Origin of the sequence: Micromonospora sp. CPCC 205539 (genome assembly GCF_036906815.1) — a bacterium.
In the GTDB taxonomy this organism is placed as follows: domain Bacteria; phylum Actinomycetota; class Actinomycetes; order Mycobacteriales; family Micromonosporaceae; genus Micromonospora.
In genome coordinates this window covers 396,737-446,172 of the sequence record NZ_JBAKHW010000004.1, presented here as the reverse complement: position 1 = coordinate 446,172, position 49,436 = coordinate 396,737, and the positions used below count along the sequence as shown (strand labels likewise).

Annotated in this window: 54 protein-coding genes (1 of these 54 cut by a window edge); 39 read left to right on the top strand and 15 right to left on the bottom strand. The window is 72.1% G+C overall.

Annotated elements, in window-relative coordinates; genetic code table 11:
* Nucleotides 1–58 precede the first annotated feature (58 nt).
* Nucleotides 59–1,330: a glycosyltransferase gene (locus tag V6V47_RS06445; RefSeq protein WP_334627058.1), complete on the bottom strand. Its 1,272-nt coding sequence runs from the start codon at nucleotides 1,328–1,330 to the stop codon at nucleotides 59–61.
* Nucleotides 1,331–1,354: 24 nt separating this feature from the next.
* On the opposite strand from V6V47_RS06445, the gene V6V47_RS06440 reads away from it, so the two are divergent.
* The 5 genes from V6V47_RS06440 to V6V47_RS06420 all read left to right on the top strand — a co-directional run bounded on the left by V6V47_RS06440 (nucleotide 1,355) and on the right by V6V47_RS06420 (nucleotide 6,800).
* On the top strand, nucleotides 1,355–2,215 hold the full coding sequence (locus V6V47_RS06440) for an Fpg/Nei family DNA glycosylase (protein ID WP_334627057.1): 861 nt from the start codon (nucleotides 1,355–1,357) through the stop codon (nucleotides 2,213–2,215).
* 262 nt (nucleotides 2,216–2,477) lie between these two features.
* Nucleotides 2,478–4,049, top strand: coding sequence for a sugar transferase (locus V6V47_RS06435; RefSeq protein ID WP_334627056.1), 1,572 nt, complete (start codon nucleotides 2,478–2,480; stop codon nucleotides 4,047–4,049).
* 38 nt (nucleotides 4,050–4,087) lie between these two features.
* Nucleotides 4,088–5,314 (top strand): sensor histidine kinase, encoded by a 1,227-nt coding sequence (locus tag V6V47_RS06430; protein ID WP_334627055.1) that lies wholly within the window; start codon nucleotides 4,088–4,090, stop codon nucleotides 5,312–5,314.
* Complete coding sequence (locus V6V47_RS06425) at nucleotides 5,311–6,072, top strand: LytR/AlgR family response regulator transcription factor (RefSeq protein ID WP_334627054.1); 762 nt, start codon at nucleotides 5,311–5,313, stop codon at nucleotides 6,070–6,072. Before V6V47_RS06430 ends, V6V47_RS06425 begins: the two co-directional genes overlap by 4 nt.
* 65 nt (nucleotides 6,073–6,137) lie before the next feature.
* The gene (locus V6V47_RS06420) at nucleotides 6,138–6,800 is read left to right on the top strand and encodes a DUF5701 family protein (protein WP_334627053.1); all 663 of its coding nucleotides are present in this window, start codon (nucleotides 6,138–6,140) and stop codon (nucleotides 6,798–6,800) included.
* A gap of 14 nt (nucleotides 6,801–6,814) precedes the next feature.
* Here V6V47_RS06420 and V6V47_RS06415 read toward each other — a convergent pair whose 3' ends face one another.
* Nucleotides 6,815–7,366: a Uma2 family endonuclease gene (locus V6V47_RS06415; protein WP_334627052.1), complete on the bottom strand. Its 552-nt coding sequence runs from the start codon at nucleotides 7,364–7,366 to the stop codon at nucleotides 6,815–6,817.
* 263 nt (nucleotides 7,367–7,629) lie between these two features.
* Here V6V47_RS06415 and V6V47_RS06410 point away from each other — a divergent pair, with 263 nt between their 5' ends.
* Genes V6V47_RS06410 through V6V47_RS06395 form a run of 4 tightly spaced genes read left to right on the top strand, consistent with a single transcriptional unit; the run spans nucleotide 7,630 to nucleotide 12,181 of the window.
* Nucleotides 7,630–8,043 carry a hypothetical protein gene (locus V6V47_RS06410; RefSeq protein ID WP_334627051.1) on the top strand — a complete coding sequence of 138 codons (414 nt, stop codon included), beginning with the start codon at nucleotides 7,630–7,632 and terminating at the stop codon, nucleotides 8,041–8,043.
* On the top strand, nucleotides 8,044–9,684 hold the full coding sequence (locus V6V47_RS06405) for a sodium/solute symporter (RefSeq protein ID WP_334627050.1): 1,641 nt from the start codon (nucleotides 8,044–8,046) through the stop codon (nucleotides 9,682–9,684).
* Nucleotides 9,685–9,734: 50 nt separating this feature from the next.
* Complete coding sequence (locus V6V47_RS06400; protein ID WP_334627049.1) at nucleotides 9,735–10,499, top strand: ABC transporter ATP-binding protein; 765 nt, start codon at nucleotides 9,735–9,737, stop codon at nucleotides 10,497–10,499.
* On the top strand, nucleotides 10,484–12,181 hold the full coding sequence (locus V6V47_RS06395) for an ABC transporter permease (protein ID WP_334627048.1): 1,698 nt from the start codon (nucleotides 10,484–10,486) through the stop codon (nucleotides 12,179–12,181). Before V6V47_RS06400 ends, V6V47_RS06395 begins: the two co-directional genes overlap by 16 nt.
* 53 nt (nucleotides 12,182–12,234) lie before the next feature.
* Here the strand turns inward: V6V47_RS06395 and V6V47_RS06390 are convergent, their stop codons facing one another.
* Nucleotides 12,235–12,810, bottom strand: a complete 576-nt coding sequence (locus tag V6V47_RS06390) for a TetR/AcrR family transcriptional regulator (protein ID WP_334627047.1) — start codon at nucleotides 12,808–12,810, stop codon at nucleotides 12,235–12,237.
* Nucleotides 12,803–13,639 (bottom strand): alpha/beta fold hydrolase, encoded by an 837-nt coding sequence (locus V6V47_RS06385; protein WP_334627045.1) that lies wholly within the window; start codon nucleotides 13,637–13,639, stop codon nucleotides 12,803–12,805. Before V6V47_RS06385 ends, V6V47_RS06390 begins: the two co-directional genes overlap by 8 nt.
* Before the next feature lie 171 nt (nucleotides 13,640–13,810).
* Here V6V47_RS06385 and V6V47_RS06380 point away from each other — a divergent pair, with 171 nt between their 5' ends.
* From V6V47_RS06380 to V6V47_RS06320, 13 genes are all read left to right on the top strand, one after another.
* On the top strand, nucleotides 13,811–14,713 hold the full coding sequence (locus tag V6V47_RS06380) for an alpha/beta fold hydrolase (RefSeq protein WP_334627044.1): 903 nt from the start codon (nucleotides 13,811–13,813) through the stop codon (nucleotides 14,711–14,713).
* The gene (locus V6V47_RS06375; RefSeq protein WP_334627043.1) at nucleotides 14,646–15,227 is read left to right on the top strand and encodes a flavin reductase family protein; all 582 of its coding nucleotides are present in this window, start codon (nucleotides 14,646–14,648) and stop codon (nucleotides 15,225–15,227) included. The genes V6V47_RS06380 and V6V47_RS06375 overlap by 68 nt, the downstream gene beginning before the upstream one ends.
* A gap of 165 nt (nucleotides 15,228–15,392) precedes the next feature.
* Nucleotides 15,393–15,758 carry a DUF485 domain-containing protein gene (locus tag V6V47_RS06370; RefSeq protein WP_334627042.1) on the top strand — a complete coding sequence of 122 codons (366 nt, stop codon included), beginning with the start codon at nucleotides 15,393–15,395 and terminating at the stop codon, nucleotides 15,756–15,758.
* Nucleotides 15,736–17,409 (top strand): solute symporter family protein, encoded by a 1,674-nt coding sequence (locus tag V6V47_RS06365; protein ID WP_334627041.1) that lies wholly within the window; start codon nucleotides 15,736–15,738, stop codon nucleotides 17,407–17,409. Before V6V47_RS06370 ends, V6V47_RS06365 begins: the two co-directional genes overlap by 23 nt.
* Nucleotides 17,410–17,501: 92 nt before the next feature.
* The gene (locus V6V47_RS06360) at nucleotides 17,502–18,479 is read left to right on the top strand and encodes an NAD-dependent epimerase/dehydratase family protein (protein WP_334627040.1); all 978 of its coding nucleotides are present in this window, start codon (nucleotides 17,502–17,504) and stop codon (nucleotides 18,477–18,479) included.
* Between the two features lie 77 nt (nucleotides 18,480–18,556).
* The gene (locus tag V6V47_RS06355; RefSeq protein WP_334627039.1) at nucleotides 18,557–19,783 is read left to right on the top strand and encodes an LCP family protein; all 1,227 of its coding nucleotides are present in this window, start codon (nucleotides 18,557–18,559) and stop codon (nucleotides 19,781–19,783) included.
* A 209-nt stretch (nucleotides 19,784–19,992) separates the two neighbouring features.
* Nucleotides 19,993–21,264 carry an LCP family protein gene (locus V6V47_RS06350; RefSeq protein ID WP_334627038.1) on the top strand — a complete coding sequence of 424 codons (1,272 nt, stop codon included), beginning with the start codon at nucleotides 19,993–19,995 and terminating at the stop codon, nucleotides 21,262–21,264.
* A 245-nt stretch (nucleotides 21,265–21,509) separates the two neighbouring features.
* The gene (locus tag V6V47_RS06345) at nucleotides 21,510–22,412 is read left to right on the top strand and encodes an LCP family protein (RefSeq protein ID WP_334627037.1); all 903 of its coding nucleotides are present in this window, start codon (nucleotides 21,510–21,512) and stop codon (nucleotides 22,410–22,412) included.
* Between the two features lie 58 nt (nucleotides 22,413–22,470).
* Entirely contained in the window at nucleotides 22,471–22,806 is a 336-nt protein-coding gene (locus V6V47_RS06340; RefSeq protein WP_334627036.1) for a rhodanese-like domain-containing protein, read from the top strand.
* A gap of 10 nt (nucleotides 22,807–22,816) precedes the next feature.
* Nucleotides 22,817–23,605 (top strand): glycerophosphodiester phosphodiesterase, encoded by a 789-nt coding sequence (locus tag V6V47_RS06335; RefSeq protein ID WP_334627035.1) that lies wholly within the window; start codon nucleotides 22,817–22,819, stop codon nucleotides 23,603–23,605.
* Nucleotides 23,606–23,662: 57 nt separating this feature from the next.
* Nucleotides 23,663–25,117 carry a PAS domain-containing sensor histidine kinase gene (locus V6V47_RS06330; protein ID WP_334627034.1) on the top strand — a complete coding sequence of 485 codons (1,455 nt, stop codon included), beginning with the start codon at nucleotides 23,663–23,665 and terminating at the stop codon, nucleotides 25,115–25,117.
* Nucleotides 25,114–25,596: an ATP-binding protein gene (locus V6V47_RS06325; protein WP_334627033.1), complete on the top strand. Its 483-nt coding sequence runs from the start codon at nucleotides 25,114–25,116 to the stop codon at nucleotides 25,594–25,596. The genes V6V47_RS06330 and V6V47_RS06325 overlap by 4 nt, the downstream gene beginning before the upstream one ends.
* A 61-nt stretch (nucleotides 25,597–25,657) precedes the next feature.
* Nucleotides 25,658–26,545: a DUF5926 family protein gene (locus tag V6V47_RS06320; RefSeq protein WP_334627032.1), complete on the top strand. Its 888-nt coding sequence runs from the start codon at nucleotides 25,658–25,660 to the stop codon at nucleotides 26,543–26,545.
* Nucleotides 26,546–26,582: 37 nt separating this feature from the next.
* On the opposite strand, the gene V6V47_RS06315 is transcribed toward V6V47_RS06320, so the two are convergent.
* The gene (locus tag V6V47_RS06315) at nucleotides 26,583–27,800 is read right to left on the bottom strand and encodes an arginine deiminase (RefSeq protein ID WP_334627031.1); all 1,218 of its coding nucleotides are present in this window, start codon (nucleotides 27,798–27,800) and stop codon (nucleotides 26,583–26,585) included.
* 163 nt (nucleotides 27,801–27,963) lie between these two features.
* On the opposite strand from V6V47_RS06315, the gene V6V47_RS06310 reads away from it, so the two are divergent.
* The 5 genes from V6V47_RS06310 (at nucleotide 27,964) to pheA (ending at nucleotide 31,447) form a co-directional block, all read left to right on the top strand.
* Nucleotides 27,964–28,704 carry a hypothetical protein gene (locus V6V47_RS06310; protein ID WP_334627030.1) on the top strand — a complete coding sequence of 247 codons (741 nt, stop codon included), beginning with the start codon at nucleotides 27,964–27,966 and terminating at the stop codon, nucleotides 28,702–28,704.
* A gap of 168 nt (nucleotides 28,705–28,872) precedes the next feature.
* The gene (locus V6V47_RS06305) at nucleotides 28,873–29,331 is read left to right on the top strand and encodes a hypothetical protein (RefSeq protein WP_334627029.1); all 459 of its coding nucleotides are present in this window, start codon (nucleotides 28,873–28,875) and stop codon (nucleotides 29,329–29,331) included.
* 76 nt (nucleotides 29,332–29,407) lie between these two features.
* The gene (locus V6V47_RS06300; protein ID WP_334627028.1) at nucleotides 29,408–29,797 is read left to right on the top strand and encodes an ACT domain-containing protein; all 390 of its coding nucleotides are present in this window, start codon (nucleotides 29,408–29,410) and stop codon (nucleotides 29,795–29,797) included.
* Between the two features lie 164 nt (nucleotides 29,798–29,961).
* Nucleotides 29,962–30,480: a hypothetical protein gene (locus V6V47_RS06295; RefSeq protein ID WP_334627084.1), complete on the top strand. Its 519-nt coding sequence runs from the start codon at nucleotides 29,962–29,964 to the stop codon at nucleotides 30,478–30,480.
* A gap of 10 nt (nucleotides 30,481–30,490) precedes the next feature.
* Nucleotides 30,491–31,447 (top strand): prephenate dehydratase, encoded by a 957-nt coding sequence (gene pheA / locus V6V47_RS06290; protein WP_334627027.1) that lies wholly within the window; start codon nucleotides 30,491–30,493, stop codon nucleotides 31,445–31,447.
* A 43-nt stretch (nucleotides 31,448–31,490) separates the two neighbouring features.
* Here pheA and V6V47_RS06285 read toward each other — a convergent pair whose 3' ends face one another.
* The 3 genes from V6V47_RS06285 to V6V47_RS06275 all read right to left on the bottom strand — a co-directional run bounded on the left by V6V47_RS06285 (nucleotide 31,491) and on the right by V6V47_RS06275 (nucleotide 33,249).
* Nucleotides 31,491–32,213, bottom strand: coding sequence for an AIM24 family protein (locus tag V6V47_RS06285; protein ID WP_334627026.1), 723 nt, complete (start codon nucleotides 32,211–32,213; stop codon nucleotides 31,491–31,493).
* A gap of 109 nt (nucleotides 32,214–32,322) precedes the next feature.
* Nucleotides 32,323–32,670, bottom strand: coding sequence for a metallopeptidase family protein (locus tag V6V47_RS06280; RefSeq protein ID WP_334627082.1), 348 nt, complete (start codon nucleotides 32,668–32,670; stop codon nucleotides 32,323–32,325).
* Nucleotides 32,671–32,817: 147 nt separating this feature from the next.
* Nucleotides 32,818–33,249 (bottom strand): OsmC family protein, encoded by a 432-nt coding sequence (locus tag V6V47_RS06275; protein WP_334627024.1) that lies wholly within the window; start codon nucleotides 33,247–33,249, stop codon nucleotides 32,818–32,820.
* 131 nt (nucleotides 33,250–33,380) lie between these two features.
* Here V6V47_RS06275 and V6V47_RS06270 point away from each other — a divergent pair, with 131 nt between their 5' ends.
* From V6V47_RS06270 to V6V47_RS06260, 3 genes are all read left to right on the top strand, one after another.
* Nucleotides 33,381–34,124, top strand: a complete 744-nt coding sequence (locus tag V6V47_RS06270; protein ID WP_334627023.1) for a hypothetical protein — start codon at nucleotides 33,381–33,383, stop codon at nucleotides 34,122–34,124.
* A gap of 199 nt (nucleotides 34,125–34,323) precedes the next feature.
* Nucleotides 34,324–35,145, top strand: a complete 822-nt coding sequence (locus V6V47_RS06265; RefSeq protein WP_334627022.1) for an HAD family hydrolase — start codon at nucleotides 34,324–34,326, stop codon at nucleotides 35,143–35,145.
* Nucleotides 35,145–35,957 (top strand): HAD family hydrolase, encoded by an 813-nt coding sequence (locus V6V47_RS06260; protein WP_334627021.1) that lies wholly within the window; start codon nucleotides 35,145–35,147, stop codon nucleotides 35,955–35,957. The genes V6V47_RS06265 and V6V47_RS06260 overlap by 1 nt, the downstream gene beginning before the upstream one ends.
* A 20-nt stretch (nucleotides 35,958–35,977) precedes the next feature.
* On the opposite strand, the gene V6V47_RS06255 is transcribed toward V6V47_RS06260, so the two are convergent.
* A complete protein-coding gene (locus V6V47_RS06255; RefSeq protein ID WP_334627020.1) occupies nucleotides 35,978–36,580 on the bottom strand; it encodes a bacterial proteasome activator family protein in 603 nt (200 codons plus the stop codon).
* An 84-nt stretch (nucleotides 36,581–36,664) separates the two neighbouring features.
* On the opposite strand from V6V47_RS06255, the gene V6V47_RS06250 reads away from it, so the two are divergent.
* Nucleotides 36,665–37,462: an alpha/beta hydrolase family protein gene (locus V6V47_RS06250; RefSeq protein ID WP_334627019.1), complete on the top strand. Its 798-nt coding sequence runs from the start codon at nucleotides 36,665–36,667 to the stop codon at nucleotides 37,460–37,462.
* Nucleotides 37,463–37,542: 80 nt separating this feature from the next.
* Entirely contained in the window at nucleotides 37,543–38,733 is a 1,191-nt protein-coding gene (locus V6V47_RS06245) for an ABC transporter substrate-binding protein (protein ID WP_334627018.1), read from the top strand.
* Between the two features lie 73 nt (nucleotides 38,734–38,806).
* On the opposite strand, the gene ddaH is transcribed toward V6V47_RS06245, so the two are convergent.
* Nucleotides 38,807–39,640: a dimethylargininase gene (ddaH, locus tag V6V47_RS06240; protein WP_334627016.1), complete on the bottom strand. Its 834-nt coding sequence runs from the start codon at nucleotides 39,638–39,640 to the stop codon at nucleotides 38,807–38,809.
* Nucleotides 39,641–39,699: 59 nt separating this feature from the next.
* On the opposite strand from ddaH, the gene V6V47_RS06235 reads away from it, so the two are divergent.
* Together V6V47_RS06235 and V6V47_RS06230 are read left to right on the top strand one after the other, a co-directional pair.
* Nucleotides 39,700–40,164 (top strand): Lrp/AsnC family transcriptional regulator, encoded by a 465-nt coding sequence (locus V6V47_RS06235; protein ID WP_334627014.1) that lies wholly within the window; start codon nucleotides 39,700–39,702, stop codon nucleotides 40,162–40,164.
* A 72-nt stretch (nucleotides 40,165–40,236) separates the two neighbouring features.
* The gene (locus tag V6V47_RS06230; RefSeq protein ID WP_334627012.1) at nucleotides 40,237–41,190 is read left to right on the top strand and encodes a zinc-binding dehydrogenase; all 954 of its coding nucleotides are present in this window, start codon (nucleotides 40,237–40,239) and stop codon (nucleotides 41,188–41,190) included.
* On the opposite strand, the gene V6V47_RS06225 is transcribed toward V6V47_RS06230, so the two are convergent.
* The 3 genes from V6V47_RS06225 to mobA form a co-directional block, all read right to left on the bottom strand.
* On the bottom strand, nucleotides 41,187–42,293 hold the full coding sequence (locus V6V47_RS06225) for a T3SS (YopN, CesT) and YbjN peptide-binding chaperone 1 (protein WP_334627011.1): 1,107 nt from the start codon (nucleotides 42,291–42,293) through the stop codon (nucleotides 41,187–41,189). The two genes, V6V47_RS06230 and V6V47_RS06225, sit on opposite strands and share 4 nt — an antisense overlap.
* 67 nt (nucleotides 42,294–42,360) lie before the next feature.
* Nucleotides 42,361–42,642 (bottom strand): DUF6457 domain-containing protein, encoded by a 282-nt coding sequence (locus V6V47_RS06220; protein ID WP_334627010.1) that lies wholly within the window; start codon nucleotides 42,640–42,642, stop codon nucleotides 42,361–42,363.
* On the bottom strand, nucleotides 42,639–43,244 hold the full coding sequence (gene mobA, locus V6V47_RS06215) for a molybdenum cofactor guanylyltransferase (RefSeq protein WP_334627008.1): 606 nt from the start codon (nucleotides 43,242–43,244) through the stop codon (nucleotides 42,639–42,641). The genes V6V47_RS06220 and mobA overlap by 4 nt, the downstream gene beginning before the upstream one ends.
* Nucleotides 43,245–43,332: 88 nt before the next feature.
* On the opposite strand from mobA, the gene fdhD reads away from it, so the two are divergent.
* Nucleotides 43,333–44,199 (top strand): formate dehydrogenase accessory sulfurtransferase FdhD, encoded by an 867-nt coding sequence (fdhD, locus tag V6V47_RS06210; protein ID WP_334627007.1) that lies wholly within the window; start codon nucleotides 43,333–43,335, stop codon nucleotides 44,197–44,199.
* A gap of 15 nt (nucleotides 44,200–44,214) precedes the next feature.
* Here the strand turns inward: fdhD and V6V47_RS06205 are convergent, their stop codons facing one another.
* Together V6V47_RS06205 and V6V47_RS06200 are read right to left on the bottom strand one after the other, a co-directional pair.
* Entirely contained in the window at nucleotides 44,215–44,922 is a 708-nt protein-coding gene (locus V6V47_RS06205) for a GAP family protein (RefSeq protein WP_334627005.1), read from the bottom strand.
* Nucleotides 44,923–45,038: 116 nt separating this feature from the next.
* Nucleotides 45,039–46,085: a DUF4192 domain-containing protein gene (locus V6V47_RS06200; protein WP_334627002.1), complete on the bottom strand. Its 1,047-nt coding sequence runs from the start codon at nucleotides 46,083–46,085 to the stop codon at nucleotides 45,039–45,041.
* A 150-nt stretch (nucleotides 46,086–46,235) separates the two neighbouring features.
* Between V6V47_RS06200 and V6V47_RS06195 the strand changes: the two genes are divergently transcribed.
* The 4 genes in view from V6V47_RS06195 to V6V47_RS06180 are tightly spaced (at most 13 nt apart) and all read left to right on the top strand, a layout consistent with a single transcriptional unit that may run on beyond the window.
* Nucleotides 46,236–47,150, top strand: a complete 915-nt coding sequence (locus V6V47_RS06195; protein ID WP_334627081.1) for a fructosamine kinase family protein — start codon at nucleotides 46,236–46,238, stop codon at nucleotides 47,148–47,150.
* The gene (gene moaA / locus V6V47_RS06190) at nucleotides 47,147–48,160 is read left to right on the top strand and encodes a GTP 3',8-cyclase MoaA (protein WP_334627001.1); all 1,014 of its coding nucleotides are present in this window, start codon (nucleotides 47,147–47,149) and stop codon (nucleotides 48,158–48,160) included. The genes V6V47_RS06195 and moaA overlap by 4 nt, the downstream gene beginning before the upstream one ends.
* Before the next feature lie 3 nt (nucleotides 48,161–48,163).
* Nucleotides 48,164–48,415, top strand: a complete 252-nt coding sequence (locus V6V47_RS06185) for a MoaD/ThiS family protein (protein ID WP_334626999.1) — start codon at nucleotides 48,164–48,166, stop codon at nucleotides 48,413–48,415.
* A gap of 13 nt (nucleotides 48,416–48,428) precedes the next feature.
* Nucleotides 48,429–49,436: the 5' portion of a metallophosphoesterase gene (locus tag V6V47_RS06180; protein WP_334626998.1), read on the top strand. It continues 237 nt past the right edge of the window; only the first 1,008 of its 1,245 coding nucleotides appear in the window; its start codon is at nucleotides 48,429–48,431; its stop codon lies off the right edge, out of view.

The window sequence follows — 49,436 nt, the reverse complement described above, 5'->3', positions numbered from 1 at the left end:
GCTCGGGGCGCGGGGCTCGGGCGCGGCGGGCCGGCGGGCTGGCCGGCCCGGCGGCGGGTCAGGCGAGGTTCGGGGTGCGGGCGACGCCGGCGTAGATGTCGATGAGGCGCTTGGTGACCACGTCCGGGTGGAAGGTCTGCTCGTAGCGGAGTCGGGCCGGCGCCGCGAGCGCGGCCGCGCCGGATCGGGCTACCGGGAGCGCGGCGGCCAGCGCGGCCGGCTCCGGCGGTACCACCCAACCGGCCGTTCCGGTCACCAGTCCGACCGGCAGCGGTGCCCCGCTGCCGCCCCCGGCGACGGCGGAGGCGACCTCGGCCGGGCCGGTGCCGGCGGGCTCGCGGGGGCCGTCCGCGCCGACCAGGTACGGGATGCCGCCCAGCGCGGTGCCGAGCACCGGCCGGCCGCTGGCCAGGGCCTCGATGATCACGGTGGGCAGCACGTCGTGCCACATGGCGGCGGCGATCACCACCGCGCTCGCCTCGACCGCCGCCCGCACCCCTGCCCGGTCCAGTTGACCGAGGTAGACCACGTCGGGCCGCTCGGCGGCGGCGGCCTCGACCAGCGGGCGCAACTCGCCGTCCCCGGCCACCCGTAGCGTGCCGAGTGCGCCGACCGGATGCCGCCGCCAGGCATTCAGCAGCAGGTCGACGCCCTTCTCCGGGGAGAGGCGGGCCATGTAGAGGAACCCGTCGCCGAGCGGTGTCGGCCGGCCCGGGTCCGGCACGGCGTTCGGCTTCACGACGATCCGTTCGTCCGGAATGCCGTACTCGCGCAGGTGGTCGGCGATCGCCGAGGTGAGCGCGATGTACCGATCCACCGACCGCCAGGTGCCCCGGTGCACGGCCAGGGTGGTCGCCATCAGCGCGCTCTGCGCCGCCGAGTCGCGATAGCAGCGGTGCTTGATCGCCGGTACACCCAGCACCCGACCCTTGCAGTCCTGGCAGATCACGCCGTCGCGGAAGTAGATCCCCGAGGAGCAGACCTGCCGGTAGTTGTGCACCGTCTGCACCACCGGCACCCCGTGTCGGTGCGCGGTCCGCACCACCCAGGGCGAGAGCAGAGGGTACGGGTTGTGCAGGTGCAGCACGTCCGGTCGGTGCTCGGTGAGCAGCCGGCTCAGGTCGTGCTGGGCGCGCGGCGCCCAGATCGGCGAGATCGGCAGCAGCGCCTTGGCCACCTTCGACATCGACGGGATCTCGTCCGAGCTGCGAATGAACGGCAGCACCTCGACGCCAGCATCGGTGAGCTGAGCGATCTCCGAGTCGACGATCGTGTTCTCGCCGGACGGCTGGGCTTCCCGGTACCGGTTGTGCGCCACCACGATTCTCACGGGAAAGAAGGCTACCGTTATGTCGTGCCCGAACTACCGGAGGTTGAGGCGCTCGCGGGTTACCTGCGACAGCGCGCGGTGGGGCGGCGCGTCGACCGGCTGGAGGTCGCCGCGATCAGCGCCCTGAAGACGTACGACCCGGCACCGTCCGCGGTCGCCGGCCGGACGGTGGTCGACGCCCGGCGACACGGCAAGTTCCTCGACGTGCTCGTCGAGGGCGACCTGCACCTGGTGGTCCATCTGGCGCGGGCGGGCTGGCTGCATTACCGGGAGGCGTTCCCGGCCAGCACCCCACTGCGTCCCGGGAAGGGCCCGATCGCCGTCCGGGTCCGCCTCGACGACGGCTCGGGCTTCGACCTGACCGAGGCCGGCACGCAGAAGAAGCTGGCCGCGTACCTGGTCACCGACCCGGCGGCGGTGCCCGGCGTGGCCAAGCTCGGGCCGGACGCGCTCGCCGCGGACCTGCCCACCTTCGCCGAGCGGCTGCGCAGCCGGCGCGGGCAGGTCAAGGGGGTACTGACCGACCAGGCAGTGCTCTCCGGGGTGGGCAACGCGTACTCCGACGAGATCCTGCACGCGGCGAAGCTGTCGCCGTTCGCGATCACCGATCGGCTCACCGACACCCAGCTCGCCAGCCTGCACGCAGCCACCCGGCAGGTGCTCGGCGACGCCGTCGAGCGGTCCCTCGGCCAGCGGGCCGCGGAGCTGAAGGGCGAGAAGCGCTCGGGGTTGAAGGTGCACGCGCGCACCGGTCTGCCCTGCCCGGTCTGCGGCGACACGATCCGCGAGGTCTCGTTCGCCGACTCCAGCCTCCAGTACTGCCCGACGTGTCAGACCGGCGGCAAGCCGCTCGCTGACCGTCGGTTGTCCCGACTCGTACGGTGAGTAATTGCACTCGCCGACTACGGAGCGGAATCGGCCCGACTGAGCGGAAGCTCCGGTCCACCATTCTCGCCACACGCACATCCATCGGTATAGTGGCCCGGTCCCCGGCTTCTGAAATGGTGCAGAGCCGGCCAGATCCCACCGGCACCATGGGCGCCAATCTCCTACGGGCGGCGACCGGTCGGAGTCCGCGTGGGAGACTGGGACGGTGGGCGACCCGGGCCCTCACTGCGAGTGAGCGGCACGTGTCATTCGGGAGGACATGGGTGAGGTGACGGCAAGCCTCCAGCGCCCGGTATCCAACGAAGGCCGGAGCAGACTCGTGCGGCACGTCGACAGCTTCGAGATCCAGCCGCCGACGCCGCCTTCGCACAATGGCGTTCCGAGGTCGGCATGGGCCAGGGCGCGTCGCCGTGTCTCCCGCTGGCACCGCCCCTACATTGCGACCCTGCTGCTGCTCGACTTCGCTGCGGCGGCGTTCGCCAGCTGGATCGCAATCCAGCTCTTCGACCAGGCGCCGTCCGGCTTCTCCGGCACGCACGAGGACCTCACCTGGTTCCACACCATCTCGTACCTGCTGCTCCCGCTCGGGTGGGTGATCATCCTCTGGAGCAACCGGGCCTACGACCGCCGCTATCTGGGGCTCGGACCTGACGAGTTCAAACGCGTGATCCGGGGCGCGGTGACAGTCACCGCCACCCTCTCCTTCCTCGTCTTCTCCACCAAGACCGCGCCGTCCCGGTGGACGGTGGGCACGGCGCTGCTCGGGGCGCTTCTGCTGATCCTCTGGTGCCGGTTCGTGGCCCGGTGGGCGCTGCACTACATCCGTCGGCGGGCCGGTCAGGCCGCACACCGGATGGTGCTGGTCGGCACCCTGCCGGAGTGCCTGGAGGTCTACGCGGCGGTCACCCGCAGCCCGAACGCCGGGCTGGTGCCCGTCGCCATCCACATCACCGACGGGTACGCGGCGGCTCGGGGGATGCCGACCCCGGTGCCGGTGCACGCCGGTCGGGACGTCCTGGCCCTGGTCCGCGAGGTCGGCGGGGACACCATCGCCGTCTGCGGGTCGGCCAGCGCCGAGCCCGGCGAGCTGCGCCGGCTGGCCTGGCAGCTGGAGGGCTCCGGGGTCGACCTGGTGGTGGCACCCCAACTGACCGACATCGCCGGCCCTCGGGTGCACATCCGGCCGATCGAGGGCCTGCCGCTGCTGTACGTCGAGGAGCCGACCCTCTCCGGGCCTGCGCTGCTGGCCAAGAACCTGATGGACCGGGTCGCCGCCGGCCTCGGTCTGCTGCTGCTGATCCCGCTCTTCCTGGCCATCGGCCTGGCGATCCGGATCTCCGACCCCGGGCCGGTCTTCTTCCGTCAGCCCCGGGTGGGGCACGAGGGGCGCACGTTCCGGGTGTGGAAGTTCCGGACCATGTACGTCGATGCCGAAGATCGGCTGGCCAGCCTGGTCGACCGGAACGAGACCGACGGCATGCTGTTCAAGATGAAGGAGGACCCACGGGTCTTCCCGGTGGGCCGCTTCCTGCGGGCCTCCTCGCTGGACGAGCTGCCGCAGCTCATCAACGTGCTCTGGGGCGAGATGTCGCTGGTCGGGCCCCGCCCGTTGCCGGCCGACGACGGCGACTTCCTGGGCGATGTGCGGCGCCGGCTGCTGGTTCGCCCCGGCATGACCGGGCTGTGGCAGGTCTCCGGCCGCTCCGACCTGTCCTGGGACGAGGCCGTCCGGCTGGACCTCTACTACGTCGACAACTGGTCGCTGGCGTACGACCTGAGCATCCTCTGGCGGACCGTCGGGGTGGTGCTCGCCCGCAAGGGCGCGTACTAGGGCTTGGCGCGCCGGGCCGCAGGGGCCAGGATCGCTGCGTGAGTGGCAACCTCTCCGCCGTCATCGGCGTCGTCTCACTGGTCACCGCGCTGACTGCGGCGCTGTTGGCGGTGCTGCGGCTGCGTGCCCGCCGGGGCATCGCCACCGCCACCCAGCGGGCCACCTACGAGGTGCTGCACACCGCCGGGCTGGCCGCCGAGCCGCTGCGGGCGGGGCTGAGCGCGGCGGGCGCGGCGAAAGCCGTACGCCATCTGCGGGCCCTGGTGGGCGCGGCCGGGCTGGCGCTCACCGACGCCGACCGACTGCTCGCCCTCGACGGGCGGGGCACGCACCACGGCGAGCAACTGCTCGCGGCGGCCCAGCGGGCGGTGGCCACCGGACGCTCGACGGTGCTCGGTGAGTCGGAGCTGAGCTGCGACCGGGTCGACTGTCCGGTACGGGGAGCGGTGGTCGCGCCGCTGCACGGTGCGGACGCCCGGGTGGTCGGCGCGCTGGTGGCGGTCGCCGACAGCCCACCGGCCCCTGGGCTCGTGCAGGCCACCCTGGAGACCGCGCACTGGGCTGGCAACCAGCTCGCCCTGGCCGAGCTCGACTCGTCGCGGGAGCGGCTGGCCCGGGCCGAGATCCGGGCGCTGCGGGCGCAGATCAGCCCGCACTTCATCTACAACGCGCTGACCGCGATCGGCTCGTTCGTCCGCACCGATCCCGAGCGGGCCCGGGAGCTGATCCTGGAGTTCGCGGAGTTCACCCGGTACTCGTTCCGGGCGCACGGCGACTTCACGACGCTGGCCGAGGAGCTGCGGTCGATCGACCGCTACCTGACCATCGAGCGGGCCCGTTTCGGCGACCGGTTGCAGGTGCGGTTGCAGATCGCCCCGGAGGTCTTGCCGGTGACGTTGCCGTTCCTCTGCCTGCAACCGTTGGTGGAGAACGCGGTGCGGCACGGGTTGTCCCGCAAGCCGGGCACGGGCATGGTGAGCATCGAGGCCCGGGACGCGGGCGCCGAGTGCCACATCACCGTGGAGGACGACGGGGTGGGAATGGATCCGTCCACGCTGACCGCCGGCATCGCTGAGCTGGCCCGCAGCGCCGGCGACCCGGGCGACGACACGGGCCAGCACGTCGGCCTCTCCAACGTCGACGAACGGCTGCGGTCGGTCTTCGGGGACCGTTTCGGTCTCGTCGTGGAGACCGGGCTGGGCTCCGGCACCAAGGTCAGCATGCGGGTGCCGAAGTTCCACCCCGGCGTACGGGCCGGATCATGACCTCAGCCGGGTTCCTCCGCGTGTTGGCGGTGGACGACGAGCCGCCGGCGCTCGACGAGCTGGCATACCACCTGCGGGCCGACCCGAGGGTCGCCCGACTGCACACCGCGGGGGACGCCACCGAGGCGCTGCGGCTGCTCCGCGACGGCGACGTGGACGTGGTCTTCCTGGACATCCGGATGCCCGGGTTGGACGGCATGGAGCTGGCCCGGGTGCTGCGCCGGTTCGCCCGGCCACCGGCGATCGTCTTCGTCACCGCGTACGACGACGGCGCGGTGGACGCCTTCGACCTGGGTGCCACCGATTACGTGCGTAAGCCCGTCCGCGCGGAACGGCTGGCCGAGTCGCTACGTCGGGTGATCGGCTCGCGGGTGGTGCCGTCGCATCCGGCGGCTCTGGCCCGCGCGGAGGAGGACCCGACCATTCCGATCGAGTTGGCCGGCACCACGCGGATGCTGCCCCGCTCGGCGGTGCGGTGGGTGGAGGCGCAGGGGGACTACGCCCGGTTGCACACCGCCGAGGGTTCGCATCTGGTGCGGGTCTCACTGGCCACGCTCGCGGAGCGGTGGGCTGATGCCGGCTTCGTCCGGGTGCACCGGTCGTACCTCGTGCAGTTGAAGTTGATCGCGGAGCTGCGGCTGGTCAACTCCGGCTACGTGGTGGTGATCGACGGGACCGAGTTGCCGGTGAGCCGGCGGCACACGCGGGAGCTGAAGGACAAGCTGGTCAGGGCAGCGAAGCAGGACTGGAGTCGCTGATCCGGGAATGGGACGACCGCTGTCGTACGTTGTACGCTAAGCCGTACGACTACCGGGAGGCCGCCGTGATCGACACCCCGTTCGACGCCGACACCGAATTCGACCGCCAACTCGACCGGTTGGTGCAGCTCGGCTACCCGGCCCTGGCCGAGCTGTCCGAGGACACCTTCCGCGATCTGGTCGCGCCGCTCCGGGCCCGGGCGGTCGAGGGCACCGCCGGTCTGCCCACGCCCACCGACGCCCGGGTGCCGTTCCTGCTGGTCACCACGCGGGATCTGATCCCGGTGGAGGCGCGGCTGGCACTCACCACGCTGGTCGGCAAGCGCAAGCCCGGCTTTCTCGACCGCCACTACGCCGAGGACGACCTGCCCCGCTTCGACCCGATCAAGGAGTTGGAGGTGCCGGCCGGGCCGGCGTACCTGCTCTTCGACGTCGACCGGGGCGAGGAGTTCCGCAACCTGCCCCCCGCCACGGCACAGGACGAGATGACCGCCCAGGGTCGACTGCCGCTCACCATCGACGAAGGGCTCGCGTTCATCACCCTGCATCCGGCCGCGCTGGCCAGCAACCGATGCTTCTCGCTGGTCGGCTCCCGGTGTGGCGACAAGCGGGTGCCGGCGCTGTGGATCAGCCAGGGCGCACCGAAGCTGGGCTGGTGCTGGTACGGCAACCCGCACACCTGGCTCGGCTCCGCCTCGGCCCGCCCGGAGCGCATCGGTTTGGACTGATCACCGGTGAGCGGTCAGAAGATGTCGACCAGCGGCAGGGCGAGGGGGAACGGCTGGTCGGTGCGGTGGACCTCGCCGACCGCGAGCAGGACCTGCTCGCGGTAGCCGCCGGGGCCGTTCGCCAGCACGGTCAAGGTCTGCTTGCGGGGCTCCACGAGCCAGTAGTGGGGGATGCCGACGGCCGCGTACTCGTGGCGCTTGAGCACCAGATCCCGGCCGGCGTTGCTCGGCGAGATCACCTCGACCAGGAGGAGCACGTCGGCCGGGTCGAGCGCGGTGCCGCCGCGGTCCATGGCGCTCTCCTGCGCGACGAAGAGATCCGGCACGAAGTAGGAGGAGCGCTTGGCGCTGACCCCCATGTCCTGACCGACGAGCAGGCCGGCGGGAGCCTGCCGGTCGAGGACCCGGCGGAGGCGGTTGGCGACCGCGCCGTGGAAGACGTCCGCGTGGGGGGACACGAGCAGGCTCCCGTCGAAGATCTCGTAGACCTGGTCGTCCTCGGGGAGACCCTGGAGGTCGTCCACCGTCCAGGCGTCACCCCGGCCGGGCCGGGCGGGATTGGTCACTGTCACACCTCCTCTCTACCGGATCACCCTGGCAGCTCCGTCGGTCGTCCACAACGAGGCTGTGCGGGTTATCCACAGGGGTGAGCGGTTATCCACAGGTTATTCACAATGCCACCCACCGATCTCCACGCTGGCTCGCTACAGTCGGAGCCCATAAGGGAACGCCGGATACTGGTGGTCGAGGACGAACGCGCGACGGACTGTCCCGGTCTCCAGCGCTGGTGAGCGCTTGACAATCCCGCAGGGCGGGCGAGACTGCCGGGGTGGCCAAGCAACTCCCGGACGTGGGGTCGAGCGGTCCGGTGCCGCCGCCCCGGCGCGTCCGGATCGTGCTGGCCGAGATCACCCGGCAGGACAGCCGCGCCGAGCGGACCCGCGCCGAGCTGGCCCAGCAGACCCAGGTCGGCGAGGCGCTGGTCCGCGGCCTGGTCCGGGCCCAGCTCGCGCTGGCGCTCCGGCTCTCGCTGGTGGTGGCCATCGGGCTCGGCGGGCTGCCCTGGCTCTTCGCGATCGCGCCGTCTCTGGGCCGGACCACCGTCGCCGGTGTGAACCTGCCCTGGCTGCTGCTCGGCGTGGCCTCCTTCCCGTTCCTCATCGGGGTGGGCTGGGCGTACGTGCGGCTGGCCGAGCGCAACGAGCAGGACTTCATCAACCTGGTGCAGCGGCCGGAGCGCTGAGTGGGCAACGACTACGTGGTTCCGGCCATCGTCGCGGTCACCCTGGTCACCGTGGGGATCGGCTTCTACGGGTTACGGCTGGCCCGGACGACCTCCGACTTCCTGGTGGCGTCCCGGGCCATCAGCCCAACCTGGAACGCCGCCGCCATCGGCGGGGAGTACCTGTCGGCGGCGAGCTTCCTCGGCATCGCCGGCCTGATCCTCAAGTACGGCGTGGACGTGCTCTGGTATCCCGTCGGGTTCGCCGCCGGCTACCTGGCCCTGCTGCTCTTCGTGGCCGCGCCACTGCGCCGCTCCGGCGCCTTCACCCTGCCCGACTTCTGCGAGCTGCGGCTGGGCTCCCGCCGGCTGCGCATCCTGGCCACCGCCTTCGTGATCTTCATCGGATGGCTCTACCTGGTGCCGCAGCTCCAGGGCGCGGGGCTCACCCTGGCCACGGTGGCGGGCTCCCCGTACCCGGTCGGCGCTCTGCTGGTGGCCGCCGTGGTCACCGCGAACGTGGCGCTCGGCGGGATGCGGGCGATCACCTTCGTCCAGGCGTTCCAGTACTGGCTGAAGTTGACCGCGCTCGCCGTACCGGCGATCTTCCTGGCGCTGCAGTGGCAGGCCGACGCCCGGCCGGCGGTGACCCCACCCGACGGGCCGACGTTCCGGGTCGTGACCACCGTCGTGGTCGAGCACCGCGCGACCCTCACCCTGCCCGACGGTGACATCCGGGAGGTACGCCCCGGCGACGAGCTGACGTTCGCCGCCGGTGACCCGGTGCCGGAGGTGTCCGGAGTGGCCACCGACGCCAACGACTGGTTGCTGCCCAGCGCCGCCGGCGACGACGACCGGGGACTGTTTGCCACGTACTCGCTGATCCTGGCCACCTTCCTGGGGACCATGGGTCTGCCGCACGTGCTGGTGCGCTTCTACACCAACCCCGACGGCGCGGCGGCCCGCCGGACCACGCTGTTCGTGCTGGCCCTGGTGGGCGTGTTCTACCTGCTGCCCACCCTGTACGGGGTGCTCGGTCGGATCTACACCCCGCAACTACTGCTCAGCGGGCAGACCGACGCGGTGGTGGTGCTGCTGCCCGGCGCGGCCCTGGGCGACGGGCTGGCGGGGCGTCTGCTCGCCGCGCTGGTCGCGGCCGGAGCGTTCGCGGCCTTCCTGTCCACGTCGTCCGGGCTGCTGACCAGTGTCGCCGGGGTGATCTCGACGGATGTGCTCGGTCACGGTTCGGTGCGCGGTTTCCGACTGGCCACGGTGATCGCCGGCGGCGTGCCGGCGGTGCTGGCGCTCAACGTCTCCGGGCTGGACGTGTCACAGGTGGTCGGGCTGGCCTTCGCGGTGGCCGCGTCGAGCTTCTGTCCGCTGCTGGTGCTCGGCATCTGGTGGCGCGGGCTGACCGATCTGGGCGCCGCCGCCGGGGTGCTGGCCGGCGGTGGTGCCGCGATCGGCGCCGTACTGATCACCGTGCTCGGTCCGCCGCTGTCCGGTTGGCCGGCCACGCTCATCGCGCAGCCGGCCGCCTGGACGGTGCCGCTCGCCTTCACGGTGATGGTCGCGGTGTCGATGGCCACCCGCCGCCGGGCGCCGGCCGACGTGGGGGCCACCATGCTGCGCCTGCACACTCCCGAAGCTCTCCGCTCCTAGTGAGCGAGCGCCGGAGCGCGGAATTGGCGATCGGCGGCTAGCGTCGGCATATGACTGGTGAGCATTCGGCGCTCGCGCTGCGCGGCCTGGCGAAGCGGTTCGACGGCACGATCGCGGTGGCCGGCGTCGACCTGGACGTCCCCACCGGCTCCTTCTACGCCCTCCTCGGCCCAAACGGCGCCGGCAAGACCACCACTCTGTCGATGGCGGTCGGGCTGCTGCGGCCGGACGCCGGTTCGGCCTGGGTGCTCGGCCACGACGTCTGGCGCGACCCGGTCACCGCCAAGCGCCTGCTCGGCGTCATGCCCGACGGGGTACGGCTGTTCGACCGGCTGACGGGTGCCGAGTTGCTGGCGTACCACGGGCTGTTGCGCGGGATGGACCCGGCGGTGGTCGACCAGCGGGCCGCGGAGTTGCTGGACGTGCTGGCGCTCGGTGACGCCGGCCGGACGCTGGTGGTGGACTACTCGGCCGGCATGAAGAAGAAGATCGGCCTGGCCTGTGCGCTGCTGCACGGCCCTCGGCTGCTGGTGCTGGACGAGCCGTTCGAGGCGGTCGACCCGGTCTCCGCCGCGCTGATCCGGGACATCCTCACCCGGTACGCGGCCGGCGGCGGCACGGTGGTCTTCTCCAGCCACGTGATGGAGGTCGTCGAGCGCCTCTGCTCGCACGTGGCGATCCTGGCCGGGGGCGTCATCAAGCGGGTCGGCACGATCGCCGAGGTCCGCGGCGAACGCTCGCTGGAGCAGGTCTTCGTCGAGGTGGTCGGCGGGCGGACCGCGACCGGTGAGGAGCTGTCGTGGCTCTCCCGGTGAGCGTCACCGCCGCACCCGCCGAGCCGGTCCGTGCCGTCTCCGCCCGGCACTTCGTGCGGCTGAAGCTGCGGGTGATGGGCAACAACTTCCGGGGCCAGGGCTGGCGGATCGCGCTGTTCATCGGCGGCGCGCTGGTCGGGTTCTGGTTCGCGGCCAGTGGCTTCTTCCTCCTCGCCGCGCCCGGCCTGACGGACGAGGGCCGGTACGCGGTGCTGGTCGCGGCGGCCGGTGGCGGCCTGCTGCTGCTCGGCTGGCTGCTGCTACCGCTGGTCTTCTTCGGGGTGGACGAGACGTTGGACCCGGCCCGGTTCGCGCTGCTGCCACTGCCCCGCCGCGCGTTGGCCACCGGCCTGTTCGCCGCTGCCCTGGTCGGCGTGCCGGCGCTGGCGACGCTCATCGCGACGTCCGGGCTGGTGCTCACGGCCTGGGCGCTGGGTGGCTGGTCGGCGGGGTTGGTGGCCGCCGTCGGCGTGGTTGCCGGCCTGCTGCTCTGTGTGGCCGCCAGCCGGGCGGTGACCAGCGCCTTCGCCAGCATGCTGCGGTCCCGTCGCGTACGGGACCTGGCGGCCGTGCTGCTGGCGGTGGCTGCAGCCCTGCTCGGCCCGTTGCAGATCTTCGGCCTCGCCGCGCTGCGCGAGACGGACTGGGCACGGCTGACCGGGGCGGCGACCGTGCTCGGCTGGACGCCGTTCGGTGCACCCTGGACCGTTGGCATCGACGTGGCCCAGGGCCGGGTCTGGGCCGCCCCGCTCAAGTTGCTGATCACCGTGGCGGCGCTCGGCGCCCTGCTGGCCTGGTGGTCCCGGTCGATGGAGTCGGCGATGGTGGGCGCGGTGAGCGCCGGCCCGGCTCCGGCCCGCCGGGGCGGCGCGAGCGGTGCGGTCGCCCAACTTTTTCCCCGGCTGGCCGGCTGGACCCGCCGGGACCGGTTCGGCGCGCTGGTCGCCCGCGAGGCGCGCTACTGGTGGCGGGACGCCCGCCGCCGGGCCAACCTGATCACGATCGCGGTGGTCGGCGTCTTCGTGCCGGTGATGGTCAATTTCGGCGGCGCGAGGTTCGCTGTCGAGGGCGAGCAGGGCTTCGCTGCCAGCGACAGCTCACCGGTGCTGGTCGCCGTCTCGATGCTCTTCGTCGGCGTGCTCGCCTCGGTCACCCTGGCCAACCAGTTCGGCTTCGACGGCAGCGCGTACGCCGCGAACGTGGTGGCCGGGGTGCCGGGCCGGGTGGAGCTGCGTGCGCGGATGACGGCCTTCTCGATGTACGTGCTGCCGCTGCTGGCGGTCGTCGCGGTCGTGTTGTCGGTGGTGCTCGGCCGGCCGGGCTGGATCGGGCTGACGGCCGGCAGCCTGGTCGCCACCTACGGTGCCGGGCTCGCGGTGAACAGCTTCGTGTCGGTGCTCGGGGCGTACTCGCTGCCGGAGACGAGCAACCCGTTCGCCATGAACTCCGGTGCGGGCGTGGCGAAGGGGCTCCTCACCCTCCTGTCCATGCTCACCACGGCGGTCGCCGCGGTGCCGATGGTGGTGGCCGCGGGGCTGCTCGGGGATGCCTGGCTCTGGCTGGCCCTGCCGGTCGGGCTGGCGTACGGGGTGGGCGCGGCGCTGCTCGGCGCGTACCTGGCCGGCGACGTGCTGGACCGGCGGCAGCCGGAGCTGCTGGCCACGGTCACCCCGCGCCGCTGACCGACGTCGGGTGCCCCCGCCACGGCGGCCAGGCCGGACGAGTCGACGACGGGTCAGCGGGTGGTGACGAAGGCCCGCAGACCCTGATCCATGAAGTCGATCAACCAGGTGAAGCTGTCGTCGACGGGTGTGTCGATCTGGAACCCGCCGCCCGCTTCCAAGGTCGCGAACCCGTGCAGGGCGCTGCGGAGCATCCGCATCGCGTGAATCTCCTGGTCGGAGTCCAGCTGGTACCCGTGTAGCACGGCGGACCAGGAGGCGAGCACCCGCTCGGCGGCCGGAACGAACGGGTCCTCCGGGCCGGTCGAGCGGGCCGCGTTGCCTGCCGCGTACCGACCAGGGTGTTCCCGCACGTACCTCCGCATGGCCTGCGCTCCGGCGACCAGTGCGTCGCGGCCGGCGCGGCCCTGAGTCGCGTCCCGGACGGCATCGCCGACCTCCGTCATGGCCAGGACGGCGATCCGGTGGGCCAGGTCGGCCTGGCTGCTGACGTGCTTGTAGAGCGAGGGTGTCCTGATCCCGAGCCGTTCGGCGAGCAGGCCCATGCTGAGGTGATCGAAGCCGATCTCGTCGACCAGCTCGGCAGCCGCCTCGGTGACCGTCGCCGGGGTGAGGCGGGACTTAGGCATTGGCCAACGTCCTGGCGAGGAAGGGCAGGGCCAGTGCGAGGACCTGGTCCGGTGTCTGGACGTGCGGGTAGTGACCCGCACCCTCGATGACGGCCAGCTCCCCGAGCCCCTGAGGCAGGCCGGCGATGATGCGTTCGCCCTCGGCACGCGGGTCGGCCCAGTCGGGGTCGACGCTTCCCTGAATCACCAGGACCGGGCGGGTGACGTTGGGCAGCTGCGCACCGGCGTCGCTCGGGCTGGTCTTGGCCATGGCCTGTAGGGCCTTCATCCGGCCGGGCTCGCTCATCTTGGCCTCGATGCGCGCCAGCTCACCGACCCAGTCCGCCGGCTTGGTCGGGATCGCGATGTCGAGGTACTTCTTCCAGCTCGCCAGACTCCCCCGCATGAGGACCTGCGCCAGTTGGATGAAGCCGGCCCGGAAGCGCCGGACCCGGAGCAACCCGCCCAGGTCGAAGGACTGTGCGCGGGTGAAGGGGGCCAACTCGACGACGCCGCTGATCACCTCGGGGGCGGTGGCGGCCGCGATGGTCGCGGCACCGCCGCTGATCGACTGGCCGATGATCACGGCCGGGCCGCCGAGATGGCGCACGACCGCGACGAGGTCACCCGCGATGTCGGTGCGGCTGTAGCCGTCCCAGCCGAGGCTGGAGTCGCCGCAGCCACGGATGTCGACGTTGGCGACCCGGTATCCGGCTGCGGCCAGGGCCGGCGCGAGGAAGCGGTAGGAGTGCCGGCTGTCGCCCATGCCGTGTGCCAGGACGACCAGGGGGCCCTGCCCGGTCACGTCGTAGGCGAGGGTGTTGCCGGCTCTGCTCAGGTATTCGGTCATGACGTCCTCCTCGGTGGCGGCTAATTGCGTTAGCCAAAAGCTAACAGCATTAGCCCGAGGCGTCAAACGGCCGACGGTGGGCGCTGCTGGGGGCTGGCGAGGAGCGGACGCCCTCCGGCCGTGCCGGCCCGCCGTTATGGTGCGGTCATCCGGAAATGGGGGGAATCTGCCATGGTTACGCGGACGCGCTACCGCAGCACGGTCGTCGACGGACTCACCGTCTTCTACCGGGAGGCTGGCGCACCGGACGCTCCGGCGCTGCTGCTCCTGCACGGCTTCCCGTCCTCGTCGCGCATGTTCGAGCCGCTGCTCGACCGGCTCGCCGACCGATTCCGGTTGATCGCGCCCGACTATCCGGGATTCGGGCACAGCGACACCCCGTCCCGGGCCAGCTACCCGTACACGTTCGACCGGATCGCCGCGACGATGTCGAGCTTCGTCACCGCCGTCGGCCTCGAGCACTACCTGCTCTACGTGCAGGACTACGGCGGGCCGGTCGGCTTCCGGATGGCTATCGCCGATCCGGACCGACTGCACGGCCTGGTCGTGCAGAACGCGGTCGCCCACGACTCGGGGCTGGGCCCGCTCTGGGCGACCCGTCGCGCCTTCTGGCAGGACCGGGCCGCGCACGAGGCGGCGATCCGGGAGAACATCCTCTCGCTGGCGGCGATCCGCACGCGCCACGTCGGTGACGATCCCGACCCCGAGCGGTACGACCCCGACCTGTGGGCCGACGAGCACGCCTTCCTCAGCCGCCCCGGGATGATCGACCTTCAGGCCGACCTGATGTACGACTACCGGAGCAACGTCGCCTCGTACCCGGTCTGGCAGGACTGGCTGCGCCGGACCCGGCCACCGCTGTTGGTCGTCTGGGGCCGGCACGACACGTCCTTCGAGATCACCGAGCCGGCGGCGTACCGGTCCGACGTCCCCGAGGCGGAGGTGCACCTGTTGGACGGCGGGCACTTCGTGCTCGACACGCACGCCGACGAGACCGCCGCCCTGGTTGGGACCTTCGCCGGCCGGGTCCTCGAAGCCGGGCGATGGGGTCACAATGTTTCACGTGAATCATGAACCGGGCGCCGAGATCCACCACACCGACCCGTTCGCGGTGCCGGCCGGGCAGCGGTCGCCGGTACGCCGGCTGCGGGGTCGGCTGGCCGCGCCGGTCACGCTCTGGACGACCCCCGGGCCGGCCGGCCTGACCGTCTCGTCGACCCTGGTCGCCGAGGGGGAGCCGGATCGGCTGCTCGGGCTGATCGACCCCGAGTCGGACCTCTGGGCCGCGGTCGAGGAGGCGGGCCGGTTCGCGGTCACGCCGCTCGGCCCGCCGCACCGCCAGCTCGCCGACCGGTTCGCCGGCCTCTTCCCCGCGCCGGGAGGGCTCTTCGCCACCGGAGGATGGACCGACACCCCGTACGGGCCGATTCCGGCCGACGCCGGCGGATGGGCCGGCTGCCGGTTGGACACCGCCCGGGAGTACGGCTGGGGCCTGCTGGTGGAAGCCACCATCGAGGCGGTCGACCTGGCCGACGAGACGGCCCCGCTGCTGCACTACCGCGGCCGCTACCAAGAGCTGCGCGACTGACCCGACCTCGACCGGTCACCGGAGTGACCTGGGTCACTCGGCGCAGCCAGCCAACCGCTCGGCGCACTCGACGACCGGTGTCGATCTCACTCTTCCCCGTCGGGGAGCGCGCTCTCTACCGTGCGCGAAACTACCCCCGACGCCTGTGAAGGTGGTGATCCACAGATGTCCACGGACACACCCGCGCCGACCGCTTCCCAGCCGGACAAGTACCTGGCCGTACAACGGTCGGACGAGTTCGCCGGGCTGCGGCGTGCGCTGCGCGGCTTCGTCTTCCCGATGACCGTCGCGTTCTTCCTGTGGTATGCGCTCTACGTCATTCTCTCCGCGTACGCCCGGGACTTCATGGGCACGAAGCTCTTCGGCAGCAACATCAACGTCGCGCTGGTCTTCGGCCTGCTCCAGTTCGTCTCCACGTTCCTCATCGCCTGGCTCTACTCGCGGTACGCGGACCGCAAGATCGACCCGGTCGCCGACCGCATCCGCGCCGAGCTCGGGGAGGTGACCCATGAGGATGGACCTCGCGGCTGAGGCGGGCAATCACACCGCCCGCAACCTGACCATCACGCTCTTCCTGGTCTTCGTGGCGGTGACCCTGGCCATCACCATCTGGGCCAGCCGGCAGACCAAGACGGCGACCGACTTCTACGCGGGTGGTCGTTCCTTCTCCGGCTTCCAGAACGGCATGGCGATCGGCGGCGACTACATGTCGGCCGCCTCGTTCCTCGGCATCGCCGGCATCATCGCGCTGTACGGCTACGACGGCTTCCTCTACTCGATCGGCTTCCTGGTCGCCTGGCTGGTGGCCCTGCTGCTGGTCGCGGAGCTGCTGCGGAACTCCGGCCGCTACACGATGGCGGACGTGCTGGCCTTCCGGATGCGCCAGCGTCCGGTGCGTACGGCGGCGGCGGTCTCCACCATCACGGTGTCGATCTTCTACCTGCTGGCCCAGATGGTGGGTGCCGGCGCGTTGGTGGCGCTGCTGCTCGGCATCAAGCCGGGGACGACCTTCCTCGGCATGGACGCCGCCACCGCCAAGGTCGCGACGATCATCATGGTCGGCGCCCTGATGATCGTCTACGTGACGGTCGGCGGCATGAAGGGCACCACCTACGTGCAGATCGTCAAGGCGTTCCTGCTCATGGGTGGCGCGCTGGTGATGACGCTGCTGGTGCTGGCCAAGTACAAGTTCAACCTGTCGTCGCTGCTCGGCGACGCGGCCGCGTCGTCCGGAAAGGGCAGCGCGTTCCTCGAACCCGGGTTGCGGTACGGCGTCGAAGTGGCCGGCAATGCGACACAGACCTTCTACAACAAGGTCGATCTGCTGTCCCTCGGCATCGCCCTGGTGCTCGGCACCGCCGGCCTGCCGCACATCCTGATCCGCTTCTACACGGTGCCCACCGCGAAGGCGGCCCGCAAGAGCGTGCTCTGGGCAATCGGCATCATCGGCACGTTCTACCTGCTCACCCTGGCCCTCGGCTTCGGTGCCGCGGCGCTGGTCGGCAGCAAGGCGATCACCGAGCAGGACAAGGCCGGCAACACCGCGGCGCCACAGCTCGCCGAGGCGCTCGGCATCGACTTCTTCGGCGGCGACCTGGGTGGTGCGGCCCTGCTGGCGATCATCGCGGCGGTCGCCTTCGCCACCATCCTGGCGGTGGTCGCCGGGCTGACACTGGCGTCCTCGTCCAGCCTGGCGCACGACTTCTACGCCAACGTCCTGAAGAAGGGTGAGACGTCGGAGCGACAGGAGGTACGGGTCGCCCGGATCTCCGCCCTGGTGATCGGCGCCGTCGCCATCCTGCTGTCGATCTACGCGCAGAACCTCAACGTGGCGTTCCTCGTGGCGCTGGCCTTCGCGGTGGCCGCATCGGGCAACCTGCCGGCGATCCTCTACAGCCTGTTCTGGCGGCGGTTCAACACCTCCGGCGCGGTGTGGGCGATCTACGGCGGGCTGATCTCGGCCGTACTGCTGGTGTTCTTCTCGCCAGTGGTCTCGGGTGCGGCGACCTCGATGTTCCCGGAGCACGACTGGCAGTGGTTCCCGCTGTCCAACCCGGGCATCATCTCCATCCCGTTCGGCTTCCTGTGCGGGTGGATCGGCACCCTCATCTCCAAGGAACACGACGAGGAGAAGTACGCGGAGCTGGAGGTCCGTGCCCTCACCGGCCACGGCGCCCACTGACCGCGGCACCTTCTGCGGAAGGGCTCCCTGCACGACGCCACGCGTCAGCAGGGGGCCCTTCCCTCATTTCGCTGGTCGGTAGGCTGACCGGCATGAAGGTTGCTGAGCGCTTCGGTTCCGGTCATCGCATCCTCGTCACCGGCGGTGCCGGTTTCGTCCCGTCGCACCTGGTGGACGCATTGATCGCCCGGGGCTGCACGGTGGTGGCGCTGGACAACTTCGTCACCGGCTCGAAGGAGAATGTCGCCCACCTGCTGGAGCGGCCGACCTTCACGCTGGTCGAGGCGGACATCTCCGAGGGCCTGCCGACCCATCACCCGGCGCTGGTCGAGCGGTTCGACGCGATTCTGCACATGGCCTCGCCGGCCAGCCCCACCGACTTCGACAAGCTGCCGCTCGAGATCCTCCGGGTCGGCTCGGTGGGCACCCTGCACCTGCTGGACCGCGCGGTCGCCGACGGCGCCCGGTTCCTGATGGCCTCCACCTCCGAGGCGTACGGGGACCCGCTGGAGCACCCGCAGCGCGAGACCTACTGGGGCAACGTCAACCCCATCGGGGTCCGCAGCGTCTACGACGAGGGGAAGCGCTTCTCCGAGGCGGCCACCATGGCGTACCACCGCTACCGGGGCCTCGACGCGGCGATCGTCCGGATCTTCAACACGTACGGCCCGCGGATGCGTCCGGACGACGGTCGGGCCATCCCCACCTTCATCTCCCAGGCACTGCGCGGCGAGCCGCTGACCGTGCACGGCACCGGCAACCAGACCCGGTCCATCTGCTTCGTCGAGGACCTGGTGCGGGGCATCCTGCTGCTGCTCGACTCGACCGAGACCGGCCCGATCAACTGCGGCACCGAGCACGAGCTCACCATGCGGCAACTGGCCGAGTTGATCGTGTCGCTCTCCGACAGCACGTCCGAGGTGAGCTACATCACTCGTAGCGCCGACGACCCGGAGAAGCGCCGTCCCGACCTGACCCGCGCCCGCGACCTGCTCGGCTACGAGCCGACCGTGGCGCCCGAAGACGGCCTGCGACGCACGATCGAGTACTTCCGGGCGCGGCTGGGGTAGCAGCCCCTCGAGTTGGCACCGGTCCGCTGAGTGTCACCTGAAGGCGGTAGTGGCTTCCGCTACGTACCCTGAGTTACATGTCAGCGACCTCGTCTGCCGGCGTTCCGCACCCGTTCCTGCACCGCAGCACGGGGCGCGCCTCCGTGCCCGGCCCCGACCGGGGCGCCTCCGGCCGCGCCCGTCCGTCCGAGGCGCGCTGGTATCCGTCGCCGGACGAGGAGCGGCCCGCCTACGGCGGCCCGGCGGGTCCGGGCGGTCCGGTCGGCCCGACCGGACCGGGCGGCGGTGGCCGGCCGGGCCGGCGGCCGCGCTGGGGTCGGATCGGGCTCGTGGCCGGGGTCGTGGTGCTGGCGTTGGCGCTGCTCGGGGGCGTGGGGGCCTGGATGTACGCCCGCAACCTCAACGGTGATCTGGCCCGGACCGACCCGTTCGCGGAGATCACCGGCGGCCGGCCGACCAAGACCGTCGACGGCGCGCTGAACATCCTCCTGGTCGGCAGCGACTCCCGGGACCCGGACGCACCGGTCGACACGAAGAGCCGGTGGCGGGCCGACACGATCATCGTGATGCACATCCCGGCCGATCACCAGGAGGCCTACCTGGTCTCCATTCCGCGTGACCTCTACGTGCCGATCCCCAAGAGCGCCGGCGCGGACTGCGGTTCCGGCCAGCGCGCGAAGATCAACGCAGCGTTCGCGTTCGGTGGGCTGCCGCTGGCGGTCCGCACCGTGGAGTGTTTCAGCGACGTCCGGATCGACCACGTGATGGCGATCGACTTCGCCGGGTTCAAGCAGGTCACCGACGCCCTCGGCGGGGTCGACCTGAAGGTGGAGCGGACCGTCACCTCGATCCACAAGCCGTACCGGGTCTTCACCAAGGGCACCAACCACATGGACGGCGCCGAGGCCCTGGACTGGATCCGTCAGCGCAAGCAGTTCCCGGACGGCGACTTCGCCCGGATGCGGCACCAGCAGGAATTCCTCCGGGCACTGATGGACAAGGCGGCGAGCACCGGGACGCTGGCCAACCCGAAGAAGCTCAACGACTTCCTCCAGTCGGTGACCGCGGCCGTCACCGTCGACCAGGGCTTCTCGGTGACCGACATGGCGCTGCAGTTCCGCAACCTGCGCGGCCAGAACCTCACCTTCGTGACCAGCCCGAACGTCGGCAGCGACACCATCAACGGCGAGTCGGTCGTGGTCTCCGACCGGGAGAAGGCGCTGGCGATGTACCGGGCCATCACGGCGGACACCATGGCCGACTGGGTCAAGGCCAACCCGCCGAAGAGCAACGACGGCGGCTGACCGGCCGGGGTGGCCGGCCCCGCGTCACGGGCAGCGACGGCGGGGCCGGGTGTCCGACGGGCAGCCAACCGTTCGGGTCATCGAATGGCGACGATTGACCGACTCAGACGAAATTGACGTCCGGATTGACCCGGGATGAACTCGCCAAGTCGAATTGATGTCCGTACAGTGGTGCCGCCCCCCTCCTGATCACATGAGCTGGAGCACGAATGCCGGTTCAGGCCAGCCGTCGCCCTTCGTCCACCGGGTCCGCCGCGCCCAGCGGTCGGGTCTCCGGGGCCATACCGATGCAGCCCGGCCCCTCCGGCGGCGGGCCGGGCGGTCTGCCGCCCGGCGGCGGTGACCGGTCGGGCGGTGGCGGGTCGGGCGGTGGCGGGTCGAAGAAGAAGCGGTCCCGCCGTAAGGACCCGCTCTGGGCCCGACTGACCGTGGTCTTCGGTGCCGTGCTGATGCTCAGCAGCGGGGCGGCCATCGTCGGCAGCAAGGTGTTGATCGGCCAGGCGACCGGCGACATCGCGCAGCGCAACCTGCTGGGCGAGGCCGGCAAGACCGACGCCGAGGGCGGCGCGAGCCTGGACGGCCCGATCGACATGCTGCTACTCGGTGTGGACGCCCGTGAACGCTGGGCAGCCGACGACGTCCGGTCGGACAGCATCATCATCCTGCACATCCCGGCGTCGCACGACCAGGCGTACCTGATCTCCATCCCCCGGGACACCGCGGCGCAGATCCCGCCGTTCAAGAAGAGCGGTTACGCCGGGGGCACCGACAAGATCAATGCCGCGTTCCAGGCCGGCGCCCGCAACGGCGGCGGCTGGGAGGGCGGCGCGCAGCTGATGGCGCAGACGATCAAGAAGCTGACCGGGGTCAGCTTCGACGGCGCGGCGATCATCAACTTCGGCGGCTTCAAGAACGTCATCGACACCCTCGGCACCGTGAAGATCTGCGTGAGCCACGAGGTCAAGTCGAAGCACATGTCGTTCGTCGACGGCAAGCCGATGTGGAACGCCGACGCCAAGAAGACCGGCAAGAGGATGACCCAGGTGGTGCACAAGAAGGGCTGCCAGCAGATGGAGGGCTGGGCGGCACTGGACTACGCCCGGCAGCGCTACGGACTGCCCGGTGGCGACTACGACCGCCAGCAGAACCAGCAGCAGCTGATCAAGGCGATGGCCAAGAAGGCCACCGACGGCGGCACGCTGACCAGCCCGACGAAGCTGAACCAGCTGATCAAGGCGGCCGGCAAGGCGTTCGTGCTGGACACTGGCGGTGCCAAGATCGAGGATCTCATCTACACCATGCGCGGTGTCACCTCCAACGAGCTGACCATGCTCAAGACCAACAACGGCACCTTCAACGGCAACGGCGCGGGCAGTGAGGCGTTGAACGCCGAGACCATGGAGATGTTCCGTGCGGTCCGGCAGGACAAGCTGGCCGAATTCGTCTTCGCGCACCCCGAGATGATGTCCAGCCGCAAGTGACGGCCCCGGCCGGCCAATAGGCGCGAAAGCCCGCAACCACCCGGTCACCGCCCGTAGCCTTACGTGAGCAGGTTTCACGTATCGGCTGCGGGGAGACGGTCACGTCCAGGTCAGGACGGAACACGGCGGGCCGGGCCGGTGAGCCCCGAGCCGCTCGGCCGCGCCGCGCCCGAGGCCCGCGGATCCTGCTCGGCATCGGTCTGACCCTCGCGCTGCTGGCCGGCCTCACCGTGGTCGGGCTCAAGATGCTCAGCCACCGGTACGACCGCGCGGTCGCCAAGGAGCAACTGCTCGACCCCGACGCCCGTACCGACCGGACCGATCTGGACGGGGCGCTCAACTACCTGCTGGTCGGCTCCGACCGGCGCCCCGGCGACAGCGGGCCGGACCAACGCTCGGACACCATCCTCATCGTGCACGTACCGGAGGGGCGGCGGGAGGCGTACCTGGTCTCCATCCCGCGTGACCTGTTGGTCGCCATTCCGCCCGCGAACGGTTTCGGCGGCGGTCAAGACAAGATCAATGCGGCGTACGAGCACGGCGGCGGCGGGCTGGCCGGCACCCGGCTGCTCTCCGCCACCCTGGCCCGACTCACCGGCATCCGCTTCGACGGCGCCGCGTTGATCGACTTCTCCGGCTTCCGCAAGGTCATCGACCTGCTCGGCGGCGTGCGGATGTGCGTGGACACCGAGGTGCGCTCGATCCACACCAAGCGGGTCTTCCCCACCGGCTGCCAGCAGATGGACGGGGCTCAGGCGCTGGACTACGTGCGGCAGCGCTACGACCTGCCCAACGGCGACTACGACCGGCAGCACCACCAGCAGCAACTGCTCCGGGCGATGCTGGACAGCGCCGGCCAGGCGGACCTGCGCAGCAACCCGGTCAAACTGGACCGGGTGCTCCGGGCGGTCGGCGACTCGCTGACCGTGGACACCAACGGCGTACCCCTGGAGGACCTGCTCCTCGCGCTCCGCGCGCTGCCGGCCGACGGGTTGCGGGGCATCCAGGTGCCGTCGTCCCCGCAGACCATCAACGAGGTCTCGTACGTGGTGTTGGACAACGGGGGCAACGGGCTCTTCGAGGCCGTCCGCGGCACCCGGGTGCCGGCGTGGGCGTCGGCGAATCCGCGGTGGGTGACCCGGTTGTGACCGTGCTGACGGCCGGGTCGGTGTCGATCCGGCCGGGAAGGATCTAGTGTTGGTTCCTGTGTTCGGACCCCAGGTTCCCACCGTGCCCGTGACCGAGATCGCCGACGAGACCTTCCTGCTGGACGTGCGGGAGCCCGACGAATGGGCTGCCGGCCACGCGCCCAACGCGCACCACATCCCGATGATGGAGCTGCCGGCGCGGGTGGCCGAGATTCCCACCGACCGGGACGTGGCGGTCATCTGCCGGTCCGGCGGCCGCTCCGCCCAGGTCGTCGCCTACCTGGCCGGCAACGGCTGGGGGCAGGTGCACAACGCCGACGGCGGCATGCGCCAGTGGGCCGCCGTGGGCCGACCGGTGGTCGACGCGAACGGGCAGCCCGGTCAGGTCATCTGAGGCGGCCGGCATGGGCGGGCCTCTCGTCTTCGCGCACCGCGGCGCCTCGTACGACCTTCCGGAGCACACCCTCGCGGCCTATCTACGCGCTCTCGACGAGGGTGCCGACGGCCTGGAGTGCGACGTCCGACTGACCCGGGACGGGCACCTGGTCTGCGTACACGACCGGCGGCTGGATCGCACCAGCAACGGTCGAGGGCTGGTCAGCGCCCGCACCCTCGCCGAGTTGGAGGCTCTGGACTTCGGCTCGTGGCATCCGGGCGGCGCGCCGAGCGGTGACCTGCCGCCGGACGAGTCGCACACCCGGCTGCTGACCCTGGCCCGGCTGCTGGACGCCGTGCTGGCCGCCGGCCGGCCGGTCCGGCTGCTGGTGGAGACGAAGCACCCGTCCCGCTACGGCTCGACCGTCGAGCGGCGGCTCGTCGATCTGCTGCGTCGGTACGGGCTGGCCGATCCGGCGCCGGACGATCCGGTCCAGGTCACCGTCATGTCGTTCTCTCCGCTGGCGGTCCGCCGGGTCCGCGAGCTGGCTCCGACGCTGCCCACGGTGCTGCTGCTGGAGGTGCTGCTGCCCTGGCTGCGGCTGGGCCGGCTGCCGTTCGGCACTCGCATCGCCGGGCCCGGCATCGGCCTCGTCCGGGCCCGTCCGCAGCTGCTGCCCGCACTGCGGGCGGCCGGCAACCAGGTGTACGTCTGGACGGTGAACGACCCCGCCGACCTGGAGCTGGTGCTGGCGGCCGAGGTGGACGGGATCATCACCGACCGACCGGCGCACGCCCTGGCCCGGCTGGACCGCTGACTGGGCACCGGCCGGCCGGGGGTGCCCAAATCCGGGTCGCCGGGGCAGACTCGGCACATGCCGGAGCGTATCGATTTCCCCGCTCTCATCGCCGGCCACACCGTCGTCATCGAGATGATCAATTCTGGCGACGCCGGCCTGCCGGTCCTCACCAAGCTGCTCCAGGTGGCCCAACCCGCGCTCGGCGCGACCGGCATGGCGTTCGCCGAGTTCGGCCCGACCGGTGGCCGGGTGATCGCCGCGACCGGCGCGACGGAGTGGACGCTCGGCCGCCCACTGTCGGCCGACGACCCGGACACGGCCTGCCTGCTCTCCGGCCCCCGGGTGAACCAGGTCCGGGTACGACACCTCCGCGGCAAGCTGGGCGGCGAGCTGGACGGCTGTGGGCTGCGCCGGATGGTGGTCTCCCGAGCCGAGATCGGCGGCCACACCGTCGGCAGCCTGCACGCGCTCTACCCGGGTGACGACGAGCCGACCGCCGAGCAGCAGGGGGTCGTCGCCTACCTCGCCGCCTGCATCGCGCACATGTACGGCGACCAGAGCGGGCTGCCGGTGCACGGCGACGGTCCGGTGGTGGCGGCGCTCGCCGACGGGCTGGCCGTGGTCGACCGGGACGGCTATGTCCGGCTCTGGAACCCGGCCGCCGCCCAGGTCACCGGTCTGGCGGCCGAAGACGCACTGAGCCGCCCGCTGCCGCTTCCGCTGCCGCCGTCCGGCCAGGTCCGCGACCACCGGTTGCCGGACGGGCGCTGGTTGCGGATCACCTCCGGCGAGCTGCCCGGCCCGGGCTCGCTGCGGGTGGTCACCTTCCGCGACATCACCGACCAGCAGCGCCGGGACCACGACCAGGAGCTCTTCGTCGCGGTCACCAGCCACGAGCTCCGCACCCCGGTCACCGTGATCAAGGGGTACGCGGACACCCTCACCGACCACTGGGAGTCGTTGACCGACACCGACCGGCGGCAGGCCGCCCGGGTGATCGGGCAGCGGGCGAACGACCTGGCCCGACTGGTGGACCGGCTGCTCTCCTCGGCGGCCGAGGCGGGGCCGGGCGACAATCCGCCCACCCCGTTCGACCTGGGTGAGGCGCTGCGGTCCGCCGTCGTCGACCTGCCGGCGGAGCTGCGTAGGCGGCTGGTGCTCCGCCTTCCGGCCGATCTCGCGACGGCGCTCGGCCACCGACCCAGCCTGGCCACCGTGCTGACCGAGTTGGCCACCAACGCCGGAAAGTACTCGGCACCGGACTCCCCGATCGAGATCACCGCCGCGATCGACGGTCAGCTGGTCGCGTTCCGGGTCAGCGACCGGGGCATCGGCATCCGACCGGAGCACGTGGAGCGGGCCTTCGACCGGTTCTGGCAGGGCGAGTCCGGCGACCGGCGCGGCTATCCGGGTGCGGGGCTCGGTCTCTATCTCGTCCGCCGGATCGTTGAACAGCAGAATGGATGGGTATCCCTACGTCCGAGGACCGGCGGCGGTACGGTCGCAGAGGTGCGGCTACCGCGCGGATGACCGACGGGTGGCGCGACGTGGAGGCGACGGTGGCGGCGGCAGCGAGGGAACGGGCGTGGTGCGTGGTGGTCCCGCACCACCCCGCCGGGGCGCGGCTTGCCCGGCACCGGCTCGCCGACGACCTGGCGGACATCGTCCCCCCGATGCTCCTCGCGGACCTGATCGCGGTGCTCGCCGAGCTGGTGGGCAACGCGGTGCGGCACGCCCGGCCGCTGCCCGGCGGGGTGGTCCGGGTGGCCTGGCGGCTGCGGCCCTCGGCCGACGGCCCGCGGATCCAGCTTGGGGTGACCGACGGCGGTGCCGGCGGCGGACCACGACTCCGGACGGCCAGCCCCGACTCTGCCGATGGTCGGGGGCTGCACATCGTGGCGGGCCTGGCCACCCGCTGGGGTGTCGAGCGGGACGGTCTGGGCCAGCGCGTCTGGGCGGAGTTCGACCCGACCCCGACGACCCGGCCCGATCTGGTGGCAGCGGGCTGAGCGACGACTCGGGGCGGGTCCCGCCCACGAGGACCTGCCGGGGCCTCTAGGCTGTGACGCCGTGAGCAAGCGTCGAAAGAGCCAGGGCACCGCCGCCGACACCGCGCCCCGGCGGGACAAGGTCCGAGACATCTTCGTGCCGCGACCGTTCGAGGGGCTGGTCGACGAGCCCGAGTGGATCGCCCTGCGTGAGCTGGTGCCCGCCGCCACCGCGCCGCTGCGGCTGGCACCCGCCCTGGTCGAGGAATTCGGGGACCGCGCGGTGACGCTGGCCACGGTGCTGCCGATGGCCGCGCCAGCGATCAGCAAGCCGGACGGCCGGGTCCTCATCGGCCTGCAGCGCCACCAGCAGTCCGGCGACGTCTCACGGGACCTGGCCGAGGCGCTGCTCTGCGCTCTGCGGGCCGAGCCGGGCGGCCAGGTGGCCGTGCCGCCGCTGCCCGGGCCCGGCCCTCGCCTCCAGGACATCCTGGTGGACGGCCCACTGGAGATCAGCATGCACGACGGGTTCGAGTTCTGGCTCGACCCCGGCGCCGCGGACGACCCGACGGTGCAGGCGTCGTTGGAGCGGGCGAACGCCGCCATCTACCCGACGGTGCGGCTGACGGCGGCGAAGGCCGCCTACTGGTGCCAGGTGCCGCAGAAGGCGCACGTGCGCTGGGTGCTGCCGGACGACGAGGACGCGGCGCTCGACGCGCTGGCCCGGCTCGGCGCGGCCGGCACGCTGCCGCTCGGCGAGCAGACCCGGTTCGCCGGCATGTTCCGCGCGCACGGCCGGCTGGCACCCGTCTGGGACCTGCCGGAGGAGATTCCGGCGACCGACTGGGAGGAGCCGGTGGCGCAGTTCGCCAAGCGGTACGCCGAGGCGCTCAACGCCACCGACGCACTGGACGCCGCCGGCCGACGGGCTCGCCAAGGGCTGCTGGGCCGCCAACTCACCCTGCGCTGAGCCCGGGCTGACCCAGCTGCCCCGAGCCCCGGCCCGCTCACCCGGCGACGGGTAGCGGGTCGCGGCTGATCGGGCAGGACATGCAGCGCGGGCCGCCCCGCCCCGAGCCCAGCTCCGAGCTGGCGATCGGGATCACCTCGATGCCGGCCCGCTCGAGTTGGGCGTTGGTCTCGGTGTTGCGTTCGTAGCCGACGCAGAGCCGGGGTGCCAGGGCGAGGGTGTTGTTGCCGTCGTCCCACTGTTCGCGTTCCGCGGTGACCGGGTCCAGCCCGGTGTCGATGACCCGCAGCTGGTCGAGGTCCATCGCGTCGGCGGCGGCCCGCAGGAACGGCGCCGGGCCGTCCACCCGCGGGTCCTCGCCGTCCGCGCCGGCGATGACGGTGTACGCGGACAGCGTGCTGGCGACGTTCGGGTACATCAGCACGGCGTCCACGTCGACCATCGTGCAGACGGTGTCCAGGTGCATGGTGGCCCGCTCCTGGGCGATCGGCACGACCAGGATGGTGTGGGCCAGCCCGGCGGCGAAGACCTGCCGCCCGAGGCGCTCCGCGCCGGCGGGTGTGGTCCGCTCGCCGACCCCGACCGCCAGTACGCCCGGGGCGAGCAGCAGCACGTCCCCACCCTCCAGGTGCTCCAGGTCCGGGCGGTAGACGAACTCGGTGCCGGCGAAGCGCGGGTGGTGGCGGTAGATGGCGTCGGTCAGCGTGGTCTCCCGGACACGAGCCGGCATTGCCAGGCTGGTGACCCCGACGCGGTCGCCGATCCACAGTGACGAATCTCGGGTGAACAGCAGGTTGGGCAGCGGGTCGATGACGAAGTCGTGCCGGTCCATCAGGGTGTACACGAGCCCGCCGGGTCGTTCCGAGCTGATCCGCAGCTCTTCGTGGGCCAGCCCGGCGGTGAGCACGTCGGCCAACGCCGCCGGGTCCAGGTAGGCGAGATGGTCGGCGACCCGGGCGCGCAGGGTGTCGCCGAGCCGGCGGGACCGCAGCACCTGCTCGGTGAGTTCGGCTCGGGCGTCCGCCACGGCCAGCGTCTCGGCCAGCAGGGTGGCCAGGTAGAGCACCTCGACCCCGCGCTCGCGCAGCGCGGCAGCGAAGGCGTCGTGCTCCTCCTGAGCGCGGCCGACCCAGGGGATCGCGTCGAAGAGGAGTGAGTCGTTGTTGCGGGGGGTGAGCCGGGCCAGTTCCGGGCCGGGCCGGTGCAGCAGTACGGTGCCGAGCCGGCCGACTTCGCTGTCGACGTAGTGGGTCACTCCCGCAGCGTAGGGCAGCGTTTGGCGGCATCCGAGAAAAGAACTGTGGATGAATATGGCATTCATCCACAGTCACTCCGGCGCTCCGGCTTGCCGAACACCGGGAGTGGCAACGTAGGGTAGTGAGGACATAACTTCGAGGGACCTTTTGCCGGAGGTCGCGATGACTGTCTTTCCCGCTCGACGAGCCGTACCGACCGCACGGGCACTGCCGCCCGTCGCGGTGCCCCATCCCCGTGCCGAGTCGGCCGGGGTTCTCGAACCGGTCCGTCCAACACCGCTCGAATGGGCCCGGCGTCGTCGGGCCGAGCGCGGTGCCCGACGGCTGGAGGCGGCCGGGGCTCGGGCGCTGGGCCAGCTCGACCACCTCGGGCCGGCCTGGCACGTCATCGAGTGGCCCCGCACCGACGTTGCGGACGTCCTCCTCGACCGGGGTCAGGACGACCGCGCCGGATTCCTCGCCATCGGGCCGAGCGGCCTGTTCGCGGTGACCATCGCCGACCACGGCCGGGCCCGCGTGCTCGTCGCCGGGGACGTGGTGCAGATCAACGGCAAGCGGCCGGCGTACGTGGCCGAGGCTCGCCGGGACGCCAAGCGGGCCAGCAAGGCCCTCTCCGACGCGGTGGGGCTGCCGGTCCCCGTCACGCCGGTGCTGACCTTCGTCGGCTCGGGCGTGATCAGCGTCTACGGCCTGCCGAAGGACTGCCTGATGGCCACCCACCGGGAGCTGGATCGGCTCCTCGTGGCCGGTGGCAGCCGGATCAGCCCGGCCACCGCCGAGAAGCTGTCCCGGGTCGCGCAGCACCCGGGCACCTGGCTGAAGGGCACGTACCGTCCAACGGGCGACTACCGGTGGTATGACGAGGGCCGAACGGCCGCTGACAAGGCGGCACACCACCGGTAACGTCACCGGCGACGCCACGCGGCTCCGGTCCCCCCGTCCACCCCGCCGGCCCCGCGCCGTCACCGGCCGCCCCGGATCGGGCTGCGCGGCCCGGTGACCCGGTGCGCTCGGTGGTTCCGTCGGCGACCCGCTAGCGTGGACAGTCCGTCGGTGTACCTAGGAGGCGCGGTGGCCCACGTCGAACTTTCGCTCTCAGAAGTGTTCGCGCCGGCGGCGCGGGCCACGACTGAGCCGGAGTCCGACAACGTCGGGGAGTGGTCCACAACCGTCTCCCGGGCCGACGAGCCATGCCTGCTGATCGACGCCGAGACCCGGGTGGTGGCGATCTCCACGGCCGGCTGCGCGTTGCTCTGCCTGGGCGAGCCGGACGGCCTGATCGGGCGACCGCTGCTCGACGGCGGGCTGCGCCTACTGGATTTCACGGCCAATCGAGGCGAGCTGACCGAGGCCGAGATCGACATGATTCCGCCGCTGCTGGCGCTCTCGTCCGGGCGGCTCGCCCGCGGTCTGCTGCGGGTGCAGGCCGCCTCGGCCGACACCTCCGACGCGACCGTCGACGCGATCTCCACCCCGGTGCTCACCGACGGCACCGTGGCCGGCTCGCTCACCTTCTTCTCCGAGGTCTGACCTGCGGCGAAGCATGTCGTCCGCCGCAGGTGGCGATGATGGGGCGGGTCGGCACCCAGGCCGTTAGGGTGCCCTCATGCTCGATATCGCTCTGCTGCCGGGGGAGTACGCCGTGTGCCGGTTGACCGCCGGTGTCGCCCTGCCGCACGCGTTGTCGGACGGGCTGGGCCACGACGAGGTGGTCACCGTGAGCTGGACCGCCGACGGGATCTCGGTGATCTGCCCGGCCGGCCGGGCCCCATCGCAGGCCGTGGTGGAGACCGACTGGCGCTGCCTGCGGGTCGCCGACCCGGTGGATCTGGCCGGCACCGGCACCCTGGCCGCGCTGGTCGACCCGCTCGCCGAGGCCCGGGTCAGCGTGGTCACGTTCTCCACCTTCGACACCGACTACCTGCTGGTGCCGGCCGTCCGGTTGGTCGAGGGCACCGCCGCGCTGCAGCGCGCCGGGCACCGCGTCCTCGGCTGACCTTCACCCGGCCCGCGACTCCCCCTACGATGGGGCTCGGCCACCCGGCCACGACGATGTTCCCCCGATGTCCCGAGGATCGGCCCGTGCCGTTCGTCCCGCCCCGCCGCGCGTCCGCCCCACCGCGGGCGACGGCTCCTGCGCTGCCCGCGACCCGGGCCCTGCTGGTGGTGGCACTCGCGGTGCTCGCCGTCGGTGCGCAGGCCGGCTGCGGCGCACCACCCGAGCTACGGGACCCGGGCACGGTGCCGACCGGCACCGGAGCTCCCACGGGTCCCGCCCGGACCGGCACCCCGAGCACGACCCCCGCCACCCCGCCGACCCCTCCGCCGGTCGGCGGGCCGACCACCACGCCGGACGCCGGACTGGTGGCGACCGCCTGCCGGAACGGGCCGACCGGGCAGCGGGTGGTGCAGCTCCTGCGCGGCCGGGCCGCCGTGCTCCCGGACAACGTCCGGGTCCGGGTCCGCATCGGGCCGCTCTGCGCCGCCGAGTGGCAGTACACGGTGCTGGAGGTGACCGGGCACGAGGAGCTCCAGGTGGTCACCCGGGGCCGGCCCACCGCGCCGGAACTGGTCACCGCCGGCACCGACGTGTGCAACATCGAGGTACGAGCCACCGGCCCGGCCGGAATCCGAACCCTCGCCTGTGACGCCGGGCCGGCCGTCCGGCCAGGTGCGTAGGCTGGTCGGCATGCCGGGAACACCGCCGACGCGCTTCGTCTACCTTGGCCCGGAGGGCACCTTCGCCGAGCAGGCGCTGCGCACCATCCCCGCCGCCGAGCACGGCGGCCGTACGCCTGCCCGCAGTGTCGGGGAGGCGCTGGAGAGCGTCCGGGCCGGGGATGCGGACGCCGCGCTGGTGCCGTTGGAAAACTCGATCGGCGGCGCGGTGGGCGTCACCCTGGACGAGATGGCCGAGGGCGAGCCGCTGGTGATCACGCGCGAGGTGATCCTGCCGGTGGAGTTCGTGCTCGGCGCCCGGCCCGGCACCTCGCCGACGTCGGTGCGCACCGTGGCTGCCCACCCACAGGCGTCCACCCAGTGCCGGGGCTGGCTGCGCGACCACCTGCCCGACGCGGTGGTGGTTGACGTGCTCTCCAACGGCGCGGCCGCCGCCGGAGCCGGAGCGGGCGAGTACGACGCGGCGATCTGCGCGCCGATCGGGGCGACCCGGCACCGACTCGCGGTGCTCGCCGACAAGATCGCCGACCACCCCGACGCGGTGACCCGGTTCGCGCTGGTCTCTCGACCCGGGCCGCCGCCACCGCCGACGGGTGATGACCTCACGTCGCTCGCGGTCTACATCGCCCATGATCGGGTCGGTGCGTTGCTGTCGGTGCTGATGGAGCTGGCTGTCCGCGGGGTCAACCTGACCCGGATCGAGTCCCGCCCGACCGGGGAGGCACTGGGCCGGTACGTCTTCTTCCTGGACTGCACCGGGCACGTGGCCGACGTACGGCTGGGCGAGGCGCTGCAGGGGCTGCGCCGGGTCTGCGCCGACGTCCGTTTCCTGGGCTCGTACCCCCGGCATCGCTGGGCGGCGACGGCGGGTGACCGGCCGGTGCCCGCCCCAGCGGGGCTCTCCGACGTCGACTACGCCGACGCGGCGGCGTGGCTGGCCCGGCTGCGCACCGGCGAACTGAGCTGACCGGTGGGTGGGCGCCCCGGCAGCCGGGAACGCCCACCCCGCCTCAGCTCAGCAGACCGCCGAGCAGACCGCCCTCCTGCTGCTGCGTGCCGCTGCCCATGACCGGCGGCTCCTCGGACGGCTGCACCACCACGAAGCCCTGACCGGCGAAGCTCATGGTGAACGACTCACCGGTGCGCCGGCCCAGCAGCGTGCCGAGGCCGAGCTGCTCGGCCCGGTGGTAGCCGGTCTGCAGGTTGGCCGACCAGCAGACCGCCGCCTGCGGGTCCACGTACGTCGGGGCGTCCACGTTGAGCACCACCGGGGTGCCCCTGGTGGTGATGGCGATCCGGCCGTGGCCGCTGAACACGCAGTTGAACAGGCCGGACGAGGAGGCCATCCCGGCGCCGCCGACCATCCTGATGTCGTACTGCAGGGTCGAGTCGAAGGCGAGCACGCTGGAGCCGTTGATGGAGAGTGCGTCACCCGGCTCCAGGTCGATGATGTGCACGTCCTTGGCCAACTCGGCGAGGAAGACGTCGCCCTGGCCGGAGACCTTCATCAGGGGGACGCCCTCGCCGGTGAGCTTCTGCTTGAGAAACTTGCCGAGCCCGCCCGAGCCCAGGGCCTGGAACTGCACCTGCCCCTGGTAGGCGACCATCGACCCGACCCGGGCCATCGCCTCGCCGTTGAGCTCGATCTTCAACATCTTGGAGTTCTGCAGCCGCATGCCGGCCTGTGCGGACTCCTTCTCCAGATTCTCCGCGGAGAACAGCTCGCTGCGCATGAAAGGTGCCTCCTGAAAACGTCGCGGTCGCTGCACCGAAGGTAGGCGACCACGGCAACCGGGGGCCATCGTCCGAGCGGCGTGGCGGGCTGGCGCTGACCGACCGGGCTCAGCCCCAGCCCAGCGCGTGCAGACGCTCGTCGTCGATGCCGAAGTGGTGGGCGATCTCGTGCACCACGGTCACCGCCACCTCGTCGATGACGTCCTCGTCGTTGTCGCAGATCCGCAGGATCGGCCGACGGTAGATGAAGATCCGGTCCGGCAGCACGCCGGAGTAGTCCCAGCCGCGGGCGGTGAGCGCGTGCCCCTCGTAGAGGCCGAGCAGGCTGGGCTCACCGTGCGGCGGGTCATCCTCGACCAGGATCACCACGTTGCTCATCAGGCCGAGCAGTTCCTCGGGCACCTCGTCGAGGGCGTCGCCGACCAACTCCTCGAAGCGCTCGCGGTTCATCTCCACCGGCACGCCTTCCATTGTGCCCGACGCTGACCGGGTCGGGCCGGTCCTGATCCGCGCACGGTCGAGATCCGCACCGTACGAGAGAGCCCCCGGCCCGTTCACCGGGCCGAGGGCTCTCTGTCGTGTGCTGGGTACGAGTCGACCGGCTCAGGAAGCGAGGCGGGCGGTAAGGGTGATCTCGGCGCCCGGCGAGAGCAGGCGGGAGATCGGGCAGTTCGCCTTGGCGGCCTCGGCGATCTTCTGGAAGTCCGCGTCGTCGATCCCCGGCACCTGGCCGACGGTCTCCAGGTCGATCCGGGTCACCGCCATCCCGGCGTCGGTCTTGTCCAGGTGCACCTTGGCGGTGGTCTGGACCGAGGTCGGCGTCGAGCCGGCGTCGGCCAGGCCCTTCGAGAACGCCATCGAGAAGCAGGCGGAGTGTGCGGCGGCGATCAACTCCTCGGGGTTGGTGCCCTCGCCCTCCTCGAAGCGCGACTTGAAGGAGTAGTTGCCCGACAGGCCGCCCTTACCGGTGCGGACGGTGCCGGCGCCCTCGGTGAGATTGCCCTGCCATTCTGCGGAAGCAGTACGGATAGCCATGACCCGAACGCTAGCGGAAGTCCGACCAACCAGCGACCGACCGACACCGACGCCCACCCTGCGATTCACGTCACGATCGGTTGGCCGTGCCATGATTCCTTCCAGGCACGTGACCGGCGGAGGGATGGCCGATGGCTGAAGCTTTACCGATCCCCCAACAGGGCGACCGGTCCGGCGGCCCGGCCGTGATCGAGTTGGGCGCCGACGAGTCAGCCCCGCGCGGGCGGTTCGGCTCGTTCCTGACCGACCTCGCTCATGATCCTCGGGTGCCCCTGCTGCTGGCCGGGCTCGGCGCGGTGGCCGGGGTCGCCTCGCTGATCGGGGAGTGGCTGGTGATGACCATCCCGGAGGACGGCCCCGCGGGGGCCAGGATGATCCAGATACCCGTCGGGGTGTCCGAGGTCGGCGGCCTCGGTATCGGCTACCTGGTGGGGCTGCTCGGCCTGGTCTGCTCCGTGGCGCTGGCGACGCGGGGCTCGGCTGCCGTTCGGTCGAATGCCCGCCTGGTCGGGCTCACCCTGACCGGCGCCGTGCTGGCCCTGCTGGTCGCTCAGGCGGCGACGCTCGACGATCCGAGTCAGCGGAACTTCTTCTACGCGCTCCAGGAGGGCTTCCAGGTCGAGTACGGGCGTGGCCTGGTGATGGCGTTCGCCGCCTGCGTGCTGCTCGGTGTGGCCCTGCGGTTGGTCCCGGCCGCTGCGAACGGCGTGCGGGTCGGGGCGGCCGGGGACGACGACCGCGCCGGGGACGATGTGGCGGGACGAGGCTGGCGCCGCCGGGACCGCGGTCCCGGCGAGCCGGATGGCCGAGGCGGGCCGGCCGATCTGACGGTCGCCCCGGCCGTGCCGTTCGCCCGGCCCGACCCCTCGGTCTGAGCCGCGCCGACCCGAAATCCGGGGCGCATCCGGGCGCGGTTCGAGGACATCGACGGTGCGCCGCTCGTTGGCGCCCGATTCGCCTGGAAGCCATGGTTGCGACCCTTTCCCCGAGGTACGGTTGCTGCCCGCCGTCACGCCGGGTCTCGGCACCCAGACCGCACGGCAGGCTGCGACGGCGGCGGGCGAAGGAGGAACGATGACCCGCCCGGGACTTCCCAAGCTGATCGCGACCGACCTCGACGGGACACTGGTCCGCAGCGATGACACTGTCTCCGCGTACACCCATGGGGTGCTCGACCGGGTGCGGGCCGCCGGGATTCCGGTGGTCGGAGCGACCGGGCGCGGCCCCCGGCTGACCGAGCTGACCCGCAACGACATCCGGGCCGCCGACTTCCTGGTGATGGCCGGCGGCGGGTGGGTGGTCGACCAGAGCGACCCGGCCGGTCCGGTGGTGCTCCGCGAGGAGCGGCTGGCCGGCGAGGTGCTGGCCCGGCTGCTCGCCGATCTGGAGGCCGAGGTCGGCCCGCTGACCGTCATGGTCGAGGCGTCCGACGAGCACGACGCCCCGCTGTGGGGCGACTACCACGCGAGTTGGCCCTACCAGGACCGGTTCGAGGCGCGCAGCCGCGCGGAGTGCCTCTCCTGCGACGTGATCAAGGCATTCGCCCGGACCGCCGACCACCACGTCGACGAGTTGCTGGCGGTGGCTCAGCGGATCGTCCCACCGCAGGTCGCCACGCTCACCCAGGCCGGGCTGGGCTTCGTCGAGATCTGCCCGCCCGGCGTGGACAAGGCCACCGGGCTGACCGTGGTGGCGCAGGCTCTCGGGGTCGACCCGGCCGACGTGCTGGTCTTCGGCGACATGCCGAACGACCTACCGATGTTCGAGTGGGCCGGCTGGTCCCGGGTGGCGGTGGCCAACGCGCACCCGACCGTCCGTGCCGCCGCCGACGAGGTGACCCTGCGCAACGACGACGACGGGGTCGCGGTGTACCTGGACCGGCTACTGTCCCGGTAATGGGAGAGACCCCTCGGCTCATCGCCACCGACATCGACGGCACCCTGATCCGCGACGACCGCACGGTCAGCGCGTACACCGCCGACGTCCTCGCGCGGATCACCGCGCAGGGCACGCCGGTCGTGCTGGTCACCGGCCGGCCCGTCCGCTGGCTGAAGATGGTGTACGACCAACTGGCCGAGCCGCTGCCGGCGGTCTGTGCCAACGGTGCCGTGGTCTACGACCCGGTCGAGGACGAGGTGCTGCGGGCCGACCCGCTCGCGCCGCAGCACCTGGTCGAGGTGGCACGGCGGCTACGCGCCGAGGTGCCCGGGATCAGCTTCGCCGTGGAGATTCAGGACAGCCGGCAGATGCGGCACGAGGCGGACTATCCGCTGCGGTGGGACGCCGACGACGACCTGATCCGGCTTGTCCAGACGCCGGAGGAGTTGCTGTCGGCGCCGGCGGTGAAGTTGCTCGCCCGAGCCGGCGAGCAGGACCCGGACGCGTTCGTCGCGCTGGTCGCCGCTGCGGTGGCGGGGCTGGCCGAGGCGACGCACTCGTCGTCCTCGGGGCTGGTGGAGATCTCCGCTGCCGGGGTCACCAAGGCCGCCGGGCTGGACTGGTACTGCGACCGGCTCGGGGTGCGCGCGGCCGACGTGCTGGCCTTCGGCGACATGCCCAACGACGTGCCGATGCTGAGCTGGGCCGGGCGGGGCGTGGCGGTCGCCAACGCGCACCGCGCCGTCCTGGCGGTCGCCGACGAGGTGACCGCGGCGAACTCCGAGGACGGCGTGGCCGCGTACCTGGAGAAGGTCTTCGGGGTGGGGTGAGACCGGGCGGGCCCGGCGGCTTACAGGTACTGGCCGGTGTTGTGCCCCTCGCCACCGCCCGGCTGGCCGATGCCCGGTATGCCGGACGCCACCCCACCGGGCCCGCTGGGCAGCGCCTGCCGGCCGCCGCGCATCTGCTCCAACTGCACCCGGGCCGCCATCTGCTGCGCGACCAGGGCCGCCTGGATGCCGTGGAACAGGCCCTCCAGCCAGCCGACGAGCTGGGCGTGTGCGATCCGCAGCTCGCCCTCGCTGGGGGCCTTGTCCTCCGTGAAGGGCAGCGAGATCCGCTCCAGTTCGTCGCGGAGCTCGGGGGCGAGACCCTCCTTGAGCTCGACGATCGACCGCTCGTGGATCTCCCGCATGCGGTGCCGGCTGGCGTCGTCCAGCGGAGCCGCCTTGACCTCCTCCAACAACTGCTTGATCATGCTGCCGATCCGCATCACCTTGGCCGGCTGTTCGACCAGGCGGGTCGGATCCTCGCCCTGCCCCTCCTCGGTCTGCACCGTGCCGACCGGCACCCCGTCCGGGCCGATCACCACCACGGTGCCGGATTGACCGGTGCCGTCGGGGCCCGGCTCGTCGTTGTCTCCAGCGGAGCGCGCTTCGGTCATGGGGTCCATCTTTACCCAGTGGGCGCAACCCATGCCGCCCGGGACCGACTCCCAGGGCCGAACCACCCGGGCGGGGCGCGCTACCGTCGCGGCATGTCTGCCGACCCGCGCGCCGTGCTGACCCGGCCCGCGCCCGACCCGGACCGGACCGTGGCGTACGGCGACCACCCGGACCAGGTGGCCGACCTGCGGCGTCCGGCCCGCTCCGGCCCGGCACGACCGCTGGTGATCGTGGTGCACGGCGGCTTCTGGCGGGCCGAGTACGACCGTCGGCACACCGGGCCGCTGGCCGCCGCGCTCGCCGCGTCCGGTTACCCGGTGGCGCAGCTCGAGTACCGGCGCACCGGGCAGCCGGGGGGCGGCTGGCCGGGCACAATGACCGACGTGGTGACCGGCGTGGCCGAGCTGCCCGGGCTCGCCGCCGAGGCGCTGCCCGGTCAGGTGAGCGGGGCGGCGCCGATCCTGGTCGGTCACTCCGCGGGCGGGCACCTGGCGCTGTACGTGGCGGCCACCGCGCCGGCCACGGTGGGCGGGGTGCTCGCGCTCGCCCCGGTCGCGGACCTGGGCGAGGCGTACCGGCGGGATCTGGATTCGGGCGCGGTGGCCGCGCTGCTCGGGGGCGGCCCGGCGCAGTTCCCGGACCGTTACGCGGCAACTGATCCACGGGGGTTAGTGCCGACGCGAGTACGGACAGTAGTGATGCACGGCTCCCTGGATCAACAGGTGCCGGTAACGATGAGCCGGGATTTCGTCGCATTCGCCCGTGCCGCAGGGTCCGATATCTCCCTTGTTGAGCTGCCCGAATGCGAGCATTTCGGGCTTATTAACCCCGAGGCCACGGCCTGGCCCCGGGTCCTCGATATGTTGCGGTCCTTGCACGATGATCACTAACCATTGACGCAGCGTCGTCGAGCAGGTAGAACGCCGGAGGGGCGGGGTTCTGCCCTGCAACGCTCTGGGAAGGGAATTCGGTGTCGCAGATGAATCGCAGGCGAGCACTCCAACTGTTTGCCGCGCTCGGTACGACCGGATTCGCCGCCGCGTGCGGCTCCGACACCGATGACAAGACGGCGACGGCCAACCTGGGCCCGATCAAGATCGGTCTGATCGCGCCGCGGGCCGGCGGGTTCAAGACCATCGGCGACGACATCACCAACGGTTTCCGGCTCTTCCTCGACCTGCACGATCAGCGGCTGGGCGGGCACCCGGTCGACCTGCTGACCGCCGACGAGGGTGAGAGCGCCAAGACCGGCAAGGCCGCCGTCGACGACCTGCTCAAGCAGGGCGTGCTGGCGCTCACCGGGGTCGTCAACTCGTCGGTCATGGTCGGCATCCGGGACACCGTGGAGCAGGCCCGGGTCCCGCTGGTCGGCTCCAACGCGTCCCCGACCAGCCTGCAGAGCGTCGTCTACATCTGGCGGACGTCGTACGTGCTGGACGAGGCCGGCCGCGCGATGGGCAGTTACCTGCGCACCAAGCTGCCGGCGAACGGCCGGGTGGCGATCATCGTGCCGGAGAACGTCGGCAGCCCCGACGTGGTGCGGGGCTTCCGTGAGGCGTTCGGCGCTTCCGACCCGCGGATCGCCGACCCGGTGACCTTCACCAACCCCTCCCCGAATCCGTCGAAGACCCAGTACGTCTCGGACATCGAGAGGGCACTGGCCAAGAACCCGACCGCGGTCTTCTGCTTCTTCGCCGGCGCGGCCGGGCTGGAGTTCATCAAGCAGTTGCGCGACACCTACAGCGGGCCGATCTACGCTCCCGGTTTCCTCACCGAGGGCACCGTGCTGGAGACCCTGCAGAAGGACGCGCTGGGCATCCAGACCGCGCTCAACTACTCGGCCGACCTGAACAACACATCCAACCGGGTCTTCGCCTCGGCCTACCGCAAGAAGCACCAGGCCACGCCGACCACCTATGCGATGGCGTCGTACGACGCGGCACAGGTGCTCGACCAGGCGATCCGGCTGACCGGCGGTGCACCCACCCCGCAGCAGGTCAACCTGGCGCTGGGCAAGATCGGCCAGATCGACAGCCCGCGCGGCATCTGGCAGTTCAACCAGCCGCGTACCCCGCAGCAGAAGTGGTACCTGCGAGAGGTGCAGCGCGACGGCCAGGTCATGTCGAACGTGCTGATCAACGAGCTGGACACGCTGGGCTGAGCGCCCGCCAGAACGACACCAGAGGCCGGTCTCCCAGGACGGGAGGCCGGCCTCGCTCACGTGCGCGGCAGGGTCAGTGCCGCAGTTCGGCGATGCAGCACTTCACGCTGCCGCCGCCCTTCTTCAACTCCGCCAGCTCGACCGGCACCGGGGTGTAGCCAGCGGCCTTGAGCTTGCCGGCCAGCCGGGTGGCCTCGCTGTTGAGCACCACGTTCGCGCCGTCGCTGACCAGGTTGATCCCGAAGGCCATCGCGTCCTCGGCGTCGGCGATCACCGCGTCCGGGAAGAGCTGGGTGAGCACCCGCTGGCTGGCCACGGAGAACGCGCCGGGGAAGTACACGACGTTCGAGTCGTCGAGGGCGGCGAGCGCCACGTCCAGGTGGTAGAACCGCGGGTCGACCAGGCGCAGCGACACCACTGGTCGGCCCAGCGCCTCCTGCGCCTCGGCGTGCGCCGGGGTCTCGGTCCGGAAGCCGTGCCCGGCCAGGATGAGGCCGCCGTGCGCCTCCGGCAGGTACGCGAAGTCGCCCTCGCCCTCGTTGGTCTCGTTGGGCGCGATGAACCGCCAACCCTGCGACTCGTAGAAGGCACGGTGCCCGGCGGCCTCGGCGGCCCGCTGCTCGTGCTTGAACCGCGCGCCGTAGACGCTGCCGTCCACCATGAAGGCGCCGTTGGCGGCGAAGACCATGTCGGGCAGACCCTGCTCCGGGGTGAGCAGGTGCACCTCGTGGCCGAGACCGACCAGCGTCTCGCGCAGCCGGTCCCACTGCTTGACGGCCAACTCCCGGTCGACCGGGGTGGCGACGTCCATCCACGGATTGATCGCGTACTCGACCGCGAAATACTCGGCCGAACACATGAGATATGTCCGCTTTCGCGAGACTCGCTGCTGGTTCACGGTCACCAAGAGTAGGTACCGTGGAACTTTGGTAACAGCCACAAATATTGCTTCCCAGAGGCGGAACGTTGCAGATAGACGCGGTTGACCAGCGGATCATTGCGTTGCTCGTGGCCGACGCTCGCGCGTCGTACGCCGACATCGGCACCCGGGTCTCCCTCTCCGCCCCGGCGGTCAAGCGCCGGGTCGACCGGCTGCGCGCCACCGGCGTCATCAGGGGATTCACCGCCGTCGTGGACCCGGCCGCCGTCGGCTGGACCACCGAGGCGTTCGTCGAGCTGTTCTGCGCCGGCCGGACCACCCCTGCGCAGATCGGCGTGGCGGCCCGCCGGCACCCGGAAGTGGTCGGCGCGTACACCGTCTCCGGTGAGGCGGACGCACTGGTGCACCTGCGCGCCGCCGACATCGGTCACCTCGAAGCGGCGCTGGAGCGGCTGCGCGCCGAGTCCTTCGTGACCTCCACCCGCAGCACGATCGTGCTGTCCCGGCTGGTCGAGTCCCCCGGCGTCGGCCCGTCCCCCCGCACCCCTTGACCTCAACCACGGTTGAGGAGGTGGACTGACCCGGAGCGTGGGCGTACGCCCACCGCAACCGAGGGGGATTCCATGCGTGCGATCTGGCTTCGTGAGTTCGGCGGCCCCGAAGTGCTGGTGCCCGGCGCGGCGCCCGATCCGACGCCCGGCCCGGGTCAGGTGCTGATCGACGTCGCGCACGCGAACATCACCTTCGTCGAGACGCAGCTGCGCTCCGGGCGCCCCGGCCCGTTCCGCGTCACCCCACCGCTGATCCCGGGCAACGGGGTGGGCGGGGTGATCTCCGCCGTCGGGCTGGACGTCGACCCGACGCTGACCGGGCAGCGGGTGGTCAGCGCCACCGGTGGCTCCGGCGGGTACGCCGAACGCGCGGTGGTGGACGCGTCCGCGCCGATCGAGGTGCCGGCCGGGCTGGCACTGGACGCCGCGGTGGCGCTGCTGGCCGACGGGCGCACCGCGACCATGCTGGTCGAGGCGGTCGGCGTACGCCCCGGTGATCGGGTGCTGGTGGAGGCCGCCGCGGGTGGCGTGGGCAGCCTGCTGGTGCAGCTCGCGGCGCGGGCCGGCGCGCGGGTGGTCGGCGTCGCCGGTGGGCCACGCAAGGTGGATCTGCTACCCGGGCTGGGTGCCGACCTGGCGGTCGACTACCGCGAACCGGGCTGGGCGGACCAGATCCGGGACGCGGTGGGCGGCATCGACGTGGTGCTCGACGGGGTCGGCGGCACGGTCGCCCGGACGGCGTTCGAGCTGCTGGACCCGGGTGGTCGCATGGTCAGCTTCGGATTGGCCAGCGGCGAGTGGTCCCCGGTGTCCGCGGAGGCCGCCACCGAGCGCCAGGTCACGCTGGTCCGGCCGGACGTGCCGCCGGCGCGGCTGCGGGCGTACACCACTCAGGCGCTGGCGGACGCGGCGGCCGGCCGGCTGCGGCCACTGATCGGGCAGCGCTACCCGCTGGAACGCGCCGCCGACGCGCACGCCGCCATCGAGGCCCGCACAACGGTCGGCAAGACCCTGCTCGACCTCTAGAGATACATGCCGGTGCGGTGCTCGGAATCGTCGCGACGGACCGGCTTGTCACCCTCGCCGAAGAACCGCTTGCCGCCGAACTCGCCGTGCAGCCGGTCGTCCAGCTCGTCGGCCAGCCCGGTCATGACCTGCACCGCCAGCATCAGGTGGGTGGCCTGGAAGTTGCGGCCGAAGACCGGGATGGACGCCCAGACCGTGTCGTCGGCGCAGTAGAGGCGGCCGATCGGCATCCGGTTGGTCAGCTCGGAGAGCTTGCCGTAGAGCCGCTCGGTCGGCTCGACCTCGGTGAGCACCGGGGAGAAGACGTCCACCAGGGGCGGGTTGTCCCGGACCCGGACGAAGACCATGGCGGAACCGGCGCGGATGTTGATGTCGCCGTCCGAGTCGATCTGCAACCGGTCGGAGTCGGACTTGAGCATCGTGGAGACCACCGTGCGGACCCGATCCGCCAGGTCGAGCACGTCATCCCGCTCGACCTGCGCGGCGGCCGCCTCGGCCAGCGCCTCCTCCAGGTCGCCCTCGACGTCGGCGTCCGGACCGAACTCACTGCGCGCGGTGCCCAGCGGCTCCACGGTCAACGGCTCGCCTCCGGCGTCCTGCACGAGGTAGACGAGGAAGGCTGGGTGCGGGGCACCGTAGACGTCGCGCAGCGTCCGGGAGAGCAGCGCGGCGATCCCGGTCGCCTCCGCCGTCGTACCGTCCAGCCCGAACGAGCCGCCGGAGCCGGTCACCACGCCGGGCGGGGACCAGCCGAGCGCGATCATGTCCGCCACCGCGGCGCGGTCCAGCCGGTAGCCCGCCGGTAGGGCGGCGTTGCCGACCGCGCGGGCGGAGAGCGCGCCGTCACCGTCCACGTCGACGCTGATCGAGTAGACGGCGTCGCCGGTCCCGGAGGCGGTGGGGTCCAGGGTCAGCTCGAGGTGCGCGCCAGCGGGCAGTTCCCGCAGCCGGACGGCGAGCGCCCGGGCGAACTCCCGCCACGCCTCGGTCACCTTGGCCCGCAGGTCGGTGTTGCTGGGCTCGTCCAGCAGGATCGACTCTGCCGGCTCGGTCGCACCGCTGGGCAGCTCACCGTCCGGCACCGAGGGGTGGTCAGCCGTCATGATCGCCTCCGTCCGTCACGATCACCCTACCCACGCCGCCCGGTGGGCCAGTCAACGCGGACCGGGATCAGACACCGGGGGCGGTGGGGCCGGTGGGATCGGTGGGGTCGGCGCCCAGGTCGACCGGCCAGGTGGCCGCGAGGGCGCTGAGCCGCGCCGCTGCGGCCGCCGGGTCGGCACCCCGGCCGACCGCCAGCCCGAGCAGGTACGCGCTGACCGGGGCACCCGGCCGCAGCACCTGATGGGCGACGTCACGGGCCACGTCCAGCACCGCCGGCACCGGCACCTGGGCCGGGTCCAGGCCCAGTTCGGCGCAGGCTGCCGTGACCCAGTCATCCATCACCGTCATCGCGCCCACTCCTCCGCCCGGCGTACGTCCTCGTCAGTGTCGCAGTCGAACCAGGGCGGCGGGCCGTCGCCGGACCACGGCACCTCCCGTACGACGAGGTCGGCCAACAGCGCCCGGACCGGCGCCCGGGCCAGGCTGCCGCCCCGCTCGGCTGTCAGCCGGGCCAGCCCGGACCGCAGCGCGGCGACCCGCCACACCCCGCAGAGCGACTGCCGCCGCCCGTTGGCGTCCACGAAGCACGCCCCATCGGCCGGCCGCTCCTCGTCGACGAGGTGGGTCAGCAGCTCGCCGATCGCGGCGCGCGTGAGCAGCGGCAGGTCGGCGGCGAGCAGCGCGACCAGCGTCGTGCCGGGGTCGAGCAGTGCCAGCCCCGCCGCCGCGGCGGCGACCGGGCCCCCACCGGCCGGGTCCTCCCGGGTGAGTCGGACTCCGGGCGGGACGGCGTCGGTCGGACCGACCAGCACCCGCGGCGCGGCGTCGGCGACAGCGGCCAGCACCCGGTCGCGCATCGGCCGGCCGCCGACCGGAAGCGCCGGCTTGTCGACCCCGCCCATCCGCCGGGCCGCCCCACCCGCGAGCACCACGGCGGCGTAGGTCCCCATCAGGTCACGGTAACCGTGCCCGCACTCCGACGCTGCCCGGTGCCCGGTGCCCGGTGCGGGCGTTCCCGCGTGGGGGCAGGATGGCGGCATGGGACGGGCGACTGACCGACGGGGCATACTCCGGATCGACCTGGACGCGGCGGCCGACGGGCGTGGATCCGTCCGCCGCCCGGACAACCTGGCGGTGGAGGAGCCGCTGGAGATCCGGGTGGGTGCGGCCGGCCCGGGCAGACGACGGCCGCTCGCGGTCACCATGCGGACCCCGGGGGACGACCTGGACCTGGCCATCGGGTTCCTGCTGACCGAGGGGCTGATCCGGTCGACGGACGACGTGCTCACCGCACAGCTCTGCGCGGGCGCGGAGACCCCGAACACGTACAACGTGGTCGACGTGGTGCTCGCACCCGGCGTACCGGAGCCGACCACCGACCCTTCCCGGAACTTCTACACGACCAGCTCCTGCGGAGTCTGCGGCAAGGCCAGCATCGACGCGGTCCGCACCCGCTCACTGTTCCCCGTCGCGACGGACCCGCTCACCGTGCCGGCCGCCCTCCTCGCCGAGCTGCCCGACCGGCTGCGCGCCGCCCAGCGCGGTTTCGACCGGACCGGCGGACTGCACGCGGCAGGGCTGTTCACCTCGGCCGGAGAGCTGGTGGTGCTCCGGGAGGACGTGGGCCGGCACAACGCCGTGGACAAGGTGATCGGCTGGGCCGTGCGGGAACGTCGGCTGCCGCTGGCCGGTCACCTGCTGCTGGTCTCCGGCCGGGCCAGTTTCGAGTTGACCCAGAAGGCGTGGATGGCCGGGGTGCCGCTGCTGGCCGCGGTCTCCGCACCGAGCACCCTCGCCGCGGAGCTGGCCGACGAGGCGGGAATGACGCTGGTCGGTTTCCTGCGCGGTCGGACCATGAACGTCTACGCCGGCCCACAACGGATCACGGTGGAGCAGCCGGCCTGAGGGCGGACCAACCTGTCAGCGGTCGAGCAGGCTGAACAGGCCCAGCCGTGCCGCCGCGTCGCGGGCGACGAGGAAGCCAGCGATGCCGAGAATCCAGCCCAACGCGCTGCCCGCCTTCGCGATGATCCAGTTGTTCAGCCTGACCAGCACCGGATCGACCCACGCCGGGCGGGCCACCCGGGCCACCAGCAACAGCACCGCCGGCAGCACCATGACCAGGCAGTACCCGGCGAGCAGACCCACCACGGCCGCCGGACCGACCCCCGAGGTGGCCAGCAGGCCGACCGCGCCGAGGTACGGCAGCATCGTCGCCACCTCGGCCAGCGCGGCGAGCAGCGCGAGCCCGACCAGCCAGCGCGCCGAGGAGTCGCCGGCGGTGGCGCGGTCCCGCCAGCGCAGCACCCCGCCGCTACGAGGGCGCCGCCGGCCGTCGTAGCGGAAGCTGAGCGCGAGCAGGCCGACGCCCAGGACGAGTTGCGCCCAGAGAACCCCGCGGTTGTCCAGGGCACCACCCAGCACGCCGGCCAGGCTGGTGCCGAGCCCGACGAGCAGCAGCCCCACCGCGAGGTAGAACACGGCGATCGTGGCGAGGTACGTCAGGATCCGCCGGACATTCACCGGCCCGGGCGCGAGCAGCAGCCAGACCGGGATGAAGAGGGTGCCGATGCTGGTGCTGTCGACCAGCGCCAGCCCCGCCAGCGACAACAACAACCCGGCGCTCATGACGTACCAGTGCGGAGAAGGATCACCTGACAATTGTCGGGCGGCGGTTGCCCGGGCGAGTCGGCCGCGAACAGGAGAACCGCGTACATCGTTCGGGGGATGGCGGTCAGGGCCGGTCACCGACGGCGACGGCGGCTCCGTTTGCGGTGGCGGACCACGCCCGGCACGCCGACGGACGGCCAACCGTCCAAATCGGACGGGGGTACGCCGCGCCGCAGCAGGTCGTCCAGGAGCAGGGCGAGCGAGTAGTCGGGGTGCTGGTCGAGGACCCGTTCCAACGCGACCGCTGCCAGCGCCCCCTGCCCCGCTCGCCAGGCAGCGAACGCCAGCAGCGCCCCGGGTGCGGCGGTGAGCTCCGGCTCGACCCGGCGCAGCACGTCGGTCCAGAGGGCGATGTCCCGGTCCCGCCCGTCGGTGCGTTCCCAGGCATGGTCGCGGACGGGCAGGTGGGTCAGGAGCAGGCCCAGCCAGGCCACCTCGTCATCGTCGAGCCGCTCGTCGCGCCGTTGCCGACGCTGGGCTTCGCGGATCGCCGCCACCCCGGCGGCACGCAGTGTCCGACCGCCGAGCAGATCACTCGCGGGCGCCTCGTCGATCAGCTCGGTCAGGCGTCGCTCGGCCCGGTCGGTCGCGGCGCTCAGCGCGGCCCGGGCAGGGCCCTCGACCGGTGACACCTTCGCCACGAGAGCTGCCCGGTCGGGGAGGGCGACCTGGCCGGCGAAGACCGCCGACGCGGTCACCGTGCTGGCCGTCGGGTCGTAGGGCCGACCCTCGGGCGGGCAGCAGTCGGTCTCGGCGCAGAGGTAGGACCACCACCGACCGTCGGTCACCCGCAGCGCGTCGAGCACGTCCAATCCGGCTCCGGCAAGCGCGGCGCGCACCGCGTCCACGGTCGGGGTCACCCGATCGGGTGGCCCGTAGCCGACCACGGTGGCGGCCTCGGCCCCCTGCCGGTGGATCACCCCGGCGAGGTGTCGGGCTCGCTCGACCGGGTCCTCCGACGGGTCGGGCAGGTCCGCACGGGCGGCGAAGATGATCTGTCGCCCCCGCAGCGCCACGGCGACCACGCTGTCGGCGGGATGGAAGCCGAGCAGGTACGGCACGGCGGCGAGCAGATCGGCGGGCGAGCGTACGGCGAGCCGGGGGCGTTCGGTCGAGGTCATGCCGGCAGCCTGCGGCGGGCCGGCCGGGCTGCGCCGCCCCTGCTCCCGCCCTGTGGACGACACGCGGCTTATCCACAGTCACTCACCGTGTTCACCCTGCTCAGCACGCATCCAGCACTGGTCACGGTGCGAAGCGGCTACCGTGCGCTGATGGACCTGGCGTACCTTCGCGCGCACCCGGCGCATCTGCCGACCTTCCGGACCCACCAGCGGATCCGGGAGACGCCGGTCGCCGGTGGGGACAGCTGCGCCGCCGCCCGGCTCACCCTGGACGACGGTCACTCGGTCTTCGCCAAGTCCTGGCCCGAAGGGGCCGGTGCGCCGGCGCCCGAGGGCTTCTTCGCCGCCGAGGCGGCCGGGCTGCGCTGGCTGCGGGAGGCCGGCGTCGTCGCCGTACCCGAGGTGATCGTGGCGCTGCCCGACCTGCTGGCGCTCGACTGGGTGGAGCCCGGCGAGCCGACGCCGGAGGCCGCCGAGCGCTTCGGCCATGAGCTGGCCGACCTGCACCGGGCCGGCGCGCGCACCTTCGGTGCGCCGTGGCCCGGATTCATCGGCGCACTTCCGCAGGACAACACCGCGGACGACGGCCCCTGGTCGACGTGGTTCGCCGAGCGGCGACTCCTCCCCTACCTTCGGCGGTCCGTCGACAACGGTGCGCTCACCGCTGCCGACGCCGCGCTGGTCGAGCAGGTGATCGGCCGGATCGGCGAGTTCGGCGGGGACGAGCCCCCGGCCCGCATCCACGGTGACCTGTGGCCGGGCAACGTGTTGTGGGGCGCCGACGACCGCGTCTGGTTGGTCGACCCGGCGGCACACGGCGGCCATCGGGAGACCGACCTGGCCCAGCTCGCGCTGTTCGGCGGGGCACCGCATCTGGATCGGGTGCTGGCTGCCTATCAGGACCGCTGGCCGCTGGTCGACGGCGCGCGGGAACGCGTGCCGGTGCACCAACTGCACCTGTTGCTCGTGCACACCGCGATTTTCGGCGTCGGCTATCGCGATGCGGTAACCCGCGCCGCTCAGGCCGCCCTGAGCGGGCTCGCGCGCGCTACGGTCGACAGGTGAGCGTCGCCCCGCGGACCGACGGCGTCCTCGTCGACCGGTATGGCCGCGTCGCCCGGGACCTGCGCGTGTCCCTCACTGACAAGTGCAACCTGCGCTGCACCTACTGCATGCCGGCCGAGGGGCTGCCCTGGCTGGCCGGCCCCGAGCTGCTCACCGACGAGGAGATCGTCCGGCTGGTCCGGGTGGCCGTCGAGCAGCTCGGCGTGACCGAGGTGCGCTTCACCGGTGGTGAGCCGTTGATCCGGCCCGGGCTGGTCGGCATCGTGACCGCCGTCGCCGCGCTGGCGCCACGCCCGCGGATCTCGCTCACCACCAACGGCATCGGCCTGGATCGGCTCGCCCCGGCGCTACGCACCGCTGGTCTGGACCGGGTGAACGTCTCGCTGGACACCCTGGATGCGGCCCGCTTCACACAACTGACCCGCCGTCCCCGGCTGGACGCCGTGTTGGCCGGTCTGGCCGGGGCGGCCGCCGCCGGGCTCACCCCCGTGAAGATCAATACCGTGCTGATGCGCGGCGTCAACGAGGACGAGGCGCCGGCCCTGCTCCGCTTCGCCGTCGACCACGACTACCAGCTGCGGATCATCGAGCAGATGCCGTTGGACGCCCAGCACGGCTGGGACCGCAGCACGATGGTCACCGCCGAGGAGATCCTGGCGTCCCTGCGTACCGCCTTCGAGCTCAGCCCCGACCCGGCCGAACGCGGCGCCGCACCGGCCGAGACCTGGCTGGTCGACGGCGGCCCGGCCCGGGTCGGCGTGATCGCCAGCGTCACCCGCCCGTTCTGCGGCGACTGCGATCGCACCCGGCTGACCGCCGACGGCCAGGTCCGCGCCTGCCTCTTCGCCACCGACGAGTCCGACCTGCGCGGCGCGTTACGCGCCGGTGCGGCCGACGACGAGTTGGCCCGGCGCTGGCGCGCCGCCATGTGGGGCAAGCGCGCCGGGCACGGCATCGACGACCCCACCTTCCTGCAACCGACCCGGCCCATGTCGGCGATCGGCGGCTGACGCGTGGCCCAGACGCTGACCGTCCGCTACTTCGCCGGTGCGCGCGCCGCCGCCGGCCGCACCGAGGAGATCGTTTCCGCCGACCGGTCGCTCGACGACCTCACCGCCGAGCTGGCCCAGCGACACGGGGAGCGGTTCGCCGCCGTGCTGCGGGTGGCGAGTTTTCTGGTGGACGGCGTGACCTGTCATGATCGTCAGGCATCCCTGCCGGGCGGGGCCACGATCGATGTCCTACCCCCGTTCGCGGGCGGCTGAGGGAGGCAATCAGATGTTGGCGGTTGTGGGGTTCATGGCCGTCCTGGCGCTGATCGCCGGTCTCATCCACTTCTACCTGTGGAAGCGCCTGGTCCGGGACACCACCACGCCGGGCCGCTGGCGGCGGCTCGGCGGGATCGTCGCCCTGGTGTTGGCGCTGCTCGTGCCGGTCACCCTGGCCGGCACCCGATCCGGTCTGTACTGGCTCGCGTGGCCGGGCTACCTCTGGCTCGCGCTGATGTTCTACCTGCTGGTCCTGCTCGCCGTGCTGGAAGTGCCGATGCTGGTCACCCGGCTGGTGCTGCGCCGCCGGCTGACCGCCGCCGAGCCGACCACCGCCGCACCCGAGCCCGTACTGGTCGGTGCCGCCGGGCCGGCCGAGCCGCCGGCCGCGGGTGCCGTCGCGGCGCCGGACCACGATCCGGCCCGCCGGCTGCTCCTGGCCCGGGGGGCGGCCATCTTCGCCGGCCTCACCGCCGCCGGCATCACGGGGTACGGGGTACGCACCGCGCTGGGTCCGCCGCAGCTGGACCGGGTGCAGATCCCGCTCGGCAAGCTCCCACGCAGCATGGACGGCCTGCGCATCGCCACCGTCTCCGACATCCACCTCGGTCCGCTGCGGGGCCGGTCGCACACCGAGCGGATCGTCGCCGCGATCAACCGGCTCGACGCGGATCTGGTGGCGGTCGTCGGCGACCTGGTGGACGGCTCGGTCGCCGAACTCGGCCCGGCTGCCGCGCCGCTGCGCGACCTGCGCTCCCGGTACGGCAGCTTCTTCGTCACCGGCAACCACGAGTACTACTCCGGCGTCGAGGAGTGGGTCCAGGAGGTGGACCGGCTCGGGCTGCGGGTGCTCCAGAACCAGCGGCAGGAGATCCAGGCCCGGGGCGGAGTGCTCGACCTGGCCGGCGTGAACGACCTGTCGGGAACGGGCACCGGCCTCGCCGCCGGTCCGGACTTCGCCGCCGCCCTCGGCGACCGCGACCCGAGTCGGCCGGTCGTACTGCTCGCGCACCAGCCG

What these genes read in the sequence shown, in the direction of transcription:
- V6V47_RS06435 (WP_334627056.1), top strand. Translation starts at nt 2,478, where the DNA reads ATGGGTGAGGTGACGGCAAGCCTCCAGCGCCCGGTATCCAACGAAGGC.
- V6V47_RS06425 (WP_334627054.1), top strand. Translation starts at nt 5,311, where the DNA reads ATGACCTCAGCCGGGTTCCTCCGCGTGTTGGCGGTGGACGACGAGCCG.
- V6V47_RS06400 (WP_334627049.1), top strand. Translation starts at nt 9,735, where the DNA reads ATGACTGGTGAGCATTCGGCGCTCGCGCTGCGCGGCCTGGCGAAGCGG.
- V6V47_RS06390 (WP_334627047.1), bottom strand. Translation starts at nt 12,810, where the DNA reads ATGCCTAAGTCCCGCCTCACCCCGGCGACGGTCACCGAGGCGGCTGCC.
- V6V47_RS06385 (WP_334627045.1), bottom strand. Translation starts at nt 13,639, where the DNA reads ATGACCGAATACCTGAGCAGAGCCGGCAACACCCTCGCCTACGACGTG.
- V6V47_RS06380 (WP_334627044.1), top strand. Translation starts at nt 13,811, where the DNA reads ATGGTTACGCGGACGCGCTACCGCAGCACGGTCGTCGACGGACTCACC.
- V6V47_RS06370 (WP_334627042.1), top strand. Translation starts at nt 15,393, where the DNA reads ATGTCCACGGACACACCCGCGCCGACCGCTTCCCAGCCGGACAAGTAC.
- V6V47_RS06365 (WP_334627041.1), top strand. Translation starts at nt 15,736, where the DNA reads ATGAGGATGGACCTCGCGGCTGAGGCGGGCAATCACACCGCCCGCAAC.
- V6V47_RS06360 (WP_334627040.1), top strand. Translation starts at nt 17,502, where the DNA reads ATGAAGGTTGCTGAGCGCTTCGGTTCCGGTCATCGCATCCTCGTCACC.
- V6V47_RS06355 (WP_334627039.1), top strand. Translation starts at nt 18,557, where the DNA reads ATGTCAGCGACCTCGTCTGCCGGCGTTCCGCACCCGTTCCTGCACCGC.
- V6V47_RS06350 (WP_334627038.1), top strand. Translation starts at nt 19,993, where the DNA reads ATGCCGGTTCAGGCCAGCCGTCGCCCTTCGTCCACCGGGTCCGCCGCG.
- V6V47_RS06345 (WP_334627037.1), top strand. Translation starts at nt 21,510, where the DNA reads ATGCTCAGCCACCGGTACGACCGCGCGGTCGCCAAGGAGCAACTGCTC.
- V6V47_RS06335 (WP_334627035.1), top strand. Translation starts at nt 22,817, where the DNA reads ATGGGCGGGCCTCTCGTCTTCGCGCACCGCGGCGCCTCGTACGACCTT.
- V6V47_RS06330 (WP_334627034.1), top strand. Translation starts at nt 23,663, where the DNA reads ATGCCGGAGCGTATCGATTTCCCCGCTCTCATCGCCGGCCACACCGTC.
- V6V47_RS06325 (WP_334627033.1), top strand. Translation starts at nt 25,114, where the DNA reads ATGACCGACGGGTGGCGCGACGTGGAGGCGACGGTGGCGGCGGCAGCG.
- V6V47_RS06310 (WP_334627030.1), top strand. Translation starts at nt 27,964, where the DNA reads ATGACTGTCTTTCCCGCTCGACGAGCCGTACCGACCGCACGGGCACTG.
- V6V47_RS06300 (WP_334627028.1), top strand. Translation starts at nt 29,408, where the DNA reads ATGCTCGATATCGCTCTGCTGCCGGGGGAGTACGCCGTGTGCCGGTTG.
- pheA (WP_334627027.1), top strand. Translation starts at nt 30,491, where the DNA reads ATGCCGGGAACACCGCCGACGCGCTTCGTCTACCTTGGCCCGGAGGGC.
- V6V47_RS06285 (WP_334627026.1), bottom strand. Translation starts at nt 32,213, where the DNA reads ATGCGCAGCGAGCTGTTCTCCGCGGAGAATCTGGAGAAGGAGTCCGCA.
- V6V47_RS06275 (WP_334627024.1), bottom strand. Translation starts at nt 33,249, where the DNA reads ATGGCTATCCGTACTGCTTCCGCAGAATGGCAGGGCAATCTCACCGAG.
- V6V47_RS06270 (WP_334627023.1), top strand. Translation starts at nt 33,381, where the DNA reads ATGGCTGAAGCTTTACCGATCCCCCAACAGGGCGACCGGTCCGGCGGC.
- V6V47_RS06265 (WP_334627022.1), top strand. Translation starts at nt 34,324, where the DNA reads ATGACCCGCCCGGGACTTCCCAAGCTGATCGCGACCGACCTCGACGGG.
- V6V47_RS06260 (WP_334627021.1), top strand. Translation starts at nt 35,145, where the DNA reads ATGGGAGAGACCCCTCGGCTCATCGCCACCGACATCGACGGCACCCTG.
- V6V47_RS06255 (WP_334627020.1), bottom strand. Translation starts at nt 36,580, where the DNA reads ATGGACCCCATGACCGAAGCGCGCTCCGCTGGAGACAACGACGAGCCG.
- V6V47_RS06250 (WP_334627019.1), top strand. Translation starts at nt 36,665, where the DNA reads ATGTCTGCCGACCCGCGCGCCGTGCTGACCCGGCCCGCGCCCGACCCG.
- V6V47_RS06230 (WP_334627012.1), top strand. Translation starts at nt 40,237, where the DNA reads ATGCGTGCGATCTGGCTTCGTGAGTTCGGCGGCCCCGAAGTGCTGGTG.
- V6V47_RS06225 (WP_334627011.1), bottom strand. Translation starts at nt 42,293, where the DNA reads ATGACGGCTGACCACCCCTCGGTGCCGGACGGTGAGCTGCCCAGCGGT.
- V6V47_RS06220 (WP_334627010.1), bottom strand. Translation starts at nt 42,642, where the DNA reads ATGACGGTGATGGATGACTGGGTCACGGCAGCCTGCGCCGAACTGGGC.
- mobA (WP_334627008.1), bottom strand. Translation starts at nt 43,244, where the DNA reads ATGGGGACCTACGCCGCCGTGGTGCTCGCGGGTGGGGCGGCCCGGCGG.
- fdhD (WP_334627007.1), top strand. Translation starts at nt 43,333, where the DNA reads ATGGGACGGGCGACTGACCGACGGGGCATACTCCGGATCGACCTGGAC.
- V6V47_RS06205 (WP_334627005.1), bottom strand. Translation starts at nt 44,922, where the DNA reads ATGAGCGCCGGGTTGTTGTTGTCGCTGGCGGGGCTGGCGCTGGTCGAC.
- V6V47_RS06200 (WP_334627002.1), bottom strand. Translation starts at nt 46,085, where the DNA reads ATGACCTCGACCGAACGCCCCCGGCTCGCCGTACGCTCGCCCGCCGAT.
- V6V47_RS06195 (WP_334627081.1), top strand. Translation starts at nt 46,236, where the DNA reads ATGGACCTGGCGTACCTTCGCGCGCACCCGGCGCATCTGCCGACCTTC.